Annotated in this window: 49 protein-coding genes, 17 tRNA genes and 1 rRNA gene (2 of these 67 running past the window's edge); 50 read left to right on the forward strand and 17 right to left on the reverse strand. The window is 42.7% G+C overall.

Translation table 11 applies throughout. The annotated features are described in order from the left end of the window. From ACY8DX_RS03690 to ACY8DX_RS03765, 16 genes are all read left to right on the forward strand, one after another. A 23S ribosomal RNA gene (locus ACY8DX_RS03690) occupies positions 1–516 on the forward strand (it extends 2420 nt beyond the left edge of the window). Positions 517–719: 203 nt separating this feature from the next. Then, positions 720–794, forward strand: a tRNA-Asn gene (locus ACY8DX_RS03695). 4 nt (positions 795–798) lie between these two features. Next, a tRNA-Ser gene (locus tag ACY8DX_RS03700) sits at positions 799–890 on the forward strand. A 17-nt stretch (positions 891–907) separates the two neighbouring features. Beyond that, positions 908–982 (forward strand) — tRNA-Glu (locus ACY8DX_RS03705). Positions 983–989: 7 nt separating this feature from the next. Continuing rightward, positions 990–1065 (forward strand) — tRNA-Val (locus tag ACY8DX_RS03710). Between the two features lie 28 nt (positions 1066–1093). Beyond that, positions 1094–1167: transfer RNA gene (locus tag ACY8DX_RS03715), tRNA-Met, on the forward strand. Positions 1168–1173: 6 nt separating this feature from the next. Beyond that, positions 1174–1250: transfer RNA gene (locus ACY8DX_RS03720), tRNA-Asp, on the forward strand. Positions 1251–1264: 14 nt separating this feature from the next. Beyond that, positions 1265–1340 (forward strand) — tRNA-Phe (locus ACY8DX_RS03725). 54 nt (positions 1341–1394) lie between these two features. Next, a tRNA-Thr gene (locus tag ACY8DX_RS03730) sits at positions 1395–1467 on the forward strand. Between the two features lie 11 nt (positions 1468–1478). Further along, positions 1479–1562 (forward strand) — tRNA-Tyr (locus tag ACY8DX_RS03735). Positions 1563–1570: 8 nt separating this feature from the next. Further along, positions 1571–1644: transfer RNA gene (locus ACY8DX_RS03740), tRNA-Trp, on the forward strand. A gap of 5 nt (positions 1645–1649) precedes the next feature. Then, positions 1650–1725: transfer RNA gene (locus ACY8DX_RS03745), tRNA-His, on the forward strand. 9 nt (positions 1726–1734) lie between these two features. Next, positions 1735–1809, forward strand: a tRNA-Gln gene (locus ACY8DX_RS03750). 7 nt (positions 1810–1816) lie between these two features. Then, positions 1817–1891: transfer RNA gene (locus ACY8DX_RS03755), tRNA-Gly, on the forward strand. 15 nt (positions 1892–1906) lie between these two features. After that, positions 1907–1981: transfer RNA gene (locus tag ACY8DX_RS03760), tRNA-Cys, on the forward strand. Positions 1982–1988: 7 nt separating this feature from the next. Next, positions 1989–2070 (forward strand) — tRNA-Leu (locus tag ACY8DX_RS03765). A 449-nt stretch (positions 2071–2519) separates the two neighbouring features. Here the strand turns inward: ACY8DX_RS03765 and ACY8DX_RS03770 are convergent. After that, on the reverse strand, positions 2520–3815 hold the full coding sequence (locus ACY8DX_RS03770) for an ATP-grasp domain-containing protein (RefSeq protein ID WP_439802069.1): 1296 nt from the start codon (positions 3813–3815) through the stop codon (positions 2520–2522). Positions 3816–4072: 257 nt separating this feature from the next. On the opposite strand from ACY8DX_RS03770, the gene istA reads away from it, so the two are divergent. The 4 genes from istA to ACY8DX_RS03790 all read left to right on the forward strand — a co-directional run bounded on the left by istA (position 4073) and on the right by ACY8DX_RS03790 (position 8039). After that, positions 4073–5581 carry an IS21 family transposase gene (istA, locus tag ACY8DX_RS03775; RefSeq protein WP_439803018.1) on the forward strand — a complete coding sequence of 503 codons (1509 nt, stop codon included), beginning with the start codon at positions 4073–4075 and terminating at the stop codon, positions 5579–5581. A gap of 17 nt (positions 5582–5598) precedes the next feature. Beyond that, positions 5599–6321, forward strand: a complete 723-nt coding sequence (istB, locus tag ACY8DX_RS03780) for an IS21-like element helper ATPase IstB (protein ID WP_462405992.1) — start codon at positions 5599–5601, stop codon at positions 6319–6321. Between the two features lie 419 nt (positions 6322–6740). Continuing rightward, a complete protein-coding gene (locus tag ACY8DX_RS03785; RefSeq protein WP_156185653.1) occupies positions 6741–7784 on the forward strand; it encodes a YheC/YheD family endospore coat-associated protein in 1044 nt (347 codons plus the stop codon). 173 nt (positions 7785–7957) lie between these two features. Next, positions 7958–8039 (forward strand) — tRNA-Leu (locus tag ACY8DX_RS03790). A 213-nt stretch (positions 8040–8252) separates the two neighbouring features. Here the strand turns inward: ACY8DX_RS03790 and ACY8DX_RS03795 are convergent. The 3 genes from ACY8DX_RS03795 to ACY8DX_RS03805 form a co-directional block, all read right to left on the reverse strand. After that, positions 8253–9554, reverse strand: coding sequence for an ATP-grasp domain-containing protein (locus ACY8DX_RS03795; protein WP_049672058.1), 1302 nt, complete (start codon positions 9552–9554; stop codon positions 8253–8255). Positions 9555–9853: 299 nt separating this feature from the next. After that, entirely contained in the window at positions 9854–10432 is a 579-nt protein-coding gene (locus ACY8DX_RS03800; RefSeq protein ID WP_231589547.1) for a class D sortase, read from the reverse strand. A 28-nt stretch (positions 10433–10460) separates the two neighbouring features. Then, positions 10461–10886: an excalibur calcium-binding domain-containing protein gene (locus ACY8DX_RS03805; protein ID WP_049672056.1), complete on the reverse strand. Its 426-nt coding sequence runs from the start codon at positions 10884–10886 to the stop codon at positions 10461–10463. Positions 10887–11218: 332 nt separating this feature from the next. Between ACY8DX_RS03805 and ACY8DX_RS03810 the strand changes: the two genes are divergently transcribed. The 7 genes from ACY8DX_RS03810 to ACY8DX_RS03840 all read left to right on the forward strand — a co-directional run bounded on the left by ACY8DX_RS03810 (position 11219) and on the right by ACY8DX_RS03840 (position 19425). Beyond that, entirely contained in the window at positions 11219–13108 is a 1890-nt protein-coding gene (locus tag ACY8DX_RS03810; RefSeq protein ID WP_049672055.1) for an FUSC family protein, read from the forward strand. Positions 13109–13272: 164 nt separating this feature from the next. Further along, positions 13273–13437 carry a hypothetical protein gene (locus ACY8DX_RS03815; RefSeq protein ID WP_156185652.1) on the forward strand — a complete coding sequence of 55 codons (165 nt, stop codon included), beginning with the start codon at positions 13273–13275 and terminating at the stop codon, positions 13435–13437. Positions 13438–13626: 189 nt separating this feature from the next. Beyond that, positions 13627–14232: a hypothetical protein gene (locus ACY8DX_RS03820; protein WP_462406215.1), complete on the forward strand. Its 606-nt coding sequence runs from the start codon at positions 13627–13629 to the stop codon at positions 14230–14232. Between the two features lie 207 nt (positions 14233–14439). Continuing rightward, complete coding sequence (locus tag ACY8DX_RS03825; RefSeq protein WP_049672053.1) at positions 14440–15729, forward strand: MFS transporter; 1290 nt, start codon at positions 14440–14442, stop codon at positions 15727–15729. Between the two features lie 210 nt (positions 15730–15939). After that, entirely contained in the window at positions 15940–17436 is a 1497-nt protein-coding gene (locus tag ACY8DX_RS03830) for a peptide MFS transporter (RefSeq protein WP_462406216.1), read from the forward strand. Between the two features lie 304 nt (positions 17437–17740). Further along, positions 17741–18487 carry an SDR family NAD(P)-dependent oxidoreductase gene (locus tag ACY8DX_RS03835; protein WP_053103776.1) on the forward strand — a complete coding sequence of 249 codons (747 nt, stop codon included), beginning with the start codon at positions 17741–17743 and terminating at the stop codon, positions 18485–18487. A gap of 38 nt (positions 18488–18525) precedes the next feature. Further along, positions 18526–19425, forward strand: a complete 900-nt coding sequence (locus tag ACY8DX_RS03840) for a 3-hydroxyacyl-CoA dehydrogenase (protein WP_462406887.1) — start codon at positions 18526–18528, stop codon at positions 19423–19425. A 42-nt stretch (positions 19426–19467) separates the two neighbouring features. Here ACY8DX_RS03840 and ACY8DX_RS03845 read toward each other — a convergent pair whose 3' ends face one another. Next, positions 19468–20151 carry a YoaK family protein gene (locus ACY8DX_RS03845; protein ID WP_462406217.1) on the reverse strand — a complete coding sequence of 228 codons (684 nt, stop codon included), beginning with the start codon at positions 20149–20151 and terminating at the stop codon, positions 19468–19470. 185 nt (positions 20152–20336) lie between these two features. Between ACY8DX_RS03845 and ACY8DX_RS03850 the strand changes: the two genes are divergently transcribed. From ACY8DX_RS03850 to chrA, 3 genes are all read left to right on the forward strand, one after another. Continuing rightward, positions 20337–21221 (forward strand): NAD(P)-dependent oxidoreductase, encoded by an 885-nt coding sequence (locus tag ACY8DX_RS03850; protein ID WP_462406218.1) that lies wholly within the window; start codon positions 20337–20339, stop codon positions 21219–21221. Positions 21222–21309: 88 nt separating this feature from the next. Continuing rightward, entirely contained in the window at positions 21310–21447 is a 138-nt protein-coding gene (locus ACY8DX_RS03855; RefSeq protein WP_156185651.1) for a hypothetical protein, read from the forward strand. A gap of 254 nt (positions 21448–21701) precedes the next feature. Further along, entirely contained in the window at positions 21702–22898 is a 1197-nt protein-coding gene (gene chrA / locus ACY8DX_RS03860; protein ID WP_462406219.1) for a chromate efflux transporter, read from the forward strand. Positions 22899–22967: 69 nt separating this feature from the next. Here the strand turns inward: chrA and ACY8DX_RS03865 are convergent, their stop codons facing one another. Together ACY8DX_RS03865 and ACY8DX_RS03870 are read right to left on the reverse strand one after the other, a co-directional pair. After that, positions 22968–23639, reverse strand: a complete 672-nt coding sequence (locus tag ACY8DX_RS03865; RefSeq protein ID WP_049672046.1) for an ABC transporter ATP-binding protein — start codon at positions 23637–23639, stop codon at positions 22968–22970. Between the two features lie 5 nt (positions 23640–23644). Continuing rightward, positions 23645–24712, reverse strand: a complete 1068-nt coding sequence (locus ACY8DX_RS03870) for an ABC transporter permease (protein ID WP_462406220.1) — start codon at positions 24710–24712, stop codon at positions 23645–23647. Between the two features lie 234 nt (positions 24713–24946). Here ACY8DX_RS03870 and ACY8DX_RS03875 point away from each other — a divergent pair, with 234 nt between their 5' ends. After that, entirely contained in the window at positions 24947–26398 is a 1452-nt protein-coding gene (locus ACY8DX_RS03875) for an IS1182 family transposase (protein WP_049669787.1), read from the forward strand. 143 nt (positions 26399–26541) lie between these two features. On the opposite strand, the gene ACY8DX_RS03880 is transcribed toward ACY8DX_RS03875, so the two are convergent. The 3 genes from ACY8DX_RS03880 to ACY8DX_RS03890 form a co-directional block, all read right to left on the reverse strand. After that, positions 26542–27450 (reverse strand): MerR family transcriptional regulator, encoded by a 909-nt coding sequence (locus tag ACY8DX_RS03880; protein ID WP_049672044.1) that lies wholly within the window; start codon positions 27448–27450, stop codon positions 26542–26544. Positions 27451–27582: 132 nt separating this feature from the next. Next, complete coding sequence (locus ACY8DX_RS03885; RefSeq protein ID WP_049672043.1) at positions 27583–28437, reverse strand: ABC transporter permease; 855 nt, start codon at positions 28435–28437, stop codon at positions 27583–27585. Further along, positions 28430–29350: an ABC transporter ATP-binding protein gene (locus tag ACY8DX_RS03890; protein ID WP_462406221.1), complete on the reverse strand. Its 921-nt coding sequence runs from the start codon at positions 29348–29350 to the stop codon at positions 28430–28432. Before ACY8DX_RS03890 ends, ACY8DX_RS03885 begins: the two co-directional genes overlap by 8 nt. Positions 29351–29785: 435 nt before the next feature. Between ACY8DX_RS03890 and ACY8DX_RS03895 the strand changes: the two genes are divergently transcribed. The 9 genes from ACY8DX_RS03895 to ACY8DX_RS03935 all read left to right on the forward strand — a co-directional run bounded on the left by ACY8DX_RS03895 (position 29786) and on the right by ACY8DX_RS03935 (position 38135). Beyond that, positions 29786–30958, forward strand: a complete 1173-nt coding sequence (locus ACY8DX_RS03895; RefSeq protein WP_462406222.1) for an ABC transporter substrate-binding protein — start codon at positions 29786–29788, stop codon at positions 30956–30958. A gap of 70 nt (positions 30959–31028) precedes the next feature. Then, positions 31029–31907 (forward strand): branched-chain amino acid ABC transporter permease, encoded by an 879-nt coding sequence (locus ACY8DX_RS03900; protein ID WP_049672040.1) that lies wholly within the window; start codon positions 31029–31031, stop codon positions 31905–31907. Between the two features lie 12 nt (positions 31908–31919). Beyond that, complete coding sequence (locus ACY8DX_RS03905) at positions 31920–32888, forward strand: branched-chain amino acid ABC transporter permease (RefSeq protein ID WP_049672039.1); 969 nt, start codon at positions 31920–31922, stop codon at positions 32886–32888. Next, positions 32863–33642: an ABC transporter ATP-binding protein gene (locus ACY8DX_RS03910; RefSeq protein WP_049672038.1), complete on the forward strand. Its 780-nt coding sequence runs from the start codon at positions 32863–32865 to the stop codon at positions 33640–33642. The genes ACY8DX_RS03905 and ACY8DX_RS03910 overlap by 26 nt, the downstream gene beginning before the upstream one ends. Next, a complete protein-coding gene (locus tag ACY8DX_RS03915; RefSeq protein ID WP_049672037.1) occupies positions 33642–34349 on the forward strand; it encodes an ABC transporter ATP-binding protein in 708 nt (235 codons plus the stop codon). The genes ACY8DX_RS03910 and ACY8DX_RS03915 overlap by 1 nt, the downstream gene beginning before the upstream one ends. A 152-nt stretch (positions 34350–34501) precedes the next feature. Continuing rightward, positions 34502–35242, forward strand: coding sequence for a sulfite exporter TauE/SafE family protein (locus ACY8DX_RS03920; protein ID WP_049672036.1), 741 nt, complete (start codon positions 34502–34504; stop codon positions 35240–35242). 177 nt (positions 35243–35419) lie between these two features. Continuing rightward, on the forward strand, positions 35420–37009 hold the full coding sequence (locus ACY8DX_RS03925) for a Na+/H+ antiporter NhaC family protein (protein ID WP_049672035.1): 1590 nt from the start codon (positions 35420–35422) through the stop codon (positions 37007–37009). Positions 37010–37146: 137 nt separating this feature from the next. Then, positions 37147–37929, forward strand: coding sequence for a glycosyltransferase family 2 protein (locus ACY8DX_RS03930; protein ID WP_049672033.1), 783 nt, complete (start codon positions 37147–37149; stop codon positions 37927–37929). Positions 37930–38064: 135 nt separating this feature from the next. Further along, positions 38065–38135: transfer RNA gene (locus ACY8DX_RS03935), tRNA-Gly, on the forward strand. A gap of 47 nt (positions 38136–38182) precedes the next feature. Here the strand turns inward: ACY8DX_RS03935 and ACY8DX_RS03940 are convergent. After that, the gene (locus ACY8DX_RS03940; RefSeq protein WP_462406223.1) at positions 38183–38875 is read right to left on the reverse strand and encodes a B3/B4 domain-containing protein; all 693 of its coding nucleotides are present in this window, start codon (positions 38873–38875) and stop codon (positions 38183–38185) included. 78 nt (positions 38876–38953) lie between these two features. Between ACY8DX_RS03940 and queG the strand changes: the two genes are divergently transcribed. The 7 genes from queG (at position 38954) to yhbH (ending at position 46412) form a co-directional block, all read left to right on the forward strand. After that, positions 38954–40096, forward strand: a complete 1143-nt coding sequence (queG, locus tag ACY8DX_RS03945) for a tRNA epoxyqueuosine(34) reductase QueG (protein ID WP_462406224.1) — start codon at positions 38954–38956, stop codon at positions 40094–40096. A 46-nt stretch (positions 40097–40142) separates the two neighbouring features. Beyond that, on the forward strand, positions 40143–41000 hold the full coding sequence (locus tag ACY8DX_RS03950) for an amidase domain-containing protein (protein ID WP_049672030.1): 858 nt from the start codon (positions 40143–40145) through the stop codon (positions 40998–41000). Between the two features lie 70 nt (positions 41001–41070). Continuing rightward, entirely contained in the window at positions 41071–41547 is a 477-nt protein-coding gene (gene trmL / locus ACY8DX_RS03955) for a tRNA (uridine(34)/cytosine(34)/5-carboxymethylaminomethyluridine(34)-2'-O)-methyltransferase TrmL (protein ID WP_462406888.1), read from the forward strand. A gap of 199 nt (positions 41548–41746) precedes the next feature. Continuing rightward, positions 41747–42484 (forward strand): oxygen-insensitive NADPH nitroreductase, encoded by a 738-nt coding sequence (nfsA, locus tag ACY8DX_RS03960; protein ID WP_049672028.1) that lies wholly within the window; start codon positions 41747–41749, stop codon positions 42482–42484. 351 nt (positions 42485–42835) lie between these two features. Continuing rightward, positions 42836–44731, forward strand: coding sequence for a PrkA family serine protein kinase (locus ACY8DX_RS03965; protein WP_049672027.1), 1896 nt, complete (start codon positions 42836–42838; stop codon positions 44729–44731). Positions 44732–44841: 110 nt separating this feature from the next. After that, positions 44842–45036 (forward strand): hypothetical protein, encoded by a 195-nt coding sequence (locus ACY8DX_RS03970; protein WP_049672026.1) that lies wholly within the window; start codon positions 44842–44844, stop codon positions 45034–45036. A 206-nt stretch (positions 45037–45242) separates the two neighbouring features. Continuing rightward, positions 45243–46412, forward strand: a complete 1170-nt coding sequence (gene yhbH, locus ACY8DX_RS03975; RefSeq protein WP_462406225.1) for a sporulation protein YhbH — start codon at positions 45243–45245, stop codon at positions 46410–46412. A gap of 64 nt (positions 46413–46476) precedes the next feature. Here the strand turns inward: yhbH and ACY8DX_RS03980 are convergent, their stop codons facing one another. After that, positions 46477–47853, reverse strand: coding sequence for a peptide MFS transporter (locus tag ACY8DX_RS03980; protein ID WP_049672024.1), 1377 nt, complete (start codon positions 47851–47853; stop codon positions 46477–46479). Between the two features lie 352 nt (positions 47854–48205). On the opposite strand from ACY8DX_RS03980, the gene arcA reads away from it, so the two are divergent. After that, positions 48206–49438 (forward strand): arginine deiminase, encoded by a 1233-nt coding sequence (gene arcA / locus ACY8DX_RS03985; protein WP_462406226.1) that lies wholly within the window; start codon positions 48206–48208, stop codon positions 49436–49438. 44 nt (positions 49439–49482) lie between these two features. Here arcA and ald read toward each other — a convergent pair whose 3' ends face one another. The 5 genes from ald to ACY8DX_RS04010 form a co-directional block, all read right to left on the reverse strand. Further along, positions 49483–50616 (reverse strand): alanine dehydrogenase, encoded by a 1134-nt coding sequence (gene ald, locus ACY8DX_RS03990; RefSeq protein ID WP_049672022.1) that lies wholly within the window; start codon positions 50614–50616, stop codon positions 49483–49485. 120 nt (positions 50617–50736) lie between these two features. Further along, the gene (locus ACY8DX_RS03995; protein ID WP_462406227.1) at positions 50737–51966 is read right to left on the reverse strand and encodes a PucR family transcriptional regulator; all 1230 of its coding nucleotides are present in this window, start codon (positions 51964–51966) and stop codon (positions 50737–50739) included. Between the two features lie 150 nt (positions 51967–52116). After that, a complete protein-coding gene (locus ACY8DX_RS04000; protein WP_462406228.1) occupies positions 52117–53115 on the reverse strand; it encodes an inorganic phosphate transporter in 999 nt (332 codons plus the stop codon). Positions 53116–53135: 20 nt separating this feature from the next. Next, positions 53136–53756, reverse strand: a complete 621-nt coding sequence (locus tag ACY8DX_RS04005) for a DUF47 domain-containing protein (RefSeq protein WP_049672019.1) — start codon at positions 53754–53756, stop codon at positions 53136–53138. Positions 53757–54076: 320 nt separating this feature from the next. Further along, a complete protein-coding gene (locus ACY8DX_RS04010; protein ID WP_462406229.1) occupies positions 54077–56065 on the reverse strand; it encodes a lipoteichoic acid synthase in 1989 nt (662 codons plus the stop codon). A 295-nt stretch (positions 56066–56360) separates the two neighbouring features. Between ACY8DX_RS04010 and ACY8DX_RS04015 the strand changes: the two genes are divergently transcribed. Then, positions 56361–57188, forward strand: a complete 828-nt coding sequence (locus ACY8DX_RS04015) for an aldo/keto reductase (protein WP_462406230.1) — start codon at positions 56361–56363, stop codon at positions 57186–57188. A gap of 391 nt (positions 57189–57579) precedes the next feature. After that, a protein-coding gene (locus ACY8DX_RS04020) for a GlsB/YeaQ/YmgE family stress response membrane protein (protein ID WP_049672017.1) crosses the window boundary here: on the forward strand, positions 57580–57671 show its 5' portion. The gene runs 163 nt beyond the window's last position; only the first 92 of its 255 coding nucleotides appear in the window; its start codon is at positions 57580–57582; the stop codon falls past the right edge of the window.

Here is a 57671-nt window from a genome sequence, read left to right on the forward strand (position 1 = left end):
GCTTAGTGATCCGGTGGTTCCGCATGGAAGGGCCATCGCTCAACGGATAAAAGCTACCCCGGGGATAACAGGCTTATCTCCCCCAAGAGTCCACATCGACGGGGAGGTTTGGCACCTCGATGTCGGCTCATCGCATCCTGGGGCTGTAGTCGGTCCCAAGGGTTGGGCTGTTCGCCCATTAAAGCGGTACGCGAGCTGGGTTCAGAACGTCGTGAGACAGTTCGGTCCCTATCCGTCGTGGGCGCAGGAAATTTGAGAGGAGCTGTCCTTAGTACGAGAGGACCGGGATGGACGCACCGCTGGTGTACCAGTTGTTCCGCCAGGAGCATAGCTGGGTAGCTACGTGCGGACGGGATAAGTGCTGAAAGCATCTAAGCATGAAGCCCCCCTCGAGATGAGATTTCCCATAGCGCAAGCTAGTAAGAACCCTGAAAGATGATCAGGTAGATAGGTCCGAGGTGGAAGTGTGGCGACACATGGAGCTGACGGATACTAATCGTTCGAGGACTTAACCAAGAACAAACGCATATGCCAAACAAACATTATCCAGTTTTGAGAGAGTGAAAAAAGTTAAAAAACTCTTGACTAAAGTCAGAAACGATGTTAAAATAATAAATGTCGCTGACGAAGAAGTCTGGTAAAGAAAATGAAAATATCAAAGTTGTTTCAAAAGAAATGCAGATATTTAAATGAACCGATCCAGATGATAATATGATTATTCCGCAGTAGCTCAGTGGTAGAGCATTCGGCTGTTAACCGAACGGTCGTAGGTTCGAATCCTACCTGCGGAGCCATAATGGAGAGCTGTCCGAGAGGTCGAAGGAGCACGATTGGAAATCGTGTAGACGGTCAACGCTGTCTCAAGGGTTCGAATCCCTTGCTCTCCGCCATTATTAACTTCATAATCGGCCCCTTGGTCAAGCGGTTAAGACACCGCCCTTTCACGGCGGTAACACGGGTTCGAATCCCGTAGGGGTCACCACTTAAATGGAGGATTAGCTCAGCTGGGAGAGCATCTGCCTTACAAGCAGAGGGTCGGCGGTTCGATCCCGTCATCCTCCACCACAAAATTTTAGTATCACATTCCCATTGGCGCGGGGTGGAGCAGTCTGGTAGCTCGTCGGGCTCATAACCCGAAGGTCGCAGGTTCAAATCCTGTCCCCGCAATAATATGGTCCGGTAGTTCAGTTGGTTAGAATGCCTGCCTGTCACGCAGGAGGTCGCGGGTTCGAGTCCCGTCCGGACCGCCATTTACATAAATGATGGCTCAGTAGCTCAGTCGGTAGAGCAAAGGACTGAAAATCCTTGTGTCGGCGGTTCGATTCCGTCCTGAGCCACCATTTTGAATTAACCTTTCAATAAATACTATGATATAACTTAATCTAACATGTCATGCCGGTGTAGCTCAATTGGTAGAGCAACTGACTTGTAATCAGTAGGTTGGGGGTTCAAGTCCTCTTGCCGGCACTCTTAATATCGGAGGGGTAGCGAAGTGGCTAAACGCGGCGGACTGTAAATCCGCTCCTTCGGGTTCGGCAGTTCGAATCTGCCCCCCTCCACCATTCATAATAGGGGCATAGTTTAAAGGTAGAACAGAGGTCTCCAAAACCTCCAGTGTGGGTTCAATTCCTACTGCCCCTGCCAATATGGCGGCTGTGGCGAAGTGGTTAACGCATCGGATTGTGGTTCCGACATTCGTGGGTTCGATTCCCATCAGCCGCCCCATTAAAACTTTGGGCTATAGCCAAGTGGTAAGGCAACGGACTTTGACTCCGTCATTCGTAGGTTCGAATCCTGCTAGCCCAGCCATTTAAATGCGGAAGTAGTTCAGTGGTAGAACACCACCTTGCCAAGGTGGGGGTCGCGGGTTCGAATCCCGTCTTCCGCTCCAAACAACTTAATCATTGGCGGCATAGCCAAGTGGTAAGGCCAAGGTCTGCAAAACCTTTATTCACCGGTTCGAATCCGGTTGCCGCCTCCATAATTATGCCGGTGTGGCGGAATTGGCAGACGCGCACGACTCAAAATCGTGTTCCGTGAGGAGTGTCGGTTCGACCCCGACCACCGGTATCAGATGACAGTGTGCCAAACTGTCAAACCACATTAAGGTCCATAGCATTTTATGCTATGGACCTTTTTTATGGTTCTGTACTAATTGTTGGGCAGCAAGTTGAAAAGGAGAATGGCAATCTTGACTTTACATTGCCCGGTTTAATGACCAAATGAGAAATGAGGGCCTTAGTTATCTTCTTGAATGATTCTAGCACACATATAGTACTAGAGTTGTTGTTTTATCGGTAATGGCTAAGCCGGTCATATGTCTTTGTGTATGTCGATCACAAGCAGCTAACCTAGTTTTATGCCCTGCGGCATTATATGATAACTAGACATTTATTTTAATGTTAAAAACACTTATTCCAATGCTTTGGGATAAGTGTTTTAAATCTATGTCATATTGTTAGATAGCATATTTGCATGAACTATTCAATAGTAATAGGGTTGTATAAGCACAGTTTAAATCAACTATTGTCTTTCTCCTGTTCATCTAAGTTGTATGCATCAACTTCTCTAATAAGGGTATTCTCATCTTCTTCATCAATTGGCAAAAGAGAAAATTGTATGGCAGAAGCTGCGTTTTTGCTGTTTCGAATGGCTTCTTCTTCCGAGTCCCCCGTAGCAATCACATAGGCGTATCGGTGGCCCATGGATAGAGGAGGGTATAGATAAGTCCCTTTTCGAGGTTTAACATATACATAGAGTACACCTTGTGATCGTTTGGCACGATTTTTTCCTGTAACTCTTTCTAGTATTCCTTGTTCCTCCACGGTTACATATTGACTATAGATGTGTTTTCTAAATTTTTTAGTGAAATCCGGCTTTATTCCTAATGCCATTTTCAATGTTTCTTCCACAAGATTAATCCCATATCCCCCTAATATCATTCGGTTCATTCCTGCTCCAGATATCCTTGGGTTAATTTCGATTAACTTCCATTTATCATTCTTTTGTCTTAATTCCAAATGGCATGGTCCATTTGTTAGTCCATGCAGTTTTATGATTCCTAATACAGCAGATTTAATTTTTCGGTGAAATTCATAATTTGGATTTAGCATCAAATTGTAACCTGTTACAATAAATCTTTTTTGCTGCTGAATATCCTGCTTAAAAATCGCAATGATGTGTACCTTACCAGCAACCACTACTGCTTCTACTAGATACTGAGGTTCTGACAAATATTCTTCAATAATAACAGGATCGTTTGGAAATTTATTGAGCAGTGCACTATACCCCTTGATTAGCTGTTTCTTGTCGTTTACTTGGAATACATCCTTAGAGCCAGTTGATTGCGGAGATTTCATCATTAATGGAAAATTAGGTAGAAGTTCGTTTAAATATTCATCTAAAGAGGAGTCTTTGTTTAATACCCAGTACTTTGGTGCATAGGGACTTGATGCTAACATCTCACGTGAGTATAGCTTGTTTTCATTTTTTCTAATAGCTTCAGTGCTGAAATGATTCACTTGATGCTCTTTTGCCAATAAGGAAGCCGTATAGCAATAAGGATCTACAAAGCTGATAATTGACTCAATCATTAATCCTTTATCCAGAAGTATTTGTATTTCCTTACGAATCTCTTTAATATTATCTAAATCCACTAATCTCATATAATGCACATCATGAAATTCGCTTCGTTTTTCTAGAAAGGAGGAACGCTTAGTGAATAACACTGTAAAGTAACCAAGCCTTTCTGCAGCTTGAATAGCTTCTCTGCTTGAACCTGATTTGGCAGTCTCTATAAAAACGACGGTTTTCAAAATGTCCAGACTCCTTTTAAGTCCATGAAGGAACGAGATTGATTGTACTTGGTCGGTCCTAATAATGTATTAATAAAAGGTGGGATTTGTGTGGGCCATAAACCTTTAAATAAAGGTGATTTCCTTTTTTTTGTAAACGCTAAAATAAAAGTTGACCACTTTAGTACAATTCGCTAATCAAAAAGTTGACCACCCTTAACACCCAATCCCTTATCATTGAGTTTGTCGAGAACTTTATGATTTGGGAGGAAAAAAGGATGTTAAAGATGGCTAATATAGAGCTTATCAGAAAATTGCACTTTAAAGAAGGTCGATCTATTCGGCAATTATCAAAAGATCTCAATCTCTCCAGGCAAACGATACGAAAAGCCATACAACAGAATGAAATTCCAACCTATCAACGATCAAAGCCGGTTGCCAATCCGGTCATCGACTCCGTTAAATCTACCATTATCCGATGGCTAACGGAGGATGAAACAGCCCCAGTAAAACAGCGTCATAGTGCTGCTCAAATCCACAGACGCTTGGTAAAAGAATACGGCTTTAAAGGCGGAGAATCCACCGTACGCCGTTTTGTACGCCAATACAAGCAGCTCAAAGAAACCCCAAATTCCTCTATACCGTTGGAATTCGATCCTGGCGAACATGCCCAATTTGATTGGGGAGAAGTCATTGTGTGTTTGAATGGGATTGAAAGGAAAGTCATGCTTTTTTGTATGAGACTTTTGTATAGCCGCAAAATATTTGTAAAAGTGTTTCAGCATCAACGTCAAGAGGCATTATTCCAAGGCCACGCAGACGCCTTTGATTACTTTGGTGGTGTTCCGAAAACGATAGTCTATGACAATATGAAAACAGCTGTAAAGAAGGTGTTAGAAGGAACGAAGCGAGAAGAACAGGAAGCTTTTGTCCAGTTTCGCTCCCACTATCTCTTTGATGCCCAATTTTGTGCACCCGCCAAAGGAAATGAAAAGGGACAAGTGGAGAAGCTGGTACAAACAGCCAGAGCTCAATTCCTTGTGCCGGTTCCTCAGGTTAGTGAAATTCTGGAGCTGAATCACTATTTAATGGAACAATGTAATGCCTATGAAGAAACCTTCGTACCCAAAACAAACGAAAAGGTGGGTGAACGATTTCAGGAAGAGCGTGTGCAACTATTGCCGATCATCAGTAAACATCCTTGTGCCAGGAAGGTGAAAGCCAGTGTTAATAGCCTGTCCCTGGTAAACTTTGAAACCAATGCCTACTCCGTCCCAACAAGATATGCAGGACAAAAAGACGCTCACCTATATGCCTATGTCAATCATATTGAGATCTGGCTAGGCGGGCAATGTGTAGCGAAGCATGAACGTTCCTATGAAAGATTTCATGAAGTATTTGAAGTGGATCATTATTTGGATGAACTAGAGAGAAAACCAAGGGCCATTCCGCATGCACGCCCTGTCCGCAGAGCGAACCTTCCTGCCAGTTATCAAGAATTTTATCGTCGTACTCTTTCTAAATATGGGCATGGAAAAGAATTCATTAAACTACTAAAACTCCATCGGGAGTTCTCGATCGAAACGGTCAAACAGGCGGTTGAAAGTAGTGTAAAAGAGCAGCTATATACAGCTGATAGCGTCAAGCATTATCTGTATCTAATGACGAAGCCAGAAATCATGAAGCCATCCCCCATAAACTATAAAATGGACCAATCTGTCGCAGTCAAGGCGCCTACTTTCGATCCATATGATCAATTATTACAGAAAGGAAGGTATCTACACTGAGCACACATCGATATCAAATGGATGAATATCTAAAAAGATTACGATTACCAGCCATACGTGAGCAAGTGGACGCTTATTTGCGTGAAGCAAATGAGCAACAAATCACCTATGAAGACTTTCTTTTTCATTTATTAGCGATTGAAGTAGCTGAGCGAGAAATCAAAAAGAAAGCGACAGCCAGAAAAAAAGCGCAGTTTCCGGTACATAAAGACCTTCTCGCTTTTCAATTTGAAGAGGCCCCTCACGTACCTAAAAGGCGCATGTTGGACATCTTTCAAGGGGAATATATTCAACAGAAAAGGAATGTCATATTCATCGGGAACTCGGGAACAGGGAAAACACATTTATCCATCGCGCTAGGAGAAGAAGCGATTGAACAGGGCTATACTGTACGATACTATACGGCCGCCCGCCTATCCAATGAACTGATGGAAGCTCAGGACGAAAAAAGACTGCTTCAGTTAGAAAAGCAATGGTTGGCCGCAGATGTCACAATTGTCGATGAACTGGGCTATATCCCCTACCACCAGAAAGCAGCAGAATTACTCTTTCAATTTTTCTCGGCACGTTATGAAAGAGGCAGTATGGTTATCACGAGTAATCGGGAATTTAGTCGATGGGTAGAGGTCTTTCACGATGAACAGATGACCGCCGCCTTGTTGGATCGAGTAACCCATAAGGCACACATCATCCCCATGAATGGAGAAAGCTATCGTCTCAAAGAGACTTATTCGAAGTAACAAGAGGGTGGTCAACTTTTGCATGAGCGACATGGTCAACTTTTGGGTTGACGATTACACTTTTTTTAAGGCTAAAGGCTAACAATATGACACGGCTATTTAACGAAGATATTGTCAGGATAGAAATAATTCAGTTCAAAATAGTATTTAACATACTTTTCTTCCGTTGGTATATTCGCCGCTACCTAAGGAAGGGAACAGCACCTCTTGAATAATGCAGCTAAAACTGATCTATTCACTTCTTTCTGTTGAAATGTTCAAGTGATTGTTGAAGGGATGTATACAGTCAGTTCCTTGAGAAACAGCTATTTTTAGGGGATTATTCTTCTTATTGGATTGGAGCCGTTACCTTTAAAGCTGTTGTTGCGTATTCTGATTTGGATTAAGTATCAGAATTCGTATGTAAGAGGTGTTTGAATTTGATAAGGATTGGTATGCTTCATCATAGACGAGATCCACGTAAGGTAATTAAATCTTATGCCTATGCCGCAATAGCGCAAGCGGAAGGTGCTGAGTTCGTCTATTTCTCCCCTCGCAGGGTGCAATTTGAGGATTCCACTATTCGTGGCTGGGTATTTGAAAATGGAGAATGGGTGGAAAGAGTCACTGCATTTCCAGATGTCATTTATAATGCTGGAAGCCCGGTCAAGCTTGCAAATAGTAAAGAGATTATTGATAAATTAAAAGACACTATTCCATTTACAAGTCATTCTATAGGTAATAAGATGCGGGTATATGAGAGGTTAAAAAAGGCAGAACAATTCTCCCGATACTTAATTCCCTCGGAAACTTTAGTGGATATCAATGTGTTATTTCAGTACATTGGTACCTACAGAAGAGTTGTCGTTAAACCGAAGAATGGAAGAAAGGGAGAAGGAATTCTGATGATTGAACGAGTGGGAAATGAATTTTGGGTACTGAAGGGTACAAAGACAATCAAGATGACCTACGATGAACTTAGAGATTTATTGACGGAGGAAATTGATAAAAAGACTTACATCGTTCAACCATATATATTATGTAAAACAAAGAATGGACAAGCTTATGACTTTCGCCTACATGTACAAAAGAATGGAGAAGGAAAGTGGGTAATTACCTCGGTCTACCCTAGAATAGGGGCAAGCGGAACAATCGTTTCAAATATTAATAGCGGAGGCTCCATGAATTATTTAGTACCATTCTTAAAACAGGAGTATGGTGATGAGTATTTTAATATTAAACGGTATTTAGAGGTCTTTTCACTCCAATTAGCACATCATATGGATGATATCCAAATCAATACATTCAATGAAGTCATCGATGAATTAGGTATAGATGTCGGTCTTGATGATAGCGGGAAAATATGGATTTATGAAGTAAACTGGCGGCCAGGCTGCCCGCCTACCTTTTATTTGGAAATGGATGTAGTTAAAAACATGATTCAATATTGCATGTACTTAGCGAGAAAACATCAAGTGGGATAAAACTACGATTGGTAATTTGGCCGATAGCTGGTGGGTTAGTCAATATAGTCAGTATTTACCGATTTGGCTAACCTTTCATTTCTTTGAAAAATGATATTGACATTTGACCTTTTTATCGGTATATTAATATAAGGATTTTTCATTTAATCCATTGAACAAATCGTTCAACTTATGCCGGTGTGGCGGAATTGGCAGACGCGCACGACTCAAAATCGTGTTCCTTCGGGAGTGTCGGTTCGACCCCGACCACCGGTATCCAGCATAAGGTGTTGCCAAGCCTTATGGGAAAAGACTCTCAACTAATTCGGTTGAGAGTCTTTTTTTATTCTGTCTTACCTATTGCCTTAATAACACAGAGAAGTTGAAGGTTCTCATCAAATAAATAAGAGAATCATGCCATAGTTTACATTTTTAGTTTTTACGAATAAGTTATATTAACTTTACTGTTTTTTGCGGCTGAACTTACTGTCATTCTGATGATTGACTCTTATCTGGCTCATCGTAGGTATATGCATCAAGACTACGATCAAATCGCTCTTCTTCAGCATTATCGATAGGCAGAAGGGAGAATTGAATTTCTGCGGCTGCATTCTTCGCGTTTTGGATAGCTTCTGCCTCTGTTTCTCCTGTTGCCATTACATAGCCGTATCGATGGCCCATGGATAAGGGCGGGTGAAGATAAGCATCTTTTTGCGGTCTTACATAAACGTTAAGCACGCCTGGAGATCGCTTTGCACGATTTTGTCCGGTAACTTTCTCTAATACACCACTATCTTCTATGGTTATATATTGAGTAAAGAGATGTTTCTCAAATATTTTTGTAAAATCCGGCTCTCTTCCAAGGGCTAATTTCAATGTTTCCTTTACTAGATTAATCCCATACCCGGCAACAATCATTTCGTTCATGGCACCTGCGGATATCCTTGGATTAACTTCGATTAGCTTCCATGTATCATTCTTTTGTCTAAGCTCCAAATGACAAGGCCCATTTGTTAATCCATGTAATTTAATGATGTCTTCTACAGCAGAGGTGATTGACTTGTACAATTCTTCATTGGAATCGAGCAGCAGGCTGTAACCTGTTACAATAAACCGTTTTTGGTGCTGGATATCCTGCCTGAAAATGGCGACGATGTTTACTTTACCAGCAACGACAACTGATTCTACGAGATACTGAGGTTCAGGTAAATATTCCTCAATAATAAAAGGCTGGTCTGGAAATTTCTTAAGAAGTGCACGCTGCCCCTGCAGCAGCTGGTTATCGTCATTTACTTGAAAAACATCCTTAGAGCTGGTTGATTGAGGTGATTTCATTATTAGTGGAAAGTTAGGTGCCATATCACTTAAGTAATCATCTATAGATGATTCATTATTGAGTACCCAGTATTTTGGTACAAAGGGGCTTTGCGCTAACATCTTTCGTGAGTATAGCTTGTTTTTCATATTTCCAATAGCCTCAGTACTAAAAGGATTGACTTGATACTCTTCAGCTAATAAAGAAGCGACATAGCAATATGAATCCATAAAACTAATAATCGATTCAATGATTAATCCTTTCTCTCGTAGTAATTGAATTTCTCTACGAAGCTCATGAATATTATCTAAATTAACCAGTCTCATATAGTGTACATCTTGAAACTCGCTCGGGTTCTCTAGAAAGGAGGAACGCTTAGTGAACAACACTGTATAATAACCAAGTTCATCTGCAGCTTGAATAGCTTCTCTGCTTGAGCCTGATTTAGCAGTCTCTATAAACACAACGGTCTTCAAATAGGCCAGTCTCCTTTTTGTCTTTTATGGAACATGATTAAATTCTTGTGTCCTTCTGATTAATGTATTGATAAAAACGAAAAGTGGTGCGGGTCAATATCCTGTGGAAGGAGCAGAATATTCGGAGACTAAACAAATGGGGGATTCAGCCATTCGGAAATGCTCAGGAGACAAGGCAATAAGAATAAGGGATTGAATATCAACTGACGGAGAACAGTTAGATGTAGAAAGAAGATGCAACAATTTGGAGACAAAGAACGGTACCCCTATATAGGGTTTATTCATAGAGAAAGCTCCTTTTAGAGGAGCTTTCCTTGCAATATATAGCGATCAGGGGCGTTCCCGACGTAGGTGAAGGGATAACAGGTTGTGAGGGTCAGTGTCGGTTCCTTCTTTTCGACAATGACGGTCCGGTCATCCTCATCGGTAATCCAGATTTTTTCGATGATATACGTGTATGGCTGTTCTTCATAGCTCACAATTAGTTTGTCGCCTGTCTCTAATTGTTCAAGGCCGGCAAAGACTGTGTCTCGGTGACCGCTTAGAACTGTGTGTCCTTGGCCTGGTGTGGTAGTCAGGCTGCTTGCAAACATGCCGACCCCTTTACCCAATGTGTTTTCATCTGTTCCCCAGTAAACCGTGAACTTTTGCTGGATTTTTGGGATGATCAAGGTGGCGACTTCTTCTCCTTGCTCATATTCCTGGGAGGCTGCCGTATCTATCTTGGCGGGCTGAGCTTGCTGAGATTCATAATTCTGCATCTCCTGTTTCGTTAATGGTGTTATAGAAGCACGGCTTTCCTGCCAGCTGCCAAAATTCGTCAACACTGTGTATATGCCTGCAATCAATAGTACTATACCTGCGATTCTACTAGCCACGATTCACCCCATGCTAAGGAGGCCATTCTTATGCCTTTGATTTGGTTTTTCTAAGTGCGAGGATACCGCCTGCAGCAGCGAGTGCAGCACCGACGGCCATCATGGTAACATTATCAGTGGCTGTATCAGGCAATGCTTCTCCCTCTGTTTGAGTAGATTCGGAATCTGTGCCTGCTGGAGAATCAGCTGCAGCTCCTTCATCTTTTTCTTCTTCTCTAGATGCAACATATGCATCATATTCACCTTTGTTCGTTTCGCATGGCAACCCATCATTATCACGATCTAAGTCATGAGGGTCATTGTTAGCACTGTACCCATTCTCATACCAGAATGCCATCACTTCTTCCTTGCTGGAAAAGTCTCCACAATTTCGATCATCCTCTGCAAATACATAAGCGCTTTGACCAGCCAACAAGAAACCTACTGCCATCATGCCTGCAAACAACTTCTTCATGTACATCAGCTCCATTCTGTCGAAATTGGAAATTTTATTCCAGTCATATTATGAGATGAATTGCCATAGATTTTCAAACGATACACCTCTTGTTTTGAATATTCAGTTATTTTATCCTATTCAACAGTAGGTTTGAACCAATCGGAAATTATGTCGAAAGTTGGACAAGTTTCTTGTCTTGTTTTTGTCGGGTTTTCCGATGGTGTGTATGGCAGGATGAATCTTTATTGATAGCCAGCCATCTCACAGCTTCTTTTTTTCTTTGTCCATAATAGGGTATACTATTTTTTAATATTCTAATATAACAATTAGTGAATTAAGGATGGGAAAAGATGAAGCAGTTGATCATATCGAAAACCATGATATTTATCTTTGTGCTCTTGTTTGTGACAGGCTTTGAGACTGTCTTTGGACAGGAGAATGTGCTGATTGGGGTTACGACAGTAGTAGCTATGCTTATGTATTTACAGAGGGACTTTACTGTGTCTCCGTGGAAGAGTTTATTGCTGCTTTTGGCGTTTAATTTATCCCAGGGGGTTTTCAGTCAGCTGGCTGTCATGAACCCATGGATAGGGCTGCCGATTAACTTCTTCGCAATGTTTATGGTTGGATACTTTTTTACTTCGAACATTAAAGGACCTATCCATATTGCGGTCGGGCTGCAATATTTGTTTCTGCTGACCAATCCGGTACCGCTGGAGGATTTCCCATTAAGGCTTTCTTCCTTGGCTGCTGGAGCCATCTTTATCATGCTGGTGCAATGGTTGTTTAACAGGAGGAAATTATCTAAACGGGGTAATCGCTATTTTCTGCAGGTTTGTGATCATTTACAGGAAAAGATCTACCGGATTCGTGACCACCAGTCAGATCAAGAGCTGGATGCCGCTATTCAATCAGACATCAATGAGTTCAGGAAGGTGATTTATTTCCGAAGAATCAAGGGTTATTATCTGACTCATGAGGGCAGAGTTCGATTGAAGATTTCTGTCTGTCTTGAAAAGCTGCATTTGATGTTAAGTCGTGCGGATGTTCATGACTGCCCAGACGAAGTCTTAAAGGCATTGGAGCTTGAATTGGGGCAGATGAAGGATTATATGAAGCATGGGACAGGCTTGTCTGATGATTCATTGAATCGCTTAAATAAAGCCCTTGAGGACTATGGCACTGCCTACATAGTGGAAATCATCAGTACATTAACGCTATTGCGTGAACTACTGGTGTACCTCCATACGAGTAAGCCTTCTGAGCTGAACAAGGTAGAAAAGGTGATTGGAATTCCAGAGGGACATCGGAACGGTTATCAATTAATTAAGGATATTAATCGAGATTCAGCTAGATTTACATACGCGTTGCGTTTGGGAATGACCATCACAGCAGCTGCTTTTATGGTTGATTATTTCAATATTCATGAAGGACGCTGGATAATATTCACGATTTTTTCTGTTACGCAGCCTTATTATGAGGCGGCAAAATATCGCTTTAAGGAACGATTGATTGGAACTTTTATGGGGGCAGCAATCTTTATTGTGGCATTCAATATTTTTCAGGATACGACCATGCGAACGTTCTTGGTTATGCTGGCCGGCTATTTGAATAGCTATGCGGTAGAATACCGAAATGTCGTTTTGACGGTTACCATCTCTGCTCTTGGATCGGCTGCACTCACATCAGGAGATCCAACTGTTCTGACAATGAGGAGAATTGTCCTTGTACTCATTGGAATAGGGATTGGCATGCTTGCCAATCGTTTTATTCTGCCGCATGGGATTGAGAAGGGGACAAGAGACTTAATGGAGGATTATAAAAAGGTTTCTCAGGAATTGCTGCGCGAGGTTTATATTTATTTAAACGAAAGAAATAATGCCCACACAATCAATCATTTGTTTGCTGCTTCAACCTTAATGGAGGAAAGAATCCGTTCGAATAATCAAATGCTTAAGGTTAGTGAAATGGATGGATTTCTTGCTGCTCAACGCCGTTTGAATCATGCAATCTATGAAGTGTTCTTACGAATGCAGAAGGAGGATGTGGATGTCCAGCTGTTTGGGGAAATATTTGAAGAACTCGATACGATTTTTCGTTCAGAGGAGGAAGGGATAAATGAGCAGGTAAGCCGTTTATATGAACGGCTTTACCTTTCCAAATCCCTTGAGGAATACGTATTGTTAAAGGATGCTTTGCGAATTTATAAAGGGTTTAGAAGACAGGCTTGTTTCGAATAATGACAAAGGGCTCTCATGTGTGATGAGGGCTCTTTTTGTATACATCAAACTTACTGATGGATTATTTTGACGGAAATAGACGATTATCTTCAGAAAGAAGGGTATAAGTTGTATATTCACATCTTTGGTGAAATTGCTTAACGCTTGGAAGGAGGATGATGATTTTGGATATTATTCTTTACGTGGCAATCTTCCTCCTCGTTTATTTCTTTTTGACAAGAAAAGGAAGAGGGCGAGAACGGGGAAGGCTCTTTGGTATTTTAGCAGCAGTATTGATTACGATGCTGATTATCGTGATTTTGTTTATTATACGCGGGATGATTCCGTAAAGGGGTTGAAGGATTGCAGGCATAATTGTCTGTGATCCTTTTTTATTTAATGGGATTGAACGCAAGTATTTGGCGGGGAGTTTGCAGATGTTTTTCCTAACTGAAAAAGGACTATCAATACTTAGTAGGGAATATATAAAGGAAATCATCATGGATATGTGCGAATAACGAATGGCAGGGGGGAGTCTATTGAAGAAGAACTGGTTTGTTTTAATTGGGTTGCTGTTGTTAGCAGGTGTGATTTCTGGGTGTAATGTGTCAGAGGCAAGCGGGAGGACGACTGTTAAGCTTAATGAGAATTCGGAGTATGTAAAGACATTCAAGGATTTACACCTTGGAGAGGTACTTGATTTTGATCTCACATGGGCCGACGCGGATGAGACTGAGGTGACCATCTGGACGGAGCAATATAAGGATGGGAAGATGGGTACAGAGCAAGCAGGGGGCATTTCTTTTAGTGAAAGTCCTGAGAAGAGCGAAAAGGGCCATCTAGGTATGGGGATTGTCCATAATGATGAGAAAAAAGCGATAGTTGTAGTCTACGGACCTGGGGTATCAGGAAAGTCGGAAGAGATAGAACTTGATTACTCAGGCTCTGCATACGGATGGGAAAAAGCTGTCGATGCTGAAAAGATTGAATTGGAATTAGGTAAAACGTATATACTGGGAGCTTATCGGATTTCTAAAGACTCTCATATTCAAAGCTATAATCTAAAAGATAAGAATGAAGTAGAGAAGATGATCAAGGAAGATCGAACAGGATTTTTGCTGAAGGTGAAGACAGAGAAAAAGTAAGTTTGAGAGAGGGCCTATCTACTGGATGGGCTCTTTTTATTGATTCACGATTGGCGTTACTCGGCTGAATAGGAGTGTTATTAAGTTCTTCATGAGTATTGCTAAATGAATGGAAGAAAGAGACAATCAAACTAGTGGTTAGTCTGCTATAGACTTTTCATGATTTGACGGCGATTTTAATATTCTTTGGTTATTGTGAGGTACTATATGGTAAGAAAGATGGATCAATCTAAATTTCAAGTGGATTATCTGCAAAGTTATGTTAGCTCTCCAGAAAGACAGCGAACGCTCTATCGAAAGACGCTGATCATTGTTGTCTTTTCTCAAATATTCGGTGGCGCTGGATTGGCGGCTGGCATTACGGTTGGAGCCCTTTTAGCGCAGGATATGTTAGGGACTGACAGCTTTACGGGGTTGCCGACTGCGTTGTTTACGCTTGGTTCAGCTTTGGCGGCTTTTCTAGTCGGAAGGCTTTCAGAACGGTATGGAAGGCGTCTTGGGTTAGCCACCGGATTTGCAGCCGGCGGTCTAGGTGCCGCTGGCGTCATTATTGCGGCGATGATGGATAATATTTGGGTATTGTGTGTTTCCTTATTAATCTATGGTTTTGGTACAGCAACGAATTTGCAGGCTCGTTATGCTGGTACAGATTTAGCTGCGCCTAAACAGAGGGCAACGGCCGTGAGTATTGCGATGGTTTTCACGACATTTGGAGCGGTTGCCGGCCCTAATTTGGTCGAGGTGATGGGGGATATTGCCTCGTCCATCGGAGTGCCTGCTCTTGCGGGGCCCTTTATTCTGGCAGCGGCTGCCTATATGATGGCAGGGCTGGTATTATTCATTTTTCTTCGCCCAGATCCCTTTATTGTGGCAAGAGCGATTGAACGGAAAGAAAGGACAATATCCAGTCCTTTATCTGAACAGCAGCTACAGCCTTTATCTAATAAGAAAGGGATCATGATGGGGGCTGGGGTCATGGTGCTCACGCAAATTATTATGGTGGCTATCATGACGATGACACCGGTGCATATGCAGCATCATGGACATGATTTAAGTCAGGTCGGATTGGTCATTGGGATTCATGTAGGCGCCATGTATTTACCTTCTCTTGTGACAGGTGTTCTGGTTGATAAGGTTGGCCGGACAGTGATGGCAATCGCATCAGGTGTTACATTATTAGCAGCAGGTGTGACAGCTACTATGGCACCGGCAGGCTCAATGGCTGGTCTTATGATTGCGCTGGGTCTGCTTGGGTTAGGCTGGAATTTTGGCTTAATCAGCGGTACGGCATTGATTGTCGATTCAACCACACCTGAAGGCCGTGCAAGGACTCAGGGGACGGTGGATGTTTTGATTGCCTTAGCTGGGGCTTCTGGAGGAGTGCTTTCGGGAATGGTTATGGCAAGTTCCAGTTATGCTGTGCTTTCACTTGCGGGAGGCTTTTTTGCTTTACTGCTCATTCCGCTGATTGTTTGGTCACGCCTGAAACAATCATAATCGTTTTAGTTTTCATCAAGAAATTATTACTATATTCAAATGAAAGGGGCAGGCTTTTAGTCTGCTCTTTTCTTCTAAAAGCTTGAAGGAAGAAACTTGCAGGGATAGCCCTTTCTTATCGAACTTGAGTGTCAATTTAGATTTATCCGTCAATTTGTACTATAATGGATAAATGTATTTGTACCATTACTATAGAGGGAGAGGGATTTTTTGAAGAACCAAAACAAAACAGCAGGAGTTCCTGGGATTCCAAACACCGGGTTTTTTGGGCATCCTAAGGGGCTATTTACGTTATTCTTTACAGAGTTTTGGGAGCGATTTTCTTATTATGGGATGAGGGCCATTTTGGTTCTCTATTTATATGCAGAAGTGACAAAGGGCGGTTTAGGTTTTGATCAGGCGACCGCGATGTCTATTGTGGCGATTTATGGTTCACTTGTCTATTTGTCCGGTATTATTGGAGGATGGATTGCAGACCGATTGTTAGGGACAAGCCAAACGGTATTTTATGGCGGTATTTTGATCATGGTTGGTCATATTGTTTTATCCCTGCCATTCGGTGTGGAAGCCTTCTTTATCAGTATGATATTTATCATTCTTGGGACAGGCTTGCTTAAACCGAATATTTCAAGCATTGTCGGTGAGCTGTATACAAAGAATGATCAGCGCCGCGATTCCGGCTTCAGTATTTTCTATATGGGCATTAACTTAGGTGCCTTCACGGCTCCGTTTGTGGTCGAGAAATTACGATATGAGTTTGGTAGTTTCCATGCTGGATTCTCTGCAGCGGCTGTAGGGATGTTTGTCGGGCTTATCGTCTATGTCATTACAAAGAAAAAAAATCTCGGTCATCTTGGGGATGAGGTTCCAAACCCGCTTGCAGGGGATGAGAAGAAGAAATATGCGATTTCTATCATTGCTGGCGTGATAATAGCTGGGGTTGTTCTTTATGCTCTTGCTGCTGTTAATTGGCTGACGATTGACCGATTTATTTTGCTCGTGACCATTACAGCCGTGATTTTGCCGGTAGTTTATTTTATCACGATGTACAGGAGCCCGAAAACGACTGGGGATGAGCGCTCTCGATTGCTTGCGTATATTCCATTATTCCTGTCTTCTGTTCTATTCTGGGCGATTTACGAACAAGGGGCTAACCTTCTAAATATTTATGCTTTAGAGAGAACGAATTTAACCTTGCTTGGACAGAAAATACCACCAGGTGTCCTGCAAGCGATGCCGGCCATGTTCGTCATCATCTTTGCACCAGTTGCTGCATGGCTGTGGTTAAGGCTTGGCAGCAGGCAGCCATCGACTCCGCAGAAATTTGCGGTTGGGCTATTATTGGCTGGATTTTCCTTTATTGTGATGCTGATTCCGGGATACTTAAGCGGAACGGATTCACTTGTAAGTCCTTATTGGCTGATTTTAAGCTATTTGGTCGTTACATTAGGAGAGCTTTGCCTGTCACCGGTTGGATTGTCAGCGACGACCAAGCTCGCACCGGCAGCCTTCTCTGCGCAAACGATGAGTCTTTGGTTCTTGTCTAATGCGGTAGCACAGGCCTTGAACTCGCAGATAGTCAAATTGTATACGGCAGAAACGGAAATGCTTTACTTTGGCACAATCGGCGGTTTCGCCATATTGTGTGCATTCCTGATGTTTGTCATCTCTCCGATGATTCAACGGAAGATGAAAGGTATTCGATAAGAGGTTTTATGTGGTCCCGGCTTTGCCGGGGCTTTTTTAAAAACATCGTCAGTGCCGTCCTTTATGATGGGAATCATCCAAAAAACATTGTTTATGGGCGAACAGGCCGTAGTATGGGTGAAAAAATGAATGTATGGGCGGAAATTAAAAGAGATGAGCGAATTTTTAGTATTGATGACGTGTCTATAGTCATTTCAGGACAGGTTACTATATTAGTAGAATATACCTGTGCAGGTGTATAATAGATATGTAGGGAAAAGTGATAGACATATTTTGATGAAGATATCGAAGGGAGATGCTTTATATGAATCAAGTAGTTGTCATTACGGGTGCAGCAACAGGTTTGGGAAGAGCAACTGCATTAAAATTGGCCAAGGAAGGCTATCGTTTAGTGTTAGTGGATTTCAATGAGGATGCAGGAACACAAACGACAAAGGATGCGAAGGATTTAGGAGCTGAAGCAATCTTTGTTCGTGCGGATGTATCAAATGAAGATGATGTGAAGAAGTATGTGGAAGAAGCAAAAACGGCATTTGGAACAATTGATGTGTTTTTAAATAATGCGGGAATCATGGTTCCTTTCCGTTTATTACATGAATACGGCGCAGAAGAGTATGACCGTATCATGAACATCAATGTAAAGGGAGCTTTCTTAGGCATAAAATATGTGATTCCTGTAATGCTCGAAAATGGGGGAGGTACTATCGTGAATACTGTTTCCTCCAATTCCTTTAAACCAACGGCCTACAATGGCGTTTATTCAGCTTCTAAGCATGCTCTAGCTGGGTTGACCAAATCTATTGGGCAGGATTATCAGGGAGTGGGCATCTATGCTGTAGGGGTTGCCCCAAATAATATGAAAACGACGATTTCGAAGAATGCCAGCGTTACGATGAATCAGGAAATCGGGGCAGCGATTCAGGCTACTACACCTCCGAATATTGCGGCAACAGCTGAAGAAGTAGCAGAGGCCGTGATTTTCGCTATGAAGAATGGGAAATTACTCACAGGTTCAATCATTAACTGTGCAGGCGGTCAAATACTACAATAATAAAGATTCATAATCGACCAAAGGGATGAGAATAAATGATGAACTATCAAAACATTACGATTGCAGGAAGCGGCGTATTAGGAAGTCAAATTGCTTATCAGACAGCTTTCAAAGGATTTAATGTAACCGTTTACGATATTAATGACAATGCCTTAAACGAAGCGAAGGAACGCCTGACTAAACTAAAATCCCGCTATCAGGATGATTTAGGAGCGGCTCAGGAGGAAGTGGACGCAGCTTACGGACGCATTGCCTATTCAGCTGATTTGAAAGAGTCGGTTGCCAATGCGGACTTAGTGATTGAAGCCATTCCGGAGCTTGCACAAATTAAAACAGAATTTTATCAAAAATTAGGGGAGGCAGCTCCTGAGAAGACAATCTTTGCGACCAATTCATCAACCATGCTGCCAAGTCAATTTGCTGAGGCAACTGGACGTCCAGAGAAATTCCTGGCTCTTCATTTCGCAAATGAAATCTGGAAGAATAATACGGCAGAGGTTATGAAGCATCCAGGTACAGAGATGGGTGTGTTTGAGGATGTAATAGAATTTGCCCAAGCAATTGGCATGGTCGCTCTTCCGCTGCATAAGGAGCAGCCAGGCTATATCTTGAACTCCTTGCTAGTGCCGTTGCTTGATGCCGCACAAATGCTTTTGGCAAGAGGGATATCTGATGTGGAGACAATCGATAAGACATGGATGATTGCCACTGGAGCACCAAAAGGACCTTTTGCCATTCTGGATGTAGTCGGTATTACGACCGCCTATAATATCGTGGCTCAAAAAGCGGCAGTAACCGGCAGCGAGGAGCATAAAAAGCTTGCTGCGATGCTGAAGGAAGAATATATTGATAAAGGCAAGCTTGGAACAGCGACGGGTGAAGGGTTCTACAAGTATCCGAACCCAAGCTATATGGATCCAGATTTTCTAAAAGCCTAAAGGATAGAAAGAGGAGAAGCAAAAGCTGCTTTCTCCTCTTTTCTATGCAAGGGCCGCTCTGCCGGCTTCCTTTCTTCTATGATACAAAATCACTGTAATCAGAATGATGCCTGCGGCAATCCAGATGGCTGTATACCCAAGGATGTCACTGAAGAATGTTCCAACTAAGGTGCCGCTGATAAAGGACAGAATAATAGCGGTAAAGCCTTTGAATTTCCGCATTGATTCCTCATCATGACCGACGAATGCCCCATAGGATGCTTGGGCGGCTGTTCGCAGATTTCCGGTTGTGATGGTGGAGTTATAGCTCCAATCGCCAAGTTTATTGAATGTGGCAATCTGAAGAGAAGAAACGAAGGCAATGGCCATGGTGATGATCATATTCGGTATGCTTGCCGGGAGGAAACCGACAATGAATAAGATAAGGAATTCGAGAGTAAGCACAGCTCTGTGACGAGGCTTGAGCTTATCCTTAATAAGCTCTGCTACAAGTACACCGGCAACAAAGGCAAGGAATGGCGGGACATTTTGGATGGCACCGCTGTATTCCTGGCTCGCCGCCCTCACGGCAAAAAGAACGGTGTTTCCTGTTTGGGCTGTGGCGAAGACACCGTCTCTCGTGATATAGGTGTATGCATCTAAATATCCTCCGACGAAGGCGAGGAGCATACCCATAATCAAGGAATTCGAGGAGAGTCTCAGACGGAAAAGAAAAGATTGATGCATAGTGGCAACTCCTTTTTACATGAATGGGCATTTTTCGTATGATGTCATTCTTTACCGAAATCGAGGAAATATGCGTATTGTTTCCAAATGAAGAAGAGGAGCTGTGATTATTATGTTTATATATCTTGATTTCAAGGTACTCAGTAATAATATAGTAAAGAGGAATCCAGACAGAACAGACGGGAGTGGTTGACTTGCAAACAATAGGATGGATAGGAACTGGCCAAATGGGTGAATTGATGGCTATGAATCTACTTAAAGCAGGATATAGCATACATGTTTATAATCGAACGGTGGAGAAAACGGCTTCTTTAGTTAAAGAAGGAGCAATTAGAGAATCATCGGCAAAGGAATTGGTCGAACGATGTGATGTGAGCTTTATTATGCTCTCTGACGCAAGCGCGGTGAAGGACGTGCTGACGAAGGAGGATGGAGTTCTTGCAGGGTTATTGCCTGGAAAGGTGATTGTTGATATGAGTACAATCTCCCCTGAGGATTCTCGTTCATTTGCTCAGCTTGTTACTAAGAGGGGAGGCATTTACCTGGATGCACCAGTCTCTGGTTCCGTCGGTCCAGCTAAGGAGGGTCAATTGGTCATTCTTGTCGGAGGAGAAGAGTCGGCAAAAGAAGCATGCCAGCCGTACTTTGATGTACTGGGCAAAGAGACTATTTATTTTGGTGAGAACGGAAAGGGCAGTGCCGCGAAGCTTTCAATCAATCTCTTGCTTGCGATTGTCGGACAAGGGGTTGGAGAGACTTTATTATTAGCTGAGAAGGCAGGTCTTGAGAGAGGAAAAGTGCTGGAGATGATTTCTCAATCGGCTATGACCACACCTTTATTTGCCGGCAAGAGAGAGATGTATGAGAAGGAAGAATTCCCTGCCGCCTTTATGCTGAAATTAATGGCGAAGGACTTAGGACTGATTAATGAGCAGGCACATCGCTTAGATGTTAATTTGCCGCTTGCTGAAGCAGCAAAGGATACCTATATGTCCGCGCGTGACAGCGGAGAAGGTGATTCCGATATGGCAGCGGTTTTCGTCGAATTAAAAAGGAAAAATAATAGATAGAAAGCAATGAGAATACAGGGGAGCGGACTAAATAAAAGCTTGGTACATAGATAAGCCTGGAAGCATAGATTATCTAGTCTATGGAGATGTGGAAGATATCACACCAGGGAAAGGGGAATTACTAGTAAAGGTTGCCGCAGCAGGCCTTAATCCAGTGGATTATAAGATGATTGAATCGGGCAGCTCAAAAGCTGGACACGTTGGTCAAAGAGGTTCTGCTGTGTGAACAGCTTCCGGCAGGCTTGAGAAGGCTTAAGGAACGTCATGTTCATAGGAAACTCATTGTAAAAATGTAATGGCGGCGGCCATGCTCAGAGATTCGGCTTGAGCATGGTCGTTTTTTGTCGGAGGGAATAATGGTATGATGGCACCGTAGACAGATCATACACTCCTCTTAAGACCACACAGCAAATTCTACATTTTTTTAACACCCTATTAAACAAGTAAAATCGTGTACTAAATTGAAGGAGGAAGGGATGCATGCGGACAGAACGGAAACGGATTTCCGTAAAAGCATTACTAGAGATTCTTATTGTTTCAACAAGGCTTGGTTTCACCTCATTTGGCGGGCCGATTGCCCATCTTGGCTATTTCCATGAGGAATATGTGAAAAGGCGTAAATGGCTTGATGAGAAGGGATATGCGGAGCTTGTTGCATTATGTCAATTTCTCCCTGGGCCTGCAAGCAGTCAGGTTGGCATTGGAATAGGTATTGTCAGAGGCGGTTTATTAGGGGGGATAACCTCTTTCATTGGATTTACACTCCCCTCTGTCATTGCACTGATTCTGTTTGCCCTATTGCTGGAAGGGATGGATATCGGCGAAGCAGGCTGGATACATGGCTTGAAGCTAGTCGCTGTAGCTGTTGTCGCCCATGCAATTTTAGGGATGGCGGAGAAGCTTACACCTGATTTGAAAAGGAAAGCAATCGCGCTCATTGCCTTAATCATCACACTGGTTTGGGAGATGACGTTTACACAGGTGGCTGTCATTGCGTTAGGTGCATTAGCTGGGTATATGCTGTTTAAGCAGGAGAAAGAAGAGGATGAGGCTCCATTTGAAATTCCTTTATCTCGAAAGGTTGCTGCAGCGTGTTTAATCCTATTCTTTGGCTTGCTCCTCCTGCTTCCTGTGCTTAGTGAGGCGTTCTCTATTAAATGGCTTGCTGTGTTTGATAGTTTTTATCGTTCGGGAGCGCTTGTTTTCGGCGGAGGGCATGTCGTCCTGCCGCTGCTTGAACAAGAGGTCGTCCCATCTGGCTGGGTCAGTGAGGAGTCTTTCTTGGCAGGGTATGGAGCGGCTCAGGCTGTACCTGGACCTTTATTCACCTTTGCCGCTTATTTGGGAGCGGTCATGAATGGCTGGGCAGGCGGGCTTCTGGCCACAGCAGCCATATTTTTACCGGCTTTCCTGCTGATTGTAGGGACTCTTCCTTTTTGGGCGGTTATTCGGCAGAATCCAGCTATGAAGGGAGCATTTATGGGAGTGAATGCTGCCGTGGTTGGTATCTTGATTGCGGCCTTTTATCAGCCAATCTGGACGAGCACGATCAAAGATGCGGCGGACTTTGCTGCAGCTGCTGTTCTATTTAGCATGCTGGCCTATTGGAAGCTGCCTCCTTGGAGCATAGTTGTTGCTGGAGCCTTGCTCGGCATTGGATTAGAATTTTGGAATTAGAAAGAGTAAGAGAATATGATATGAGCAAAGGGCACCTGCAAATCGCAGGTGCCCTTGTTATATGAAAGCTTATGCTTCAAGCTTAAGCTGGCCGTCTGTAATCTTGTAAACCTTATCACAGTAGTCAATCAGGCGGGTATCATGTGTGACGACAATCGTTGTTTTTTTATTTTTCTTTGTCGCATCCTTCAGCATATCCATTACCTCAAACGCACGATCAGAATCGAGAGAGGCGGTCGGTTCATCAGCGAGAATAATGCTTGGGTCTGTATAGAGTGCCTTCGCAATGGCAACACGCTGGCGCTGACCTCCAGATAAGTCTGATGGGAAGCTATTTAATAGCTCGCCAATGCCGAGAGATTCATACATTTGCTCCAGCTGATTCTCTCTAAGATTATCCTTTTTGACCTTATCTAACAGCTTCATTTGCTGTTGAACGGTCAGGAAAGGAACAAGGTTAGATGATTGAAGGACAAAGCCAATCTCTTTCAGTCGAATGGAGGCGCGTTTCTTCTCTTTTAAATCGATTAAGTTATGACCGTTTATAAGCACATCGCCGTTGCTTGGAGTTTGAAGTCCTCCGGCAATAGTGAGAAAGGTGCTTTTGCCTGAACCGGAAGGGCCGATTACGGCAATTAGCTCGCCGGCCTCAGCTTTGAAGTTTGTCGGCTTCAATGCCTCAATTTCAGATTTGCCTGATTTGAATACCTTGTTTACATCCTTTAATTCTAGTAATGCCATTCTCATTAACCTCCTATTGCTTTCAATGGGTCGATTTTAACGATGGTTTGCACAGAGAATAGGGCTCCAAGGACAGATACGACAATCAAGATAGCCGCATAAAGAGCCATATCCATATAATTAAAGGCTACCGGTACAGCGGCTGGCAGGAAGAAACCAGTTAGAATGGTTAAGCCGAAACCGATAATAACCCCGAATAGGGCAAGCAGGAAGGTTTGCGCGATGACAGAGTTGGATAAATACCGATTGGATATACCCTGTGCCTTCATGACGCCGAAAATACTAATCTTCTGAATCGTTAAAACATAAAGGAAGATAGCAAGAATAACCGCTGAAACGATGAACAGAAAGTAAATCATTAAGGTGAGTGTTAAGTTCTGTTCCGTGTATCCAGGCATATTTTCAATGAATGATTGTGTTGATACAAGCTGCAAGGAATCATCAACCGTAATCTCATCAAGATTATCTGCACGGACTACATAAGCATTGATCAAGTCCTCGCTAGCTTCAGCTGCTTCTCCGTAACGAACCTTCTGATATGTCTCCATCGTTCCGTAGAGAACGGGTGCTGCATTGAATTTTGCATCCTCTGTAAACCCAACAATCGTTAACGTTTCATCAATGGAAGAGAGCTCAAGTTCATCTCCGACCTCAAATCCTTCGTCCTTTAGAGAATCATCTGCGATGACTTCGCCGGTTTTGTTGAAGCTTTCTCCTTCTATAACATCAGGCATAATGAATTCATCTTCCTTAATGCCGAATATGGCCACGTTCGCCTTATTGTCACCTGAAGTAGCGATGGAGTTGAATTGTCCTAAGACAGCTGTCTCAGAAGCTCCATTTCCGTCATATTCATCCTGCTCAAAGCTGGATTGCGGGAGGTTAATATCTGATTCATCTGTCAGAATGACCCCTTCTGCCTCCCATTTGTCAACGGCCTCCTTGTTTAGATTCTCGAGTCCATTAGCAAGGCCGGATAAGAAGAAGACCAAGTACGAGACAAGTGTTAGTACACCGATAATTAGAGCAAATCTGAGCTTGTTGTTTTTCATTTCATTCCAAGCCAGAAACATATGTCCACATCCCTTTTAATGTTTTTATATAAGTAATATATAGATAATGTATAATTTATTTCCCCTTTTAGCAAATAATTCAATCCTAATTTTCGAAAAAAAATAACCCTGGCAATTAGGAGGGCACTGAAAAAGTCCTTAAATCTTACTAAAGCCCCTGTTCCTTCAATCTATGGAAGGAACAGGGGCTTTTTTGTCGAATTCTTACCTTATCACAAAAAAGTGGGTGTAACGATGATTCAACGTCAACTGTCTATGAACTTAAGTCCTTATTCGGCTCTTTACGATTTAATAGTTCCTAACGATAATATTCTTCGAAGAATCAATGAGCTTATTGATTTTTCCTTCGTATATGATGAACTGAAAGACCATTATTGTCATGACAATGGACGGAATGCCGTTCACCCCATCCGAATGTTTAAGTATCTATTGCTAAAAGCCATTTATGACTTATCAGATGTGGACATCGTGGAACGCTCACGGTACGATATGTCGTTCAAATATTTTTTAGACCTGTCTCCTGAGGATGATGTCATAGATCCTAGTTCTTTAACGAAATTCCGTAAGCTCCGTTTAAAAGATCTTAATCTTTTGGACTTGCTTATCAATAAAACGGTCGAAATCGCCATTGAAAAGGAAATCATTAAAAGCCATTCTATCATCGTTGATTCCACCCATTCCAAGGCTAGATATAACCAAAAGACGCCTAAAGAGCTGTTGGCAGAGAAATCAAAGCTGCTTCGAAAAGCCGTTTATCAAGTGGATGAACAGATAAAAAATCAACTGCCAGCCAAGTCCAAGACAGAGGTCTTAGAGGATGAGGTGAGCTATAGCCAAAAGCTTATCGAGGTGATTGAAAAGAATGAAGTCCTACAAGAGTATCCTAAAGTCAAGGAAAAAATAAATGTACTGAAGGAAACCATTGAGGATATAAATGACCAGCTCCAATTATCCAAGGATCCAGACGCACGAGTTGGGCATAAATCAGCTGACTCTTCCTTTTTCGGTTACAAAACACATCTTGCCATGAGCGAAGAACGTATTATTACGGCCGCCGTTATTACAACTGGCGAAAAGAACGATGGAAAGCAATTGAAATCGCTTATTGAGAAGAGTCAAAAAGCCGGCATGGACATTCAAACCGTCATTGGTGATGCCGCCTATTCTGAAAAGGGAAATATCGAGTATGCGAATAAAAGTGAAATGATGCTTGTGGCTAAGTTAAATCCAGCGGTAACGCAAGGGACGCGTAAAAGCGAAGATGTTTTTGATTTTAATAAAGACGCTGGAATGTATGTCTGTAAAGCTGGTCATATGGCCATACGAAAGGCTCGGCAAGGAAAAAAAGGGGGCAGCAAAAATCAAGTTGATACCTATTATTTTGATGTGGAAAAATGTAAAGTCTGTCCTTTTAGAGACGGGTGCTATAAGGAAGGAGCCAAAACCAAGAGTTATTCCGTAAGCATCAAATCAAATGTACACACGGAACAGATACAATTCCAAGAAAGTGAGTATTTTAAAGAGAAATCGAAAGAACGGTATAAAATTGAGGCAAAGAATAGTGAATTAAAACACAGACACGGGTATGATGTAGCCAATTCCTCGGGTCTGATTGGTATGCAATTACAAGGGGCTATGGCTATTTTCGCCGTAAATGTGAAACGGATATTGACCCTATTGAACTAAAAGGGATGGAATATATCCCTTAAAAATAATAAAAGACGGCTCAAAAATTCATATTCTGAACTTGAGCCGTCTTTTTTATGTTTGTCGACTTAACTTATGAAAAAAACGAAGTTTTTCAGTGCCCTCGCAATTAGCGAGGGTTTTTAGGATATGGGAGTATGAGTGATTAGGTCTAGAATTTTCTCCCAGTTCCGGTCATCGGGTGCGATATCAAATCTAGATCCATGTCTTTTAGTTTCTTTAATGCCGAGACCGCCGACGAGGCATTTTACGGATGGATTAACCTCGCGGACTGTGTCTATATATTTCTCGACAAGTTCATGGTCTGTTTGACGGGAGGTAGAGATGGCAAGAATGCTGATATCCTTCTCCTTGACAAGTTCGGCAAGACCTTCAAGCGGGGTATCTGCCCCAATGTAGTACACAGGATAATGTTTTTCGCGCAGGAAAAGCGTAAAGAGAATCAAGCCAAGCTGATGCTGCTCTCCCTGTGGGCAGATGGCCATCACCCGCGGCAAGGAGGGAGATGTCTCAAACACACTGAAGAACCTGATGGAACGATGGAGAATGATGTTGCTGATCATATGCTCCTTTACGACATGGAGGTTTCCATTCTCCCATTCTGCTCCAACCTTATACATGAGCGGAACGATGATGGAGGAGAAGACGGTATGGTAATTGAATTGCGAGAAATACAGGTCCAGAAGGCGATTGCACTTATCGGCTTCCAGCTCGAGCACAGCTGCGTACAATTCATCGATTTGTTTCTTGAAGCGTTCGTTAGGCTCATCATCATTCGAATCTGGCAAGAGCTCCATCGTTGTCTCTTCAGCCTTCTTTGCCTTTAGCAGGTTGACAGCCTGGCTGATATTCAAGCCGTTCTCATGGATTTGTTTCTTGAGCCACTTCAAATCATTTAAGTTCTCTTCGGTGTACACCCTGTGCCCGGATTCCGTTCGTTCCGGGGTGATGGCTTGATAACGCGTTTCCCAAGAGCGGATGGTCACGGTCGGCATGTCTAATAATTTGGAAACAGCTTTAATATTGTACATCGTCGAACCCTCTTTTATAAAAGTTATAAAATAGTTATATATTAACAATATACCCAATTTGATAAAAAGACAAATATCTATTGTATAAAAAAATGCAAAAAAAGAGCATGCGAGAAGAACGCCCCTGCATGCTTACGATTTTTTGCGGGAAATATTCCAAACAGCCAGCGCAAAGAACAGCAGTGTAACCCCTAACAAGACAAGAATATGAGTGCTTGCTTGGAGGGTATGGTCTCCGAATGTCAGCACGACACCCAATTCTTCTTTAAAGGTTTCTCCGGCCTTTGCCGGCAAATCACCAAAGGCTGTCTGTAGCGGTGCGTCCATGAATACCTGCCGGAATAGAACGCCTGCATGGGTAACAGGGAATATCTTCACGACAAGCTGAACGGCATCAGGAAGATTCCCTATCGGGATATAGATTCCGGTAAGAAAGCCGATTAATGTGCCGATAACTGTGCTGCCTGTAGCAAAGGCGTTAATGCTTGTAAAGAAGCTGACAAGAAAGAAGACCATTGCGCTGGACGAAAGAACGGACAGCAGAATGAGTCCTAATACCTTCACAATGCTAAGCATGGGCAGCAGCTCCCCGCCATTGGCAACGATATAGATCTCGGCAAGGATGAAGGTAATCACGCACATGATGATTCCGACCATGAAGGAGCTAATAACATAGCCGCCCGCAATTTGATATCTCTTTAAAGGAGAGGCATAGAAATCCTTTGCGGTTCCTTTTGCCCGGTCTTCTACCATCGTACCAAATGCGCCCATTGTCGTCGTGACGGAGGTGACAGCGAGTAGTCCTCCCATAATCCAGCTGTCCATTAAGAAACGGGCATCCTTTATATCTTTCATATCACTTGCAATCGTATCCCCTAAGAAGAGGACGTATAGACCAATGATGATAAAGACGGCTAACAGGGAGAAGAAGACGGTGCTTTTATCCCGGAAGAACAATCTAAAGTTACGCTGGGCCAGGTTAAACATCAGCTCGTATCTCCTTTCCTGTAATGTTAATGAACACATCATCCATCGTACCGTGCTGCACCTCAAAGCGATTGATCAATGGCTCTGTAAGTTTAAGAATGGACAAGGCTTCCTTTGTACCAGAAAGCTTAATGGTAAGCAGCTCATTTTTTTCTGTATAAGAAATATCATGTTCATTAAGCAGACTAATCAGGCTTGAGCGGTCTGTCGGTTCAATTTTCAACGTATCAGAGCTATATGTATTACGCAGTTCAAATGGGGTGCCCTTTGCCACAATGCGTCCATTATCAATAATCATGATATAGTCGGCTGAAGCAGCCTCCTCCATATAATGGGTTGTCAGAAAGACAGTCAGCCCGCTTTCTTTTTGCAGACGTGCAATGGTTTCCCACACACTGCGCCTTGTCTGCGGGTCAAGCCCTGTCGTTGGCTCATCTAGAAAAAGAATCTTCGGTGTGTTGACAAGTGCGCGGGCAATATCTGCCCGGCGTCTTTGACCGCCGGATAATTTGCCGTACGGGCGGTCGATGAAATCCATGACATCAGCAGAAATGGCTGCTTTTTCTACGCGTTCCTTCAGCTCTTTCTTCGGAATTCTGTAAAATCTTGCTCGTGATAGTAAGTTCTCTCGGACGGTGAGAAGCGGGTCGAGCAGGCTCTCCTGGAAAACAACCCCGATTGACTCACGAATGTTCTGATCCTCTGTGCCCAGGCGGCAGCCGTTAATAACGGCCTCTCCTGAATCAGGCTTTAGAAGAGTGCAAATCATATCGATGGTCGTACTCTTGCCGGCTCCGTTCGGTCCAAGGAAAGCGAACAGTTTTCCGCTCTCTACATAAAAATCAATGCCCTTAACCGCCTGAAGGTCTCCGAAAGTTTTCGTGAGGCCTTGCACTTCTATAATTTTATCCATACAGACACCCCGATTCCTTTTAGAATAAAAGACTAGTAGTTTGAATTCTCCGAAAATACATATTTATAGTTAATTATATACCGAACAGGCCTTTCATAACTTCCTGAGAAAAAGAATTTAAAGAAAATGTCTTGGCTTAATTGGCAAAAATTAATTTTATGCGGGAATTAAAACAGATATGGACGAAATTTACAAATTAAGGTAAACTGAATGCAGAATCGAAATACAAATAAAGAGCGCACCAGTTTTTCTTGGGTCTCTGTTATATTGCGTTGTTGATATCGGCTGTATTTATGTACAAGGACAGCTCGAAAGCCTAAATGTAAGCTTTCGGTCTTTCTTGCTCGGTCAGGTCTTGAAAGAGGGTACTTACTCTTCATATCAATAACGGTATAACAGGACCCTTTTTTATTTCCAAAAGGGGGAGGAAGTAGCGTGAAAAGAAAAAGGGCGTCAGGTATTATTCTGTCTTTATCATTGGCAATGGGAGTATTGGCTGGATGCGGAGGAGAGGAAGCAGGAGGAACAGGTGAGGGAACAATCAAAATAGGAGCCAATCTTGAGATGTCAGGAGGAGCTGCCTCCTATGGTCAGTCCATCATGGAAGGGATGGAGCTGGCGATTGAGGAAATCAATAAGGATGGCATTAATGGCAAAAAGCTTGAGATTGAGAAATATGACAATAAATCAGATGCTGCCGAAGCCACAACCGGTGCTTTGAAGCTTGTGACACAGGAAAAGGTAGATGTTATTGTCGGAGCGGCAACAAGCACGAATACGCTGGCACAGGTCGATATCGCCAATGATCAAAAGGTCCCACTTATTACCCCGACCGGAACAAATGAAACGATTACGGTCAAGGATGGGAAAGTAAATGATTATGTGTTCCGGACATGCTTTATCGATCCTTTCCAAGGAACCGTTGCAGCAAACTTTGCCAAGGAGCAGTTTAAGGCCGAGACCGCTGCCGTTTATATTGATAGCTCCAGCGATTATTCGAAAGGGCTCGCCGCTGCATTTAAGGAGGCCTTTACAGCCGGCGGAGGAAAGATTGTTGCAGAGGAGGCCTTTGTTCAAAAGGATACAGATTTTCAATCGACTTTAACGCGTATCAAGAAGGCTAATCCTGATTTTGTGTTTGTTCCGGCTTTTTATGAAGAGGTTGGGTTGATTTTAAAGCAGGGGCGTGAAATTGGTCTTGATGTGCCATTCATGGGAGGAGACGGCTGGGATTCTCCAAAGCTGCTGGAAATAGCCGGTGAAAAATCACTAGAGAATACATTTATCACAAACCACTACTCTGCAGGAGACCCCGCTAAGAATATTCAAGAATTCGTCAGCGCCTTTAAAAAGAAATACAAGGATAAATCCCCAGATGCCTTTGCAGCCCTTGGTTATGATACGGCTTATTTTATCGCAGATGCGGTAAAAAGAGCGGGCGATGACCCTGCCCCTGAAAAGATTAAAGAAGCGCTTGCTGAAACAGATGGACTTGACCTTGTCTCTGGCAAACTGACCATTGATAAAAACCATAATCCAATTAAGGCTGCTGCCATCTTGAAATATGAAAATGGCAAGCAGGTCTTTGAAACCAATATTGAACCATAATAGACCGGTAGGGGACTGATTCATCAGTCTCCTGCTCTTAATTGTTATTCTAATAACCAGGGGGTCACATATGGAATTTATCCAGCAGCTTGTGAACGGAATATCGCTCGGAAGCATTTACGCACTGATCGCACTCGGCTATACAATGGTTTATGGAATTGTTAAATTGATTAATTTTGCCCATGGCGATGTTTTTATGGTAGGAGCCTTCATCGGATTCTATGCCATTACCATTCTTGAGCTTTCCTTCCTTCCGGCGCTTTTATTATCCATGACAGCATGCGCTATATTAGGCGTATTGATTGAACGGATTGCCTATAAGCCGCTTCGGAATGCGACCAGAATCGCAGCCCTGATAACGGCAATCGGTGTCTCTCTCTTTATTGAGTATGGAATGATCTACATTAGGGGCGCTCAGATTGAGGCGTATCCTAATGATGTATTGCCATCTTCCAATATTGATATTCTCGGAGTTACGGTTAAAAGCCAATCCATCCTTATCCTTGCCGTGGCAATCTGCCTAATGGTCTTGCTGCAAGTTATCGTTCACCGCACGAAGATTGGAAGAGCTATGCGGGCAGTATCCTTTGATGCAGATGCAGCCAAATTAATGGGCATCAGCGTTAATAATACAATATCGGCTACGTTTGCAATCGGATCAGCGTTAGCCGGAGCTGCGGGTGTAATCTTTGGTGTTTATTATACGAGAATTGAACCGTTAATGGGTATTCTTCCAGGGCTGAAGGCATTTGTCGCCGCAGTGTTTGGAGGCATTGGCATCATTCCGGGAGCAATGGTTGGAGGTCTGCTGCTCGGTATGATTGAAGCGCTTGTCAGTGCCGCAGGCTTCTCACTATGGAGAGATGCGGCAGCCTTTGTCGTGCTCATCCTGATTCTTCTATTCATGCCTCAAGGCTTGTTCGGCAAAAACAAGAAAGAAAAAGTATAGGAGATGGGGGCAATGGGGATTTTCAAAAGAATAAACGGCTTTTTTGGAACCATGATTCTTGCGCTTATATTCTTTCTGGTCATGCAATCAATCATCTCTGCCGGTATCATAGACAGCTTTTATACCAATATGGTTATTACGATAGGCATTAATATCATCGTAGCGGTCAGTCTTCATTTAATATTGGGCATAACCGGTCAGTTCTCTATTGGACAAGCAGGTTTCCTGGCTGTCGGGGCATTTATCTCAGCCATTATGACCATGAAAATGGGACTTCCGTTCCTAGCGTCCATCTTAATTGGCGGTCTGATGGCAGCAGCCGTTGGTATGCTGATTGGAATTCCAAGCCTTAGATTGAAGGGGGATTACCTCGCTATTGCGACGCTTGGATTTGGAGAGATTGTGCGCATTATTTTCTTGAATATGGATTATGTTGGAGGGGCCTCTGGTATGATGGTCACCCATAAAACGACCTGGGGATGGATTTTCCTCTGGATGATGATCACGATTCTTGTGGTGAGGAACTTTACTAATTCCACACATGGACGGGCCTGCATTTCAATCCGTGAGGATGAAACAGCCTCTGATGCAATGGGCATTAATACGACCTATTATAAAGTGGCAGCCTTTGTTATCGGTGCTTTCTTTACCGGGATTGCAGGTGCCTTGTATTCTCATAATTTTTATTTCATTCAGCCGGCGAATTTTAATTTCCTAAAGTCATTTGATATTTTGATTTTAGTTGTATTAGGGGGTCTCGGCAGCCTTTCAGGGACGGTTATTGCCGCAGTGCTGCTGACTCTTGTGACGACATTCCTGTCTGATTATCCTGAAACGAGGATGCTTCTATATAGCTTAGTACTGATTGTCATGATGATTTATCGTCCACAGGGACTGCTCGGTACGAAGGAAATTACAAGCTTATGGACGAGAAAGACAAAGGGGGGTCCAAAGGATGGAAACCAGCAAACCATTGCTTAGTGTCGAGCATTTATCAATTCAATTCGGCGGTCTTAAGGCGGTGAGTGATGTGTGTATGGAGCTTGGCCATGGTGACCTCTGCGGCTTAATCGGACCAAACGGGGCTGGAAAGACGACTCTCTTTAATTTATTAACAGGTGTCTATGTCCCGACAGAGGGGGCTGTCATCTTTGATGGACAAAGGCTGAACAAGCTTGCTCCCTACAGGATTACTCGGAAAGGGCTGTGCCGGACCTTCCAAAATATCCGCCTGTTTGGGGAATTATCCGTCATTGATAATGTTAAGGTGGCCTATCATTCACAGGCAAATCACTCGATGATAAGCTCTATTCTTAGGCTTCCCGGGCATTTTAAGGGTGAGCGGATCATAGAGGAGAAGGCTCTGGAATTATTAGAGATATTCAATCTGCACCCGTACAAGGATGAGAAAGCGAAGAACCTGCCGTATGGCATGCAGCGAAGACTTGAGATTGCGAGGGCGCTCGCCGGTAAGCCGAGATTACTCTTGCTTGATGAACCTGCTGCCGGCATGAATCCAAAAGAGACAGGGCAGCTGATGGAATTGATTGGAGAGATTAAGGAGCGTTTCCGTTTGACTGTTCTCTTGATTGAACATGATATGAAGCTCGTTATGGGAGTATGTGAACGTATTTATGTTCTGGACCATGGACAGTTGATTGCCCATGGGTCACCTGAAGAAATTCGGCAAAACCCGCTTGTCATAGAAGCCTATCTTGGCGAGGAGGTGAGCTGATGCTTCATGTTGATAATGTCACTGTTTATTATGGGAACATTCAAGCGATTAAAGGGGTGACATTGGATATTCAAGAAGGAGAAATTGTTACTCTTATTGGGGCGAACGGTGCCGGGAAGAGCACCTTGCTGAAGACGGTATCCGGTTTGTTAAAGCCGAAGGAGGGAGGTATCCTCTATGAAGGGAAATCAATTGGGGGGAATGCCGCTCAATCCATTGTAAAACAAGGAATATCCCATGTACCAGAGGGGAGACGTATATTCGCCAATATGACTGTGGAGGAAAACCTGAAGCTTGGTGCCTATCTTCGCAAAGATCGTGCAGGGGTTAAGGCGGATATGGAACAGGTGTATGAATTATTTCCCCGTCTACTGGAGCGAGTGAAGCAGCAGGCTGGGACCCTTTCCGGAGGTGAACAGCAAATGCTCGCCATGGGAAGAGCACTTATGGCGAAACCGAAGCTTTTGCTCCTTGATGAGCCTTCAATGGGACTGGCTCCTTTGCTCGTAAAGACAATTTTCCGTATCATCGAAGAGATAAAGGCTGCGGGAACTACAATTCTGCTGGTAGAACAAAATGCCCACCTGGCTTTGTCTATCGCAGACAGGGCATATGTTATGGAGACGGGACGGATCGTCCTTTCTGGAACAGCAAATGAGCTTAATGAAAGTGAAGAAGTGAAGCTGGCTTACTTGGGCGGTCACTAATCACTCTAAGGGTTTGTTTCTTACAGCTAGAAGAAAAATAGCTGCAGGGAACAAACCCTTTTTAATAAGTTTCTCTTATGCCAAACCTTTATAAATCAGTCATTTTCTTTAGGAGGCTTCATGCATATGCTTATGGGGGAGGCGATACAAAGATGGACTATGTCTATATTTATTTCATCGGATTGTTGGCTACAACTGTCGGTACATTGGCAGGAGGCGGAGGATTGATTAGTTTTCCCTCCATGCTTCTTTTGGGGGTGCCTGTCCACTCGGCAATTGGAGCAAATAAAGTGTCCAACACAGTGAGTTCGTTTACGAGCTTTTGGCATTTGTATAGAAAGGGGCAAGTGGATTGGAAGGAGTCCTTCTGGATTCTGCCGGTAAGTGCCTTAGGAGGTGTTGCGGGAGGGATGACGGCGACTTTTATGTCATCATCCATGCTGAACGTAGTGGCGAGTATTTTCTTGGTATTTGGTTACATTCTTTCATTTTTGGGTAAAGGAAATTTCATGGATCAGGGGGAAAAGCTCCACTTGAATAAATATAGTCTCTCCGGTCTTTTTGGGATAGGAATGTTCGATGGCATGTTTGGGCCAGGTCAAGGGACTTTGCTGTTTAACCTTTTTGGTTATCTTCATCTTTCCTACATGAAGGCGGTTGCGCTTGTTCGCCTTGCTACTGTGTCAAGCTGTTTGGGAGCCGCGGTGACATATATAGTTTCTGGTAATATCATATGGCCCATAACGCTCTGCTTGATGCTTGGTTCGATTACTGGTGCTCAAGCGGGGGTAAGAATAGCGGAGAAATTAAAGCCTCACTATGTTAAACCGATACTGCGTATTATGACACTTCTTCTGCTCATTCAGCTATGGTTTAATCAATTTGTCTCATAATTTCCAATTTTTAAAACTCAACTACCCTTCCCTATTGAAAATCGTTATATTAAAATAGTATATATATACTTCGAATTGTATTTTTACTTAATGTTTTTATCCATCGCAAGCATTAATTAAAGATATGACCGAAGTATGGAGCATCAGGGTTTCTGACAAAATAGAGGAGGATTTTCTATGGAAAACTCGGTTTATTCATTGCTGCCGCCATTAATCGCTATTTTGATGGTGGTTTTGACGAGAAAGATCCTGTTATCGCTTGGAGTCGGTATTCTTGCATCTGCTTTTATGCTGGCTGATTTCAAATTAGGAGAAACGGCTGTCATTGTTTGGGACGCAGTAAAGGGTATTTTCATATCTGAAGGAGCATGGAATGTATCCAATCTCTATATCATCCTATTCATTCTTTTACTAGGTATTATCACCATCTTTATTTCAGTCTGCGGCGGTAGCCGGGCCTTTGGAGAGTGGGCGATGAAAAGGGTGAAAACGAGAACAGGGGCACAGCTTGTGGCAGCGCTTCTAGGAATCTTTATCTTTATAGATGATTATTTCAATGCGCTTGCAGTTGGACAGGTCGCCCGCCCGATTACAGACCGGCAAAAGGTGTCCAGGGCTAAGCTCGCGTATATTATTGATTCTTCATCTGCACCGATTTGTGTCATTTCCCCAATATCCAGCTGGGGAGCGTATATTATTGCCCTTCTAGGCATTATTTTTGCCCAGCATCAATACACGGAGTATAGTGCTCTTACCGCATTCCTTCAAATGTCTGCTATGAATTTTTATGCGATTGCTGCGATTGCGATGGTGTTCATTGTAGCTTACCGCAATTGGAATATTGGTCCAATGAAAGCGCATGAGGACCGTGCGACCATAAGAGGTGAGGTATACGACCCGGCGAAATCTATTCCGGGAGAGTTAAAGGAAAAGCTGGAAACAAGCCAGAAAGGAACCGTTTATGATTTGCTCGTGCCAATCTTGACGCTGATTATCGGAACAGTCTCCGCCATGATGTGGACAGGCTTTACAGCAATCTCCGGTAAAGTAACGATATTGGCTGTTCTAGAGAATACGAATGTGACCCAATCACTTGTTATTGGGGGACTTTTAGGGTTAGCAGCTGCCCTTATTATGTTTGCTAAGCAGGTGTACTATCATAAAGGAATCAAGGGGAAAGTATTTGGAAAGAGCTTTGCACAAGGGATTATTACCATGCTCCCGGCTGTTTATATTCTCTTGTTTGCCTGGGCACTCGTTGATCTGATTGGCCGCCTCCAAGTAGGAGATTACTTGGCAGGTCTCGTTCAGCAATCTAATCTTAATATTTTATATCTGCCACTTGTGATGTTCCTTGTTGCTGGGGTTATGACTTTTGCGACGGGAACCTCATGGGGGTCATTTGGAATCCTGCTTCCTATTGCCGGGGAAATCGCGGCAGCAACCGACCCGGAGATGATGCTGCCAGCCATGGCGGCCGTTCTCGCTGGGGCTGTCTTTGGGGATCATTGCTCCCCAATCTCTGATACGACGATTCTATCATCAACAGGTGCTGGCTCTAATCATTTAGATCATGTAATGACCCAGCTGCCATATGCCCTGATTTGTGCAGGTGTGGCATTGGTTGGTTATCTCATTTTAGGATTGACAGAGAATTTATGGATCTCTCTGCTAATCGTATTAGGTTTGATTGGCTCTCTCGTCATCTTAATTAAGCCAAAGACTGAGACTGAACCGAAAAGTGAAACTAGTGTTGTTGATTCATAAATAAAAAGGGGGAAGGGAAAACCATGTGTTTTCCTTCTCCTTTTTCGTTTAAATCGGTTTATTGAAGATGCTGTATGGGTACATAATATTATCTTAATATAATATTTATTCAACCAGAATAAGGAAGGTGAAATACGGTGAGAAGCAGTATACCATTTCGTTCATTAGTATCAATCATTATGGTAAATGAATTCGCAGAGAATTATATCAAGAAGACAATTGAGTCTGTTAGACAACAAACATATGAGAATTGGGAGCTTATTATTGTCGAAAATTTATCAAAGGATGATAGCTCCTCGGAAATTAAGGAAATAATGATGGAGGATTCACGAATTAAGCTTGTAACTCTGCAAGAGCCAATTAGTCATGCAGAAGCTTGTAATTTTGGTATTACGATGGCGAGAGGCCGTTATTTAGCCTTTATCAATAATGATGATATTTGGCCGCATCATAAGCTTGAGAAACAATTGGAATTCATGGAGGCACATAATATTGGGTTTAGCTGTACAGATTACCAAATCATTGATGAGAGCAATAAAGCCTATGAGCCAATCATTGTTATGCCTGAACAAACTACTTATTCCAGTTTCCTCCACAACGTGAACCTTATTGCTGGTTCGACTGTTATGATTGACCGATACATAATAGGAAAGATACAGCTTACAAGCAACGAAAATATTCCTGAAGAGAGTGCGCTTTGGCTCTCAATATTCAAACGAGGGTTTAAGGCATATGCAATCAAGGAAGTTCTGCTCTTTAAGCGCAGGCATAATCACTCATTAGATGAGGACGAGTACAAAAAAGCGTCTAAAGTCTGGTCACTCTATCGTCATGTCGAAAAATTGAATATTTTTGAGTCGGCTTATTGCTTTATGAATAATGCGAAGAGCGAAGCGAAATATCGAAATCTAAAAAATTGATAAATGATAAGAGCGCCGGATTTACTCAACGGCGCTTTTGTTTTTATAATCTCATGATTTTTTGGCATTTTTCGACTTTGAGCAAAAAGGTTGTCAAGCTGTGTACCTTCTGTTAATATAATGTCTATCGTGCTTGCGGGTGTAGTTTAGTGGTAAAACCTCAGCCTTCCAAGCTGATGATGAGGGTTCGATTCCCTTCACCCGCTTTAACAACGCAGTGTTTCGTAACGAAGAGTACGAAGCATTGCGTTTTTTATATGTCTATTTTTTGATTTTCATGACTTACTAGATAGATGGAGGAGTCCCCTCCGTGAACTTGAATGAACATTTTTGAGATGGCTTCAAGCATTTTCCCGGCCTGTTCGATGGAGTGATCATGGTGGAAATAGACGACTTGAAGTGCGTCCTTCGTATCGTCCTGAATACTTGTCCTGACAGAGTCCACGTATGGGCTGCCAAATACTCCTTCCTCATCAAATGTTCCAATTATCCCATTCAATGTATTCGTACGGCCGTTCAGTCCTTCATACCTGTCAGTCTCACTGCCTATTTTAATGTGCACATCACTTTTGATAGCCTTGACGTCATAAATGCCAAGCGGAATCTCGTATTGAAGGGAGAAGAAGTTATTTAGAGCAATGCTTGAGTTTCCGGTTGGAGCAGAGGGCTCTTTTTTTATTCTTCTATATAATGCCTCTGCGGATGGACGGTATTTTGAAGGATCAGCTCCTGTTTTCTTAAAGATCTTACGCCACGCTGTAATTCCGGGGTAATCGGCCCATTCTTTCATTTGTAGCTCAGTATGCAGCTGTTCAATATATAGCTGAAGGCGGCCAACAAGCATGGAAGGTATATTTCCTGCCTCCATTCCCTCATAATGAATAATACCGAACTTAACATCACCAGCTTGTGCGAAGAGCTGTTCGTCTGCTTTTATGTGGATCATGCAGACACCTCCCACTTTTTTGAAAATAGTATACCATACAATGAGATAAGATCCGAAGAAAGGAGAAGGGGCATAAGAATGTATGAGTATCAGTTAAAGCAAGAGATTATTGAATACAGCAAGACGATTGGCATTGATAGAATCGGTTTTACTTCAAGCGACCCCTTTCTCGAATTGAAGGATCGCCTTATTGAGCAGCAAAAGAGAAAGTATGCATCCGGCTTTGAGGAACCGGATTTAGAGAAACGAACAGACCCGAAACGGCTCATGCCAGAGGCAAGGTCTATCATAGCGATTGCCATTGCCTATCCAACTCGTCTGCATGATGCACCGAGAAGTAAGAAGGGGGAACGAAGAGGAATCTTCAGCCGCTCCTCCTGGGGACTTGATTATCACCATGTTGTAAAGGATCGGCTAAGCAAGCTTGAAGCCTTTATTCAGGAAAGAGTTCCTGATGCCCGGCTAAAATCAATGGTGGATACGGGCGAATTGGCCGACCGCGCTGTTGCAGAACGGGCGGGTATAGGCTGGAGCGGAAAAAATTGTTCGATATTAAACCAAGAATACGGTTCCTATATGTATCTAGGGGAAATGATTACGAACATCCCGTTTCCGCCGGATACACCGATGGAGGATTTATGCGGAACTTGTACCAAATGCCTTGATGCCTGTCCAACAGGTGCGCTTGTTGCTGGCGGACAAATCAATGCCAAAAGCTGCATCTCCTTCCTGACACAGACAAAGGAAATGATACCAGACGAATTTAGAGAAAAAGTCGGCAATCGATTGTATGGCTGTGACTCCTGCCAGACATCCTGTCCATACAATAAGCGCATTGACTATCATCTTCATAAGGAATTGGAGGCTGACCCGCAGATAGTTAAACCTGAATTGCTGTCTCTCTTGAACTTGAGCAACCGTGCCTTCAAGGAGCAATATGGCAGCCTGTCAGGTTCCTGGAGAGGAAAGATGCCCATCCAGCGTAATGCTATTCTGGCCCTAGCTCATTTCAAGGACTATGAGAATATTCCGCCTCTTGCTGATTTGCTTAGAAAGGATCCGCGCCCTGTCATAAGGGGAACGGCTGCTTGGGCAATCGGGAAAATCGGCGGAGAGGAGGCAGAGCGGGTTTTAAGAGAATGTTTAGCAGTGGAGAAAGAAGAGCTCGTCTGCGAGGAAATTAATCAGGCAATCGCCAAACTTGAAAAGCTGGGGGAATGACCCCGGCTTTTTTTCATATTTTTATAAAGGAGGGGAGGATGGAGACATGAAGGAAAAGCTTGAAACATTGCTGAAGGAACGGATTGCCTTGCTCGCAGGTGAACGGAAACGCTCCAGAACAGCCCAGGATGAACGGCTGTTAAAGAAGAAAATGAGCCTGAAGCAACGCGGGGGACATTTGGTGAAAGTAATGGGGAAAGGAACCGTGGAGAATATGACGGAGCGGGAGGCTCTGTATACGATTCATTGGTCATTTGCCATTAAGCATGGAGACCAGTTTTATATAGAAGAAGAAGTGGAGCGGAGAAGGGCAGAATTCTCTTCAGGCGAGCTTATCGGGGATGAGGAGCTAAGGGTTCCGGCAGAGGCTGGAGATAGCGATTGGTCCGTTCTCGATCTTCAGCATAGAGCTGGGTGGCCTGATTTCCGTTATGACAGGCTGAAGGCTGTCCAATATGCCGAACGTTGGTGGAATGCATTTAATCCATCCTATCCTGAATTCACAGATGATTGTACGAATTTTATTTCTCAATGCCTTCGCGCCGGGGGAGTCCCGATGTGGGGCCAGCCGGTGCGGACGAGGGGCTGGTGGATGGAAGGAACGAGCAATTGGAGCTATAGCTGGACGGTCGCCCATGCTTTTATGCTGATGCTTAAAGGGGCAAAGTGGACAATCGAGGTCAGCAGTCCTGCAGAGCTTTCGATAGGAGATATCATTTGCTACGATTTTGAGGGAGACGGACGCTTTAATCATAATACAATCATCACAGGCATGGACGGCTATGGAAACCCTCTTGTCAATGCCCATACGACCAACAGCCGCATGCGGTTTTGGGATTATGAGGACTCAACAGCCTATACACCGGATATTCAGTATAAATTTTTTCATATTATCACTCGCTAGACATTCGATTTAGGGATATGGCATAAAAGTGGTATAATAAAGGCTGTTATTCTAACAAGAGGTGAATAAAGTGTCTTTACATATTGTTTTATACCAGCCGCTTATCCCGGCAAATACCGGTAATATTGCCCGCACATGCGCTGCGACTGATACAACCCTTCATTTGATTCGCCCGCTTGGCTTCTCAACAGATGATAAAATGCTCAAACGGGCCGGCCTTGATTATTGGGAGCATGTAACGATCATTTATTACGATTCCATTGAAGAATTCTTCGAGAAAAACGAAGGGGGAGAATTCTTCTATATTACAAAGTTTGCGAAGCACTATCATAGTGATGTATCGTATGCAGATGCCGAGAAGGATTACTTCTTCATTTTCGGAAGAGAGACTACCGGCCTGCCAAAGCACCTTCTAGAGGAGCACCCGGAACGAGGCTTGCGTCTGCCGATGAATGATATGCATGTCCGCTCCCTTAACCTATCAAATACAGCTGCGATCGTTATCTATGAAGCGCTGAGACAACAGAATTACGGTCATTTAGCGTGATGGAAATAAGCGAAGAGAGACTCTCTTCGCTTATTATTTTGGCTATGATAATGATGAGTGTTGATAGTGGAATACTTTTGATTCAAATAATGACGTACATCATTCAAGGTTTTTCTACATCCCATAAGGTTCATCATTATATCCTGAACTCTTCTATTTGGTATAGTAAAAGAGAGTATAGATGGGGAGATGAAAAAGGATGAATGAGACTATTGAGTTATTGTTAAACCATCGTTCCATTAGGAAATTTGAGGATAAGGCACTATCAAAGGAGCAGATTGAGCAGATTGTCCGGGCGGCGCAGTCGGCTTCGACTTCAAGCTTCGTGCAGGCGTATTCGATTATAGGCATTTCTGATCCGGAAAAGAAGCGAGAACTGGCGGCTTTTGCGGGGAACCAATCCTATGTAGAGCATAATGGATATTTCTATGTTTTTTGTGCAGATTTGAATAGACATGAAAGGGCTGCTGATATGGCAGGTGTAGACCTTGGAGGCAGTCTTGATTTCATGGAGAAATTCATGGTGGCAGTCATTGACGCAGCCCTCGCAGCACAAAATGCAGCGATTGCGGCAGAATCGATGGGGCTTGGGATTTGTTACATAGGCGGAATTAGAAATGAAATTCAAAAGGTGTCAGATTTGCTCAAGCTTCCTGATAGAGTCATTCCTTTATTCGGCATGGCGGTCGGTTATCCGGATCAGGATACAGCCATTAAGCCTCGTCTGCCATTTGAAGCGGTCTTCCATGAAAATGAATACGAGGATAAGAAAGAACAGCTGAAAGAATACGATGAAACAATTTCCGCTTACTATAATATGAGAACTGGGGGTAAACGGAAGGACCGCTGGAGCGAGCAGGTAGCTGCGATGCTGACTGGCAAACAGCGCGAACATATGAAGGAGTTTGTGAATCGAAAAGGCTATGCAAATAAATAGAAAAAAGCGATTCGCTGATGGCCGATAGGGCTTGCAGGCGAATCGCTTTTTTATTTACAAAATAAAGGGTTATCTCGGCTTATCATTGTATCCAGCTGAAAAAATAGCCGTCAAGAACGTGAGGGATACTAAAAGAATAATAGCAACTGTCACTGCGCCTTCCTCCTTATTTTGGTCACTTTAGAAAAGTATACCATACCGAAGTATTTTTTTCCTTGTCCAAGAATATATTGGTGATAAGCATGGGGATTTCAACATCATGAGCTATCATCCATATCATACATGTTTGCCCGTTTACAAGCATATGTATCAATAGCAGCTGAATCATGGCTAGGGGAGGAACTATACTGAATGGATATCTTAAAAAAAATAGAACAATTCAGAGATGAAGAGGAAAAACTGAGATGGGAAGGAACATTCGGAGATTATCTGCAGTTATTGAAGGAGAAGCCCTGGGTAGCCCAATCAGCTCACTCAAGAGTGTATAACATGATCAAGGATGCGGGCGTGGAAGTGGTAAATGGCAAGAAGAAATACAGCTTCTTCAAGGGAGAGCTATTTGGTCTTGAGGAGCCGCTTGAACGACTCGTAGAGGAATATTTTCACCCAGCTGCTAAACGATTGGATGTCAGAAAGCGAATCTTGTTATTGATGGGACCTGTCAGCGGCGGTAAATCGACTTTAGTGACTTTATTGAAGAGAGGGCTGGAGAAATACTCACGCACAGAAAGGGGAGCGATTTATGCCATTAAGGGCTGCCCTATGCATGAGGATCCGCTCCATCTAATTCCAACGCATTTACGCAATGATTTCTTTGATGAGTATGGTATCCGTGTTGAAGGAAATCTGTCGCCGCTCAATATGATGAGGCTGGAGAAAGATTATCATAATCGGATTGAGGATATGCCAGTGGAGCGCATCTTCCTGTCAGAGGATAAACGGGTGGGTGTCGGTACCTTTAGTCCATCCGATCCAAAATCGCAGGATATCGCAGATTTAACAGGAAGTATTGATTTCTCGACGATTGCGACTTATGGTTCTGAGTCAGACCCGCGTGCCTACCGGTTCGACGGAGAATTGAATAAGGCCAACCGAGGGATGATGGAATTTCAAGAAATGCTGAAATGCGATGAGAAATTTTTATGGCATCTGCTCTCTCTCACGCAGGAGGGGAATTTCAAGGCTGGTAGATTTGCCCTTATTTCTGCTGATGAGCTCATCGTTGCGCATACGAATGAAACGGAGTACCGTTCCTTTATAGCCAATAAGAAGAATGAGGCCCTGCACTCACGGATTATCGTCATGCCTGTCCCGTATAATCTAAAGGTATCTGAGGAAGAGAAGATTTATGAGAAAATGATTCAAGACAGTGATGTGGCTGGTGTGCATATTGCCCCTCACACCTTGCGTGTAGCTGCGATGTTCACAACATTAACCAGATTGAAGGACCCGAAAAAAGGTGATATTGATTTGGTGAAGAAAATGCGTCTGTATGATGGAGAGAATGTAGAAGGGTTCAACACAGCTGATGTAGAAGAGCTGAAGAAGGAGTATCCGGATGAGGGAATGGGCGGTATTGACCCGCGTTATGTTATTAACCGAATCTCATCGACCATTATCCGGAAAGAAACGCCGTCCATTAATGCTCTTGATGTACTGCGCTCGCTAAAGGAAGGGTTGGATCAGCATGCATCCATTACAACCGAACTAAAGGAGCGTTACATGAATTATATTTCACTTGCCCGGAAGGAATATGATGATATTGCCAAAAAAGAGGTTCAAAAGGCATTCGTGTATTCCTATGAGGAGTCAGCTAAGACCCTTATGAATAATTACCTCGATAATGTTGAGGCATTCTGCAACAAATCGAAGCTTCGTGATGTTCTGACCGGTGAGGAAATTAATCCTGATGAGAAATTAATGAGATCGATTGAAGAGCAAATCGGTATTTCAGAGAATGCGAAGAAGGCATTCAGAGAAGAAATCCTTATCCGAATCTCTGCCTATGCCCGTAAAGGAAAACGGTTTGACTATAACTCTCATGACCGCCTGAGGGAAGCCATCCAGAAGAAGCTGTTTGCTGATTTAAAGGATGTTGTGAAGATTACCACCTCCTCTAAGACCCCGGATGAAACACAATTGAAGAAAATCAATGAGGTCGTTGCCCGCCTCATTGATGAGCATGGCTATAACTCGACTTCCGCCAATGAATTGCTGCGTTATGTAGGCAGCCTTTTAAATCGTTAATTATTCATATGATTCCCCTTATAATAGGGTTCTCTGCTTTTGCCGCCTTCTATCCCCCCTGAGTTTGGTTTTCCTGAAAAAGGGAAATGGGGGACTAGAGGTGATGAAAAATGAAGAAAACAGAAAAGGCCGAAACCATTGCTGAGAGCAGAGTGGAAAATGGGCAAATGGCTCCGGATTTAAAGGAAATGAAAAATCTAGGAAAGCAAATGGAGAATTTGCGGACCAATGAAGAGCTGGCCAATGATTATGGTAAGTCACCAGACCCAGTCCAGCATGAGGACGAAGAAGTGAATGATAAGTAGGCAATACACATGAAGCAGGCGGAGAAAACGATGAAGGTTTCTCTGTCTGTTTTCGTTTATGAAGAATCGGCTGTATCATTAAAGATCTTTGTCTTATTTATTGAATATTTTGGCAATAAATCATGTTTTCCGCATAGGATAGAGTAATCTATCAATAATGGGTTAACCTTTATTTCTCATGAGGGATATACAGGAGGGGATAAGAGATGTCCGACAACAGCAGCCATCAGTTTGCCATTTCAAAGGAAGATTGGGCCCTCCATCGAAAAGGATTTGACGATCAGCAAAGACACCAGGAGAAAGTGCAAGAGGCAATCAAGAACAATCTGCCCGATTTGATAACAGAGGAAAGTATCATTATGTCCAATGGAAGAGATGTCGTGAAAATACCAATCCGTTCTCTCGATGAATATAAGATTCGTTACAATTACGATAAGAATAAGCATGTTGGCCAGGGTGACGGTGATTCGCAGGTGGGGGATGTTGTCGCCAGAGACGGCGCTGGCCAGAAGGCACCAGGTAAAGGCGGGGAAGCCGGCGATCAGGCTGGAGAGGATTATGTGGAGTCAGAGGTATCCTTGCTCGAGATTCAAGAGGCACTCTTCTCAGAGCTTGAGCTGCCCAATCTGAAGCAGAAGGATCAAGGAGATCATGTCACAGAGCATTATGAGTTCAATGATATTCGGAAAACTGGCTTAATGGGAAATGTCGATAAGAAACGGACGATGATCAGTGCATTTAAACGTAACGCCTTAAGTGGTACGCCTGGATTTGTGCCAATCTTTCAGGAGGATCTGAAATTCAAGTCATGGAATACCATTGAGAAGCCGGAGTCAAAGGCTGTTGTTCTTGCCATGATGGATACGCCAGGCAGTATGGGTCTATGGGAAAAGTATATGGCCAGAAGCTTCTTTTTCTGGATGACGCGCTTTTTGAGGACGAAATATGAAACGGTTGATATTGAATTCATAGCCCATCATACTGAGGCGAAGGTTGTCGAAGAGGAGGACTTCTTCTCGAAGGGGGAGAGCGGAGGCACGATTTGTTCATCCGCCTACCGAAAGGCACTCGAAATCATTGAGGAGAAATATCCAATAGAGCGTTATAATATCTACCCATTTCACTTCTCGGATGGAGATAATCTAACCTCAGACAACCCGCGCTGCATCAAGCTGGTTGGTGAATTGATGAAGGTCTCTAATATGTTCGGGTATGGGGAGGTTAATCAATATAACCGAAACTCTACACTCATGTCTGCCTACAAGAATATAAAGGATGAGAAATTCCAATATTATATTTTGAAGCAGAAAGCAGATGTATTTCATGCGATGCGAAGCTTTTTCAAGAAAGAACCAGAAGGAGCGGCTGGACGCTAGGTTATTACTCAACAAAAAAAGGCAGGCGGATGATCAATCCGCCTGCCTCTTTATATAGAATCCATTATTCTGTTTCCATCATAGCAACAAGCTTCTTAGACAATGCCAATAGCAATAGACCGAAGAAGATTGCCAATCCGCCGATCACGGCGAATACTTCAAAGTATCCAAGTGATTGAGTGAACGCTGCAAGCTGCCCAGCAAGAATGTTTGCAATACCGGAAGAGGCAAGCCATACACCCATAAGCAAGGAAGCTAATTTCACTGGAGCGATTCTACTTACTAAAGAAAGACCAACTGGTGATAAGAACAACTCACCGAGTGTGTGCATCAAGTAAGTCACGATGATGAACATCATGTTCGCTTTTTGTGCCATTGTCGCAGCATCGTTACCTGTTTGGAATACCGCGAATAGAAGAACGATATAACCTAAACCTAGTGTAATCATACCCATAGCCATCTTAGTCGGTACTGGGATATCTCCGCGTTTAGAGTTTGCAAGCTTCACCCAAAGGGCGGAAATAGCCGGTGCCAATAGTACGATGAAGAATGGATTTAATGATTGGAACCAAGAGATTGGCATCGTCCAGCCGAATACTTCACGATCAACGAAGTCCTTTGTATAAAGGGTTAAAGAGCTTCCTGCTTGCTCGAAACCAGCCCAGAAGAACACGACGAAGCAAGTGATGATGATAATAACCCATGTGCGTTGTTTCTCACCGCGAGTAAGCGGCTTGTTGTTTTTAATTTCCTTGCCGTCTGCCACTTCAATAGTAGCAGGACGTTTACCAATGTCGCCAAGGTATTTGTTCGCTAAAAGGTTGAAGATTACTTGACCGATAATCATACCAATTGCAGAAGCCAAGAATCCGTAACGGAATCCGTAGTGCATAACACCGTTCACTGTAGAAGCGAATAGGTCTTCAGAAAGGAAACCAATCAATAATGGAGCAAAGAATGCACCGAGGTTAATTCCCATGTAGAAGATCGTGAATCCAGCATCACGGCGGGATTCATTCCCTTTATATAAATCTCCAAGCAATGTAGAGATGTTTGGTTTGAAGAAACCATTACCAATGATCATTAAAAGCAATCCAATGAATAAGGCCAATCTGCTTTGGTGAGCAAAAAGGGCAATATTCCCTAGTGCCATTAAGGTACCGCCGATTGTGATGGATAGACGGTGACCTAAGTAGCGGTCTGCTAACCATCCGCCGACAAGCGGAGTGAAATAAACGGCCCCAGTATAGAAACCATAGATGCTTAGTGCGACTGAGCTGTCAATTCCTAGACCGCCGCTAACAAGCTCTGTTGTTAAATATAGAATTAAGATGGCACGCATACCGTAGTAGCTGAACCTTTCCCACATTTCTGTCAGGAATAGCAGGTAGAGCCCGGGAGGATGCTTTTTATTATTTAGTGCCTGAGCATTTGCTGACATAAATTTAACCTCTCCTTATCCTTCATTAAAAATATACAAATGTTATTGTAAAAAAATTTAGCCAAATAGACAATCATTTTTTTAACGCTTTACCAAAATAAAAATATTCATAAATATTCAACAATTTGGCTAGGTTATGAAATTTCCTTGAAAACAGGTCGCTAATACAGCTTTCATCTGTATATTTATACAAAGGAAAAACTGTGATTAGTTTACCACATATTTTTATGTCAATATAGCATATTTTCGTTTTTACATAAATTGGACTCTTTAATTCAAGTTGTATCCATAAATGGGAAAAATATTATGGTAAACTAAAAGGAAAGAATAGGGAAGTCAAGGGGGTCTTTGTTTGGAGAAAACGAGAAAGAGTCTTCATGTCACGACGGAAATTGGGAAGCTTGAACGCGTACTATTACACAGACCAGGGAAGGAAATAGAACATCTTATTCCATCTAATATGGAGAGGCTGTTATTTGACGATATTCCTTTCTTGCCTACTATGCAAAAGGAGCATGATGCCTTTGCTGCTGTCTTGAAGGAGCGGGGAACAGAAGTGGTTTATTTGGAAAAATTGGTAGAAGAATCCCTTCTCGATGAGGTGGTAAAAGGAGAGTTAATTGAGGCTTTTTTGAAGGAAAGCAAGAATCATCTGCATAAAGGATACAAGGCATTGCGGGAATATTTGGATTCGCTTCCTCCAACAGAGCTGGTCAAGAAATTGATGGAGGGAGTTCTCAAGAAAGATCTTGACCATTATCAAAAGCTTCATTTAGATGACTTACTGTCTGCCCATTATCCTTTCTATATTGATCCGCTTCCAAATCTGTATTTCACGCGGGATGCAGCAGCTGTTATTGGAGAGGGCTTGACCATTCATAAGATGTCGACATCAGCACGGAAACGAGAATCGCTCTTTTGGGAATTCATTATGAAGTATCATCCGAACTATTGCATAAATCATCATCCACAATGGCTGCAGCGCACTTATCCATTTGCAATGGAAGGCGGGGATATTCTTGTCTTGAGCGAGGAGGTTGTTGCTATTGGCGTTAGCGAACGCACATCAGCAAGGGCGATTGAGCAATTGGCTCATAATCTGCTTGGAGCGGATAATTCCTATAAGAAGGTTATGGTGGTTGAAATACCAAAGAAGCGGGCTTTTATGCACTTAGATACGGTATTCACGATGGTGGACCAGGATAAATTTACGATTCATCCGGAAATTGAAGGATTAAATGGACAAATGAATATTTTCCTGCTTGAGCTCGATAGTGAGAACGAGGTGCAGATAGCAAGGAGAACAAATTTATCAGAGACCTTGAAGGAGGCCTTGCATTTACCGGAAATAGCTCTGATTCCATGTGGAGGAGGAGATTCGATTTTCTCGCCAAGAGAGCAATGGAATGACGGGTCTAATACACTGGCTATTGCCCCTGGTGTGGTCATCACCTATGATCGTAATCAGGTTACTAATGAGCTTTTAACGGAGTATGGGATTGAGGTCATTGAGGTTCCAAGCGCAGAGCTTTCTAGAGGCAGGGGGGGCCCGCGCTGCATGAGTATGCCGCTGGTTAGAAGCTGAATGAAAGAAGGCCGTCCATCATATGATGGGCGGCCTTTGATTTATTATGCCGGCTGTACCGGATGATGGGCACTAGCTTCTTTAAGTGGTTTATAGGCATAGCCTAGATCGCGTGCAACCGCCTCATACGTAACATGTCCATTGAGGGTGTTTACGCCTTCAGCAAGGCTAGGATTCTCTTGTACGGCCTTTAGGGCACCTTTATTAGCGATTTGAACGGCATAAGGAATTGTCACATTTGTCAGGGCTATCGTAGAAGTACGAGGGACAGCGCCTGGCATATTGGCAACGGCATAATGAACAACGCCATGCTTCACATAAGTTGGCTGGTCATGTGTGGATATATGGTCAGCTGTCTCGAAAATACCTCCTTGGTCGATAGCAACATCCACAATCACAGAACCAGGTGTCATGGCTTGGACCATTGCATCTGTGACAAGCTTAGGTGCCTTTGCTCCTGGAATGAGGACAGCTCCGATAACGAGGTCTGATTCAGCAATGGCGTTGGCGATATTGAGTGTATTAGAGATCAAGGTTGAGACTTGGTTGCCAAATATATCATCAATCTCACGCAGACGGTCTGGATTAAGGTCGATAATGGTGACATCTGCCCCAAGACCGATAGCCACTTTAGCAGCGTTCATGCCTACAACCCCGCCTCCAATAATCGTAACCTTACCACGCTTTACTCCAGGAACTCCGCTTAGAAGAACCCCTTTGCCGCCTTCCGGCTTTTCTAGGAAATGGGCTCCAATCTGGGCTGCCATTCTGCCTGCGACCTCGCTCATTGGTGTCAGCAACGGGAGTTTATTTCCGCTTTTGACGGTTTCGTAGGCAATTGAGAAGACTTGATTATCGATTAATGCCTTCGTTAAGGCTGGTTCTGCCGCTAAATGCAAGTATGTGAATAGGATAAGGCCAGGCCGGAAATAATGGTATTCCTCTTGAATAGGTTCCTTTACTTTCATGACCATTTCTGCTCTTGTCCATACTTCCTGAACATTTGTAATTACAGCCCCCGCTGCTTCATAATCAGCATCCGTAAATCCGCTGCCAAGACCGGCAGATGTTTCGACCAATACTTCATGGCCGGCGCTTGTGAAGGTTAATACACCCGCTGGAGTGATGGCAACTCGGTTTTCGTTGTTTTTGATTTCTTTAGGTATTCCAATTCGCATTTCTTCTCCTCCAGACATACGTTTGTACCAATATTATAATAGTAATTTTCAGATAATTATATGTGAAAAAGAGAAAAAGAAAAAAGAACAATTTGTGAAAAAAGACAAATCTTAAACGCTTTATTCAAATCTTGCCAGCTTGAATTCAATTAAGAGATAGGCTCGTATATTCGTGTCCTTTAAATCATAGCCGCTGATCTCTGAGATTCTTCTTAAGCGGTAGGATAAGGTATTGGAGTGAATATGGAGGAGTGATGCTGCCTCATTCGGTTCAGTTAAAAAGGTTTCAAGCGTATAAAAAAGGTCTGTCTGGTGTTTTAGGTCATATTCATTCAAAATACGAAGACCTTCTGGTAATTGATGCTGGCTTGAATGCTGTTTATGTAGAGTTTCAAGATATTGATAGATGCCGAGCAGGTTGTAATCAAAGATGGCGGCGAGTTCTTGTTTGTATCTCTTCTTGAGATTGATGACCCTAATGGCTTCCATATAGCTTATTTGAGCATCAATGAGCTGGCTGCAGCTTCTACCGAATCCACCTGCTGCCACCGGGATGCCAAAGCGCTCCTGCATATTGTCTATAAATGATTTAATAAAAGAGCTGATAGCTTGGGATGAATCAGGAGTTGAGGAATCGCCCATCAGGATGAACTTGTCAGAGTCAACAGTTTGGAAGATCGTGTTTACCTTTTGAGTGGTGTTGACTAGGTATTGAATATGCTTTTCAGTATCTGCTGTTATGACCTGCTCAAATTGAAAGACAATGATACAGTATTGATGTGGAAGAACAAAAGAGAAACACGCCAATTGAGTGCGAAGCTCCTTCTCAGAAGCATAATGGCCGGTGAGCAGCTTCCAATAGAATTCCTGATAGCTTTCTTCTTTTCGTTTCCTTCGTGACTGGACGAGCAATAATTGATTTTTGGCTTCCTTGGCGGCTAATTTTAGAATGTTGAGTTCCTCAGCTGTAAGGTCTGATTCTGAATTAAGGGCAGCCCAAATAAATCCGAGGACATTCTCATTCTTTCGAATCGATATGGCAACTCGTTTGCCTAATCCAATCAGCTGTTTAGGGGGGATGATAATGGGCTCGCTGCTGCCGAGCAGGGCAGGGATTGTCCCTTCCTTCCAGAGGGCATTGATGACTTTCTCTGGTACTCTTCGTCCCATGATGGTGAGGATTCGGGCCTCATCAGTGATATCACTGTGAGTACTATATGCAAGAAGCTGGTGACTTGAATCTTCTATTGTAATCGGGCAGCCAATGAGGGTGCTGACCTGCTCTGCGAATTCATCCAAGTTAGCGTACACTTCATTGAAATAATCCTTTGAATGAAATTCCTTCTCCATCTTTTATGCTCCTTTAATGTATCCAATATATTTATATTATACAGGAAATGGAAGCGGATGTAGGAGAAAAAGGGCTTTGATTGGAGTTGCTAAGGATATTTGGCACAAAAAAAGGTACCCCTTCCATTTAGGAAAGGATACCCGATATGATTAAAAGAATAAATCCAAGATTAAGTATATAATCCCAGCAAGTGTTGCTGCGATTGGCATTGTGATAATCCAAGTGATGATCATACGCTGTGCCGTGCTCCATTTAACTCCTTTGACACGATGTGACGCACCCACACCCATGATGGATGAGGAAATGACATGTGTCGTACTGACAGGAAGGTGAATGAAGGTTGCACCGAAAATGATAGCTGCAGATGACATATCAGCTGCTACACCGTTGATTGGGCGGATTTTCATAATATTGCCGCCTACGGTTTTAATAATTCTCCAACCGCCGACAGATGTACCAAGTCCCATTGCCGCCGCACAGGATACTTGAACCCAAGTCGGGATATCTGTAGAAGTTACAAACCCGTTGGAGATGAGAGCAAGGGTGATAATCCCCATTGCTTTTTGGGCATCATTTGTACCATGGGAATAAGCCTGCAGGGCAGCCGTTCCAATTTGCAGGTAACGGAAACGCTTATTCGTCTTCGTTAGATTATTGTTCTTAAAGACAATCTTGAATATGCTGTAGACAATATATCCGACAACAAAGGCAATGATTGGTGAGAATAATAAGGCAAAGATAATCTTCATGAATCCTTCAAAATGAATCGCGCCAAAGCCGGCAGCGGCGATTGCTGCACCAGCAATGGATCCGATGATGGCATGGGATGAACTGCTTGGAATTCCGTAATACCATGTTATTAAGTTCCAGGCAATAGCTGAAATCAATGCAGCCATGATGACGACAGAGCCGTTATCTAATGTAAATGGGTCCACGATGTCCTTTGTAATGGTTTTCGCAACCCCTGTAAATGTCATCGCACCGACAAAGTTCATGATAGCGGCCATCAAAATAGCATGTCTTGGCTTTAAGGCTTTCGTTGAAACCGCAGTAGCAATGGCATTAGCTGTATCGTGAAACCCGTTAATGAAGTCAAAAGACAGGGCTAAGATCACGATTAAGACGGTTATAATTAATAATGTATCCATGATTGTTTAAAAACCTTTCATTAAGCGTTTTTCATAACGATTGTTTCAAGTGTGTTCGCTACGGATTGGCAGTAGTCTGCGATCTCTTCAAGGTTCTCGTAAATTTCTTTATATTGAATGATACGGATAGGATCCTTCTCAACACTGAACAAATGTTTAACAGATTGACGGTGCAATGTATCGCAATCGGATTCATGTTCCTTGATCTTGATAGCGATTGGACGGATATCGTTCAATTTCTTCACTGTCAGCAAGTCAACCGCACGATCAATTTCGTGTGCTGCATTGCGGATCTCATCTACAAATTTAAGCATGTATTCATTTGCATTCACGATTGAATACATTTCAAAAAGGGCAGAGCAGTGCTCTAATCCATCAAGAACATCATCCATTGTCATGGCAAGCATTAAGATGTCTTCACGCTCGATTGGTGTAATGAAGGCATTGTTCAATTCTTTGATTACTTCATGAACATGCTCATCTCCAGTTGTTTCATATTGCTTCATTGTATCGGCGAATATTTTTAAGTCGCTAATGTTCTTTAATTTATAGTCAGCAAAATAATCAGAAGCCTCTTTTAAGTTTGAGGAAATGTTCAACAGCATGACTGCGAATTTGTCCTTTTTTGATTTGAATACCATAATTACCTCCACTTTCTTTCGACAATAAAAAATAACTTTTTGACGCTAACTAATTTTAATCCTTTTGGAAACTGTTGAAAAGAAAAAATGTGTAATTCATAAAATCTTTACAATAAGTATGTTTAATGTAATATTCATTTACAATGAATTTACATTAAGGTAATCTTCTGTAACATTTGTAACATTTAAAATGAGATTAAACGGATCTCCGATGGTTTTTGCATAAAGGTATTGTACCCAATCAAGGTGATTTGAACCAGAAATATACAAAAAGGCAGCTGACTCACCAGAAGCATCCGGTGTGCAGCTGCCTTTATCTTTTATTCGGTTTCCATTGTTTCTTCTGTCGCAGGTGAATCAGTGGATTCACCTTGGTCAATATTATAATTATATTTAGATCTATCTACAGCCGTGAATCCATCTGGTTTGTAGAATCGCAATAAATCACCATAGATGATTTTATCAGACATATCAAGCATGGTCTGTGCGTAATCTGCCATTTGGGAGGCTTCTTCTGTTTCTTCCATCAGATTACCTTCAGAGTCATAAAACTTACCATTAATCTTATTGATGGTAGGGCTCATAAAGTTACCATTACGGAATGGTACGATTTCATTATGGTCTTCTGATAGAAGGTCAGTACCCAATTGAATATAATCATCTGATTCAACACCAAGCAAGTGCATGAGTGTTGGAAGCAAGTCAACTTGACCGCCATATTGAGATTGAACGCCGCCTTCTACTCCAGGGATGTGGATAAGAAGTGGTACTTTTTGAAGCTCAGCGTTATCAAATTCAGTGATTTCTTCCTGACCGAGAATCTCAGCCATTGCTTCATTATGGTTTTCAGAGATTCCATAATGGTCACCGTAGAATACTAGAATAGAGTTGTCGTATAGACCAGATTCTTTCAGGTCTTGAACGAATTCCTCAATCGCTTCGTCCATATAGCGGGCTGTCTGGAAGTAACGGTCTACAGATCCGTCACCGGTTGCAGCTGGCCCGATTGTTGCGTCTTCCTCATCAATCGTGTATGGGAAGTGGTGTGTTACAGTAATGAATTTCGTATAGAACGGCTGTGGGAGTGATTCTAAATACTCCATAGACTGTTCAAAGAACGGTTTATCCTTTAGACCGTAACTAACAACATCCTCCTCATTCATATCATAATAGCTGGAATCGAAGAAGTTTTGGACACCCCATGACTTATAAATCTCATCACGATTCCAGAATGTCTTCGTATTTCCGTGGAAGACGGCAGAAGAGTAGCCTTTCGATTGCTCTAAGATGGCTGCTGCAGACTGATAGGTGTTCGTACCATTCGTTGTCATAGCAGATCCTTGAGGCAATCCAAACAGGGAGTTCTCAAGCAGCATCTCTGAGTCAGATGTCTTGCCTTGTCCTGTTTGATGGTAGAAGTTATTGAAATACAAGGTATTTTTGTCTTTAGCCATTGAGTTAATAAATGGCGTGACTTCTTCTCCATTTAATTGATAGTCAATCAAGAAATTCTGGAAGGACTCAAGATGAATATAAATGACATTTTTTCCTTCGGCAATACCGAAATACTTATCATTTGGTTCAGCATTATTAGCCTGTACGAAGTTCTGTACCTCAACTAGGTCATCAGAATCCGCCGAAGCTTTCTGTGCGGTAGTTTTCATTGTTTTCAATCCATCATAGATGGTGTAATTGTACGTCCCTAAATATTTCACAAGGTAGTTGCGGTCGAACGTTCTAGTCAATAATTGTGGACGGTCAATTTCAGCAAGCAGGATATTGATGACCAAGAGTGCCGCACCGGTCGCCATGACAGCAGCAGTTTTGCGGAACTTAAGTCTTCCTTCGCTTGGTTTAAATTTCTTGAAAACAACTAAAAGAATCAAAATGATTGTATCTGCAAAATATAGGGGGTCATAAATGTGAAGCAATTCAGCAATGCTTCCCATCATCCCTCCGTCAAGACTGATATTAGATGTTTGCGTTAAAGTCGGCCAAGTAATGAAATCATTAAAGAATCGATAGTAGACAATATTGGCATACTGTACGATTGATAGCAAAAGGTTGATGATAATCATCCAGATGAATGATTTTCTGCCCTTGGCGAATAAAGCTAAACTAAAGAAAATAACACCTGTGCTTATTGGGTTAAACAGAAGCAAGAACTCCTGCATCGAATTGGATATTCCTAAATTGAATTCTACAGCATACCCTGCATATGTCTTGATCCAAAATAGGACGACAGCGACAATTAGGAAACCAACAGGTCCACTTACACTATTCTTTAGTGTGTTGTTAAATGCACGCATTGTTTCACCTCTAAGTTTAAAAATATAGGAATTTAGCATCTTAAAATGCCTGTAAAATTCACGATAAAAAGGAATAACAATATTGAATTATAAACTGAATCTCGGAAAAGTCAAATGGCAGTTCATCGACAAATCACCCAGCAAACCACGTATTGTATCAGTTTTTGTCATCTATTAAGTGTTTCATAAGTTCAGATATATGCAATCTAGACACATTACTTATAGTATATAGGATAGGAGGGTGGAAGTCTCCTGTTGGCTTAAATTACATAAATATTCAAAAGAGGTGGGAAATATGAAGACGATTGAGACAAGTGTACGATTGAATAATGGAGTTAAAATGCCCCAATTCGGATTAGGTGTGTACAAAGCAGAAAATGGAACAGAAGTAACAACAGCAGTGGAAACAGCCCTTAAAGCTGGATACAGACTGATTGATACCGCATCCTTCTACCAAAATGAATCAGGTGTTGGAGAAGGAATCAAGCTTTCAGGTCTTAATAGAGAGGATATCTTCATCACCTCAAAGGTATGGAATACAGATCAGGGCTATGAATCCACCTTGAATGCATTCAAGAAAACACTAAAGGAGCTTGATGTCGAATATTTAGATTTATATTTAATTCACTGGCCGGTTGGAGATCGTTTCCTTGATACTTGGAAAGCGTTTGAGAAATTATATGAGGAAGGCCTCATCAAGGCAGCTGGAGTAAGTAATTTCCAAATCCATCATTTGGACAAGCTTTTAGAGAACAGCTCGCTCGTACCTGCGGTGAATCAAGTGGAGCTTCATCCTCGTTTGACACAAGTAGAGCTCAGAGACTATTGCCAAGAGAAGAATATACAAATAGAATCATGGTCGCCGCTTGGCCGAGGCCACTTGCTTAAGGAGCCGACCATTGAGTATTTGGCTAAGAAGCATGGGAAGACTCCTGCTCAGATTATTATTAGATGGCATTTGCAAAACGAACTGGTCGTTATTCCTAAGTCGGTAACCCCAGAACGAATCGTTGAGAATGCGGATGTTTTTGATTTTACGTTGAGTCCGGAAGACATGAAGGTGTTGAATCAATTAAATATGAATGAACGATTTGGTCAGCATCCAGATCATTTTAAGTTTTAAGGAAGAGAGGGAGTCATTCCCTCTTTTTTTATGATTTAACGGTATCTTTCACATCAAAAATATCCTCTATACCCTTCCCTTCAACCGTCTAATCTACTTACAAAATTAAAAATGAAATCTTTGGCATAAATGTTTAAGGGCGGTAATCTCGGGAATTTATAGAGTACAAACGGCGCCGTTATTGAATACTCGATAGAACCTGATTCATGGAATTGAATGATCACATCAAAGGAATAATAAAGTTAAAATCAAGTCACTCAAATTTAGGGATATAAATAAGCCGGTCGGCAAACTCTAATGATGAGTTCTAGAAAGACTTTCCTTGAAACAGGAAATATTTAGGTCATGGCTTAAAAGGCCAAATTGATAAAAATTTAAGGAGGAAATAAACATGGAATTTATTATATCATTAATCGTAGGTGGATTATTAGGTTGGGTAGCAAGCTTGATCATTGGTCGTGACGTACCAGGAGGCATCATCGG

It is taken from the genome of Gracilibacillus sp. Marseille-QA3620, from assembly GCF_054950035.1.

Bases quoted from the DNA above. Each gene is read 5' to 3' on its own strand.
- istA (WP_439803018.1), top strand. From the start codon at position 4,073: ATGTTAAAGATGGCTAATATAGAGCTTATCAGAAAATTGCACTTTAAA.
- istB (WP_462405992.1), top strand. From the start codon at position 5,599: ATGGATGAATATCTAAAAAGATTACGATTACCAGCCATACGTGAGCAA.
- ACY8DX_RS03805 (WP_049672056.1), bottom strand. From the start codon at position 10,886: ATGAAGAAGTTGTTTGCAGGCATGATGGCAGTAGGTTTCTTGTTGGCT.
- ACY8DX_RS03810 (WP_049672055.1), top strand. From the start codon at position 11,219: ATGAAGCAGTTGATCATATCGAAAACCATGATATTTATCTTTGTGCTC.
- ACY8DX_RS03825 (WP_049672053.1), top strand. From the start codon at position 14,440: ATGGTAAGAAAGATGGATCAATCTAAATTTCAAGTGGATTATCTGCAA.
- ACY8DX_RS03835 (WP_053103776.1), top strand. From the start codon at position 17,741: ATGAATCAAGTAGTTGTCATTACGGGTGCAGCAACAGGTTTGGGAAGA.
- ACY8DX_RS03840 (WP_462406887.1), top strand. From the start codon at position 18,526: ATGAACTATCAAAACATTACGATTGCAGGAAGCGGCGTATTAGGAAGT.
- ACY8DX_RS03845 (WP_462406217.1), bottom strand. From the start codon at position 20,151: ATGCATCAATCTTTTCTTTTCCGTCTGAGACTCTCCTCGAATTCCTTG.
- chrA (WP_462406219.1), top strand. From the start codon at position 21,702: ATGCGGACAGAACGGAAACGGATTTCCGTAAAAGCATTACTAGAGATT.
- ACY8DX_RS03865 (WP_049672046.1), bottom strand. From the start codon at position 23,639: ATGGCATTACTAGAATTAAAGGATGTAAACAAGGTATTCAAATCAGGC.
- ACY8DX_RS03870 (WP_462406220.1), bottom strand. From the start codon at position 24,712: ATGTTTCTGGCTTGGAATGAAATGAAAAACAACAAGCTCAGATTTGCT.
- ACY8DX_RS03875 (WP_049669787.1), top strand. From the start codon at position 24,947: ATGATTCAACGTCAACTGTCTATGAACTTAAGTCCTTATTCGGCTCTT.
- ACY8DX_RS03880 (WP_049672044.1), bottom strand. From the start codon at position 27,450: ATGTACAATATTAAAGCTGTTTCCAAATTATTAGACATGCCGACCGTG.
- ACY8DX_RS03885 (WP_049672043.1), bottom strand. From the start codon at position 28,437: ATGTTTAACCTGGCCCAGCGTAACTTTAGATTGTTCTTCCGGGATAAA.
- ACY8DX_RS03890 (WP_462406221.1), bottom strand. From the start codon at position 29,350: ATGGATAAAATTATAGAAGTGCAAGGCCTCACGAAAACTTTCGGAGAC.
- ACY8DX_RS03900 (WP_049672040.1), top strand. From the start codon at position 31,029: ATGGAATTTATCCAGCAGCTTGTGAACGGAATATCGCTCGGAAGCATT.
- ACY8DX_RS03905 (WP_049672039.1), top strand. From the start codon at position 31,920: ATGGGGATTTTCAAAAGAATAAACGGCTTTTTTGGAACCATGATTCTT.
- ACY8DX_RS03910 (WP_049672038.1), top strand. From the start codon at position 32,863: ATGGAAACCAGCAAACCATTGCTTAGTGTCGAGCATTTATCAATTCAA.
- ACY8DX_RS03915 (WP_049672037.1), top strand. From the start codon at position 33,642: ATGCTTCATGTTGATAATGTCACTGTTTATTATGGGAACATTCAAGCG.
- ACY8DX_RS03920 (WP_049672036.1), top strand. From the start codon at position 34,502: ATGGACTATGTCTATATTTATTTCATCGGATTGTTGGCTACAACTGTC.
- ACY8DX_RS03925 (WP_049672035.1), top strand. From the start codon at position 35,420: ATGGAAAACTCGGTTTATTCATTGCTGCCGCCATTAATCGCTATTTTG.
- ACY8DX_RS03940 (WP_462406223.1), bottom strand. From the start codon at position 38,875: ATGATCCACATAAAAGCAGACGAACAGCTCTTCGCACAAGCTGGTGAT.
- queG (WP_462406224.1), top strand. From the start codon at position 38,954: ATGTATGAGTATCAGTTAAAGCAAGAGATTATTGAATACAGCAAGACG.
- ACY8DX_RS03950 (WP_049672030.1), top strand. From the start codon at position 40,143: ATGAAGGAAAAGCTTGAAACATTGCTGAAGGAACGGATTGCCTTGCTC.
- nfsA (WP_049672028.1), top strand. From the start codon at position 41,747: ATGAATGAGACTATTGAGTTATTGTTAAACCATCGTTCCATTAGGAAA.
- ACY8DX_RS03965 (WP_049672027.1), top strand. From the start codon at position 42,836: ATGGATATCTTAAAAAAAATAGAACAATTCAGAGATGAAGAGGAAAAA.
- ACY8DX_RS03970 (WP_049672026.1), top strand. From the start codon at position 44,842: ATGAAGAAAACAGAAAAGGCCGAAACCATTGCTGAGAGCAGAGTGGAA.
- yhbH (WP_462406225.1), top strand. From the start codon at position 45,243: ATGTCCGACAACAGCAGCCATCAGTTTGCCATTTCAAAGGAAGATTGG.
- ACY8DX_RS03980 (WP_049672024.1), bottom strand. From the start codon at position 47,853: ATGTCAGCAAATGCTCAGGCACTAAATAATAAAAAGCATCCTCCCGGG.
- ald (WP_049672022.1), bottom strand. From the start codon at position 50,616: ATGCGAATTGGAATACCTAAAGAAATCAAAAACAACGAAAACCGAGTT.
- ACY8DX_RS03995 (WP_462406227.1), bottom strand. From the start codon at position 51,966: ATGGAGAAGGAATTTCATTCAAAGGATTATTTCAATGAAGTGTACGCT.
- ACY8DX_RS04000 (WP_462406228.1), bottom strand. From the start codon at position 53,115: ATGGATACATTATTAATTATAACCGTCTTAATCGTGATCTTAGCCCTG.
- ACY8DX_RS04005 (WP_049672019.1), bottom strand. From the start codon at position 53,756: ATGGTATTCAAATCAAAAAAGGACAAATTCGCAGTCATGCTGTTGAAC.
- ACY8DX_RS04010 (WP_462406229.1), bottom strand. From the start codon at position 56,065: ATGCGTGCATTTAACAACACACTAAAGAATAGTGTAAGTGGACCTGTT.
- ACY8DX_RS04015 (WP_462406230.1), top strand. From the start codon at position 56,361: ATGAAGACGATTGAGACAAGTGTACGATTGAATAATGGAGTTAAAATG.